Raw genomic sequence first — 57671 nt, 5'->3', positions numbered from 1 at the left:
ACGAATAGCGTTACCCGTGTTGGGGGGAATACAGGGGCGGGCGAAAAGAATACGGATATTGGCACCAGACATGGTTCCATTCTTGCACCTTCCATGTATGACAAGCAGATCGCCTCCGCTGCGATAGCTTTTGGGTATCCGCTTTGTGGCCGAACATGGAATACTGAGAAGCGTGACTGCAGTAAAACTTGATGGAATCAAATACCGTGACGAAATCTTTGCCGACCTTACCAAGCGCGTAGCGGCGCTGCGGGAGAAGGGTATTGTCCCCGGTTTGGCTACTGTACTGGTGGGTGACGACCCCGCCTCTCACTCCTATGTGCGCATGAAGCACCAGGATTGTGAGAAGGTCGGTGTTCACTCCATCCGCAAGGATCTACCAGCTGATACCACTCAGGAAGAGCTTGAAGCCGTCATCCGGGAACTCAATGAGGACCCGGCCTGCACCGGCTATATTGTGCAGTTACCACTGCCCAAACACCTCGACGAGAACCGCATTCTGGAACTCATCGACCCTGCTAAGGATGCGGACGGCCTGCACCCCGTAAACCTGGGGAAACTTGTTCTGATGGAGCCGGCACCCCTGCCCTGTACCCCCAACGGGTGCATTGGTCTGCTGCGCCGCTACGGCGTGGAACTTAACGGCGCCAAAGTGTGTGTGGTGGGCCGCGGTATTACGGTGGGGCGTCCCATTGGGCTTATGCTCACCCGCCGCACGGAGAACGCCACTGTTACTCTCTGCCATACCGGGACGAAGGATCTTGCCGCGGAAACACGCGCTGCAGATATTGTGATCGCCGCAGCTGGCCAACCACACATGATTACTGCCGACATGATTAAAGAAGGCGCCGCCCTCCTGGATGTGGGTGTTTCCCGCGTGGACGGCAAACTGACGGGCGATCTTCACCCAGATGTGTGGGAGAAGGCCGGCTATGTGTCCCCCAACCCTGGTGGGGTGGGTCCGCTTACTCGTGCGTTCCTTGTTAGTAACGTGGTGGAACGCTGTGAACGGATGGCTGCGGAGTGACGTCCCTGCGGAAACCGCGGCGGGGCAAAAAACGGCAGGTTAAGAAGCCGCGCGAGAAGCACTTTCTGGACGATAAACCACAGCTTGTGAACCCGGCCTTCCCGCCGGAGCCAGCACCGACGGGTCGCGTTGAAGCCCCCGATGATGTGATTGCCGATGTTGATCTAGAACGCTATGGGGTGGCAGCCCGCGGCTGGGCGCCGTTCCGGGACTGGTTCATCGGCATCTTCAAGCACGATAAAGAATGGTGGCGCCGCCAGGTAGCGTTCCTCATTGTCGTGCTGCTACTTATCGTTTCGGCCGTATTTGTGCTGGCAGGGCATTGGCGGCGGGGAGTGACCATCCTGGCATGTACTGCTCTTCTGACAGCTGCACTGCGGTCATTCCTACCGGCAGACTATGTGGAAATGCTGGAGGTACGCTCGCAGCGGTTTGACGTCATCTTCCTGCTAGTAATGGGAACCGCCCTGCTTTTCCTAGTGGTGACGGTACCGGTCTAGCATAGTTTCAGCATAGTTACCCTCGGCGGCAGCATACTGTAGCAATGCGCCACGGAAGCAGCTGTTACACGTGTACCTGTTCGTCAGCTTGTGCAAGCGCAAGCGTTTTCTGCAGAATCTCGGCGGTCTGGTCAGCCTCCGCCAGGAACCCATCATGTCCCTTTTCAGAGGTAATGATTTCTACCCCGGAACAGTAGGGAAGGTGGTCGGCAAGCTCTTCAATCTGGCGCAGGGGATAGAGGCGGTCAGTATCCACTGCACAAATAACCGCTGGTACTTCGCAGGTTTCTAATACGTGGTGGATACCGCCGCGCCCACGCCCAATATCGTGACGGTTCAGGGCGTCTGTTAGTAGAACATAGCAGCAGGCGTCGAAGCGGGAAATGAGTTTTGACGCCTGGTGGTCCAGGTAGCTTTGTACCGCGTAGCGGCCCTGCATACTCAGGTCTTCCCCGATGGGATCTTCACCGGGGGCGGGGCGATTTGCGAAACGCCGCTCCAACTCCTGCTCCGAACGATAGGAGAGGTGGGCGATGCGCCGGGCAATGCCCAACCCCATGGTGGGTTCGCGGCCGGTGCCGTGGTAGCCGCCCTGCTGCCAGGCCGGGTCGGAGGTGATGGCCAGAATCTGCGTGGTTTGCCACCCAATTTGGTCGGCGGAGGCGCAGGGCCCCACAGCGAGAACGCCGGCGGACGCTACCCGCTGCGGATACATCATCATCCATTCCAGGGTGCGGGCACCACCCATGGAGCCACCAATGACGGCGGCGAAACGACGAATCCCAAGAATATTCGCCAATTGTGCCTCCGCACGCACCATGTCGCGAATGGAAATGGCGGGGAAGCGGGCACCCCAATAATGCCCGTCCGGGTGGAGTGAGGAGGGGCCGGTAGTGCCACGGCAGCCACCCAGCGTATTGGTACAAATGACGAACCAGCGGTTGGTGTCGATGGGGCAGTCGGGGCCGACCATTCCGGGCCACCAGCCGGCGGTGGGGTGGAGTGCGTCCTGGGGTCCCACCACATGCGAGTCGCCGGTGAGGGCATGCTCAATGAGGATGATGTTACTGGCGTCCGCGTTGAGGGTGCCCCAGCATTGCAGGGCAATAGCGACCTGGGGGAGGAGGACACCGGAGTCCAGGAGAACGTCCCCAATGCGCACATAACCAAGAGTGCCGTCTGCGGGCGGCAGCAGCGGGTGTGGGGTGGCGGCGTTCACCTGTCCTCCTTTCGGGGTGTCCTGCTAGCTATTCCAGTGTAGCTAGTTGTTAGCTGTAATTAGTGCAGCACGCTATTACAGCGCTGCGACGGCGTCGAATCCGCGCTGAAGGTCGGCGATAATATCGTCGACGGATTCCAAGCCGACGGAAAGGCGAATGGTGGCGTCGGTAATACCGGCGTGCTTCTTCGCCTCGGTGGTCAGCTGCGAGTGGGTGGTGGAACCCGGGTGGGTGACGAGGGAACGCACATCACCCAAGTTCGCCAGGTTGGTGTGGAGTTTCAGCGCATCGATGAATGTCCAGGCTTCCTTCGTCGATCCTTTAATATCGAAGGCCAGTACAGAGCTGGCACCCTTCGGGCAGACACGCTTGTGCACCTCATACCAGGGGGAGGACGGCAGTCCCGCATAGTTGACGGTGTCAACAAGTTCCTGCTGCTCCAGCCATTCCGCTACTTTCTGCGCGTTGGATACGTGGCGTTCCATCCGTAGCGAGAGGGTTTCCAAACCAAGTTGGGTGGCCCATGCGTTGAAGGGGGAAATGCCGGAGCCGGTGTCCCGCATGAAGCTGACGCGGGCTTTCAGAATGAGTGCGCCGGGGCCTGCATCAGTGTAGACAAAACCATGGTAGGCGGGGTCGGGGGCGGCAAGGCCGGGGAAGACGAGCTCTCCGTTGCGTTTGACGGTCCAGTCGAATTTTCCGCCGTCGATGAGGGCACCCGCCATGACGGTACCGTGCCCGGCCATGAACTTGGTGGCGGACTCCACGACTAGGTCGGCGCCGAGGTCAAGCGGGCGAGTGAGGTAGGGGGTGGCCATGGTGTTGTCGACAACTAGTGGGACGAGGTTGCGGTGGGCAACGTCGGCGATGGCAGGAATGTCGAACACGTCATTGGCGGGGTTGGAGATGGTTTCCCCGTAGAAGAGTTTGGTGTTGGGTTGGACGGCGTCCTGCCAGGATTGTGGATCGTCCGGATCCTCCACGAAGGTAACCTGCAGCCCCATCTTGGGGAGGGTATGGCGGAAGAGTGTCTCGGTGCCGCCGTAGAGGCGGGGGCTGGACACAATATGGTCCCCGGCAGAGGCAATGGATTCGACGGTGGCCAGGATAGCAGCCATGCCGGATCCGAAGAGGAGGGCACCGACGCCGTTTTCCAGGGAGGCGATGCGTTCCTCAACCATGTCGGTGGTGGGGTTGTTGAGGCGGGTGTAGATGTGGCCGCCTTTGGTGAGGGCGAAGCGGTCTGCCCCGTCTTGGCAGTCTTCGAAGGCGAAGGCGGTGGTGAGGTGGAGAGGCATGGCTCGCGCACCGTAATCTGAGTCGAGTTTTTGGCCGGCGTGGACTGCGCGGGTGTCAAAATCCCAGTCAGCATAGTCCGTGTTGTCGTATTTGTACTCCACAGGCGTTGCGCCTCCTTTGTGCTCTGCTTTCAGTGCGCTAGTGAGTGTAGGAGTAAGACTCTAGGTTTATCTCTGGGTCTTATCCTACGTGGTGGTAACAGCAAATTTGCGTTCGTATTGCTTACACAGTCTGTCTCTATAGGTTCTGCCTGTCTATAGGTTCTGCTGTGTCGTTACGGAATGTGACGGGCAGGACGCCATCGTAGATGTGTCGCATCTCATACTAATTTGTTGCAGTAAAAAGTTGCGAAAAAGCCTTTAATGCTCTCTGCTGTTGTCTTTCTATTAATGAATATATGGGTATACTACTGTGTTTTTGCAGTTCAATACGTATTTAACACAGAATGATTTTAATTAAATCGCCTATATACGATAGAAAGGATATATGTCAAAAAAACGGATACAACCACAGCAGCGAAATGAGGCCTGGAAGGCCTTCTCCGTTGTTATGGCCGCAGGCTTCGTAGGGCTTTTAAGCGTCTCGATTGTCAATGTGGCGCTTCCTTCGATAGAAAAATCCCTGCACGCAACACCGACACAATTCCAATGGATTGTGGCTGGTTATGCTGTTGCGTTTGGTCTACTTCTTGTTCCTTCGGGTCGTTTCGGCGATGTCCTCGGACGACGCCCTGTTTTCCTTTTCGGTTCACTTCTATTCATGCTTACCTCTCTGGCCTGCGGTTTTTCGACCAGCGCTGGAGTTCTCGTTGTTATGCGCGTGTTACAAGGCATTGGAGCCTCCGTAACAACACCGCAGGTTATTGGCTTTATTCAAGAACTTTTCCAGGGGAGAGAACGCGCCCACGCCTTCGGTATCTTCGGTATGGTCGTCAGTATTTCCTCAGCTATTGGTCCAGCTCTTGGTGGTGCTTTGGTCAGCGGCCTCGGCCCGGACTGGGGTTGGCGTTCCGTCTTCCTTGTCAATATCCCCTTCTCCATTTTTATTCTGGTAATGGGGCCCAAACTTTTACCAGCAGGCCAGAAACGTGAAAAGGGTTCTAAACTCAATCTCGATTCTGTCGGTTTAGTGCTGATGGCTCTGGGTGTACTGGCCCTCATGCTGCCCTTCATTCTGGCAACTGACCCGTCCTATGGTGTGGCACATGCCCCCTGGTATTTCATTGGTGTAGGTCTTCTCTTCGGCGCTCTCTTCACCAGTTGGGAACTCTGGCGAGAGAGCAATAACCACGAGGTTGTCATGCCTCGTTCTCTCATGAAAAACCAGGGTTTCACCCTAGGGTCAGCAGTTTCTACAGGCTTTTTCGCGGGATGGACTGGCCTTTTTGTAGTGCTCACACTGTACCTACAGGAGGGAATTGGAATGGCGGCCTGGATCGCTGGCCTACTCCAGGTTCCTCTCGCCCTCATGGGTGCTTATGGGTCGCAGCGCTCTGCCACATGGATGGCTCGTTGTGGCCGTTGGCTGGTTTTCATTGGGCTCATCTCCACTATGGTGGGGCTTGCTCTCATGATCGGTTCGGCTGTTCTACTGCCTGAAAAGTTTGTGTGGTTGGGAATCCTTATCGGTGGTGCTATCGCTGGTTTCGGCTCTGGTATCACCATCAGCCCCAACCAGACTTTTGCACTAACAGAGGTCCCGGTAGAACAAGGCGGTGCAGCCGGAGGTGTCTTACAGACCATGCAGCGTATCGGTTCCTCCATCGGTATCGCGGGGGTAACTCTGGTGTTCTTCTCAACGTGCTACAACGATTCGCTTGCCGGATACACACACGCTTTCGCCCTATCCATGTCATTAGTGATAGGCCTTATGGCGTTGGGGGCACTTTTCGGACTGGCAGATGCCCTCCGCAATGACGGCCGTGAGGAACTCATGGCTATGGAAACTCCAGAGCCCGTTGAGGTTACGGAGGCTGCGGAAGTTGTGGAGGCTGTGGAGGCTGTGGCTGGAGAATAGTTAGCCTTCACCGTTTTACCGCACTGTATTTAGTGTCCTCCGCCTGTTTTCGGCGGAGGGCACTGCTATATAGACAGCTATGTGGACACAAGATGTATATGGTCGTTAGGTTCCCCATTGCGAGGATCTGCTGCCGCGCTATGGCATACCGTCACCATTTAATGTGACTTGTGTTACAAGTACTGTGGAAAGCCACAGTACTATATAAAGAGAACAACCCATTAGGTAGCTTTCGTATAGCGCACTGCCGCAGTACTACACTGCACTACACTGCACCGCACTGCATCACAAAGGAGTATCAATGTCGAAGATCCACGTCGATGGCACTGTTGTTGAACTTGACGGCGACGAAATGACTCACGTCATTTGGCAAGACATTCGCGATAATCTGATCCTTCCCTACCTTGACATCAATCTCGAGTACTACGACCTCGGCATCGAAAATCGCGACGCCACTGACGACCAGATCACCATTGATGCAGCCAACGCCATTAAGAAGCACGGCGTAGGCGTTAAATGTGCCACCATCACCCCCGATGAGGCCCGAGTGAAAGAATTCGGCCTCAAGAAAATGTGGAAATCCTCCAACGGCACCATTCGCAATATCCTCGGCGGTACTATCTTCCGCGCTCCCATCATCATGTCCAATGTGCCGCGCCTTGTCCCCGGCTGGAAAAAACCCATCGTCATCGGCCGTCACGCCTTTGGCGACCAATACCGCGCCACCGACTTCAAAGTCCCCGGTGCTGGCACCGTCACCCTCACCTTCACCCCCGATGATGGCTCCGAACCCATCCAGCATGAAGTAGTGCGTCTTCCCGAAGACGGCGGTGTCGTTATGGGCATGTATAACTTCACTAAGTCCATTGAGGATTTCGCCCGGGCCTCCTTTAACTATGGCCTCAGCATGCACTATCCGGTGTATCTCTCCACCAAGAACACCATCCTCAAAGCCTATGATGGCCAGTTCAAAGATATTTTCCAGCGCATCTACGACGAGGAATTCAAGGCCGATTTTGAAGCCGCTGGCCTGCACTATGAGCATCGCCTCATCGACGATATGGTTGCTTCTTCTCTCAAGTGGGAAGGCGGCTATGTTTGGGCCTGCAAAAACTATGATGGCGACGTCCAATCCGATACTGTGGCGCAAGGTTTTGGCTCCCTCGGCCTCATGACCTCCGTCCTCCTCACCCCCGACGGAAAGATCTGTGAATCAGAAGCCGCCCACGGCACCGTCACCCGCCACTACCGCCAATACCAGGCCGGTAAACCCACCTCCACTAACCCCATTGCCAGCATTTATGCCTGGACGCGGGGTCTTGCCCACCGCGGCAAACTGGATGGGAATAAAGACCTTATCGGTTTTGCGGACACACTGGAGAAGGTCATTGTGGACACTGTTGAGGGTGGCCAAATGACGAAGGACCTCGCCCGTCTTGTTGGTGACGACCAGGAATGGCTCACCACGGAGCAGTTCATGGAAGCACTTATCACTAATCTTGGCAAGAAAATGGCGGTCTAAGTAGTGCGTGACACACACTCCATACGGTGGGCCATTATTGCCCTTATCCTGGGCGGTATTGGCACTGCCTGCACTGAGTCGTCCATTATTAGCCTGCTGCCCGATGTGGGGCGCCATGTAGGAATGACCACAGAGTCCACCCTGGGCTACGCCATTACCCTCTACATGGTGGGGGTTATTGTGGGGGCACCTATCTTCACGGTTGTCCTCGTCCATCTCAATCGGAAAAAATTGTTGATGGTGGCTATCTCCACGCAGGTGGTGGGCAATGTGCTTACTCTGTGTGCCCCAAATTTTGGGGTGCTGCTAGCAGGGCGATTCATTGCCGGTATCCCCCACGGCGCTATTTATGGTCTTACCGCCTTGGTGGGTGCCTATCTTGCCCCACCTGGGAAAACTGCCCGAACAGTGGCGAATGCTCTCCTGGGTGTCCCCATTGCCAACCTGGTGATGGTGCCGCTGATAACGTGGGTGGGGCAGTCCCTCAACTACCGTTACGCCTTCGGAATTATCGCTCTCTGTGGAGCATTAGCATGTGCCGCCATGTTTATATGGCTGCCCCCCATGGACGATATAGCACCCTCCAACCCCCGGCAGGAACTGGGTCTTTTTAAGAATAGGCAAGTGCTTCTTACTCTTTTCGCTGGGCTTTTCGGGTTCGGCGGCTTCTATGGTTTCCTCACCTACGTCACCCGTACCGTTGAGACCATCACCAAAATGAGTCCCTCTGTTATGCCCATCATTATGATGCTCATTGGTATAGGGGGTTTGGTGGGAACATTCCTCGCAGGTCATCTTTCCGATCGGCTCCCTGAGGGGGCTTTTCCCATTGTCATGGGGTGTTTTGTTGCGATTCTGGCATTCTCCCCGCTGATGGTGAAAACGCCCGTCACACTTTTTATTGAAGTATTCCTGGTGGGTGTTTTTGGGGCAGGAGCATTCTCTGCTTCCATGCAGGTGCGTCTTATTAAACATGCTGGTGACGCCCAGAATTTGGCCTCATCGATGAATCATGTTTCCCTGTGCCTCGCCAATATCATTGGGTCGTTTGTCTCCGCTCAAGCTGTGCAGCACCATCTCGGTGGAGACTATATGTACATCATTCCGGCAGTTCTTGGTGCTGCCGTTGGGGCAGTGGGGCTCGTTTTCCTGCTTGTTGCCGTGTACTTCGTTAAATCGGGCAAAGACCAACCCGCGGAGCAAGAACAGTCGGTGGGTGAGCACTAGAGATTATGAACACTAGAGAAAGTAGTAATGAGTGAGTTTTACCGTCACCTCCGTTAACGTCAACGGCATTCGCGCCGCCACCCGCGTCCGCTCTGAAGAGAATAAAGGCTTCTTGGCCTGGCTCAACACCACGTCCTCCGATGTGGTGTGTATCCAGGAAGTGCGTGCCACCCCGGAACAAGCCTTGACCGCACTAGCGCCAGCACTTGTCGACAATGGTGGCAGCTGGTATTTCTCCATGCAGGAAGCCGCCGCCAAGGGACGCGCAGGGGTCGGTATTCTCAGCAGGCAAGAGCCTATTGCAGTACGGACGGGCATCAATGTGGAAGAATTCGCTGACGCCGGGCGCTACATTGAAGCGGACTTCCCCATTGGGGGGCGCCTTGCTGGTGCCGTCGACGGGGATCTCCTCACCGTTGCATCCCTCTACCTTCCCTCCGGTGAAGTCGACACCCCGCGGCAGGATGAGAAGTATCGCTTCATGGATGGGTTCGCTACCTTCCTCAACCAGCGCACAACTCATGTCTCGGCAGGAACAGCACCGCAGACAGTAGTCTGTGGCGACTGGAACATCGCCCACCGCGAAGAAGACCTGAAAAACTTTAAAGCCAACACCACTAAATCGGGTTTTCTCCCCGTAGAACGTGAATGGATGACCAGCCTTTTCGGACCCAACGGAGTGGGCGTTGATACAGCTGGTAACCCCACCGGCTGGACCGATGCGCAACGCTATCTACAGCCCGAGGGGTGTGGACCGTACTCCTGGTGGAGCTACCGCGGTAAGGCCTTCGACAATGATGCCGGGTGGCGCATCGACTACCAGGCCATCACCCCCGGACTGGTCGACCATTTGCAGGAAGCGCGCGTGGAGCGGGCCGACGCCTACGCCCTCCGCTGGTCTGATCATGCACCTGTCACTGTCACCTACAAGTAGCACCACCTAGGGATATCGTCCTCTGAGGGGTAGTGCGCATGGTCCAGGGGAGCACTATTACATCTCATGCTCTAACGCGAGTAACCTGAAAATCGCATTCTTTCTTTCACATTTCGACCATAGATAGATAGCTGAATAAGTATGACCGACAACGACAAGAAACCAGAGAGTCGTCAACGTATTCTCTCTGGATTACAGCCCACTGCAGATTCCTTCCACTTAGGTAATTATCTGGGTGCTGCAAAACAGATGGTGGATCTACAGGATGATTACGATGCATTCTATTTCATCCCCGATATGCATGCCATCACCGTCGAGCAGGATCCTAAAGTACTGCGGGAACGTACGTGGGGTGCGGCTGCGCAGCTTATCGCACTGGGTGTGGATCCGGAAAAGTCAGTACTGTTCGTCCAGTCCCAGGTTCCTGAGCACGCTGAACTGACCTGGGTATTTAACTGCATGACTGGTTTCGGTGAAGCTAGCCGTATGACGCAGTTCAAAGACAAATCTCAAAAGCATGGTCGGGACAAGACCACGGTGGGTCTATTCGACTATCCCATTCTGATGGCTGCCGATATTCTTCTCTACAGCCCACAGCTTATCCCCGTGGGTGAAGATCAGCGGCAGCATGTTGAATTGACGCGTAATCTCGCTGAACGATTCAACAATAGGTACGGTCGCACTTTCACCCTTCCGGAAGCATTTATTATCAAGGGTGCCGCGAAGATTTATGACCTGCAGGATCCCACCTCCAAGATGTCGAAGTCGGGGAAGAATCCCAAGGGCATTGTTAACCTACTTGATGATCCGAAAGTATCGGCGAAGAGAATTCGTTCCGCCGTTACTGACAATGATGGCGTTATCGCTTTTGATCGTGAGAAGAAGCCAGGCGTTTCCAACCTCCTCACCATTCTGAGCGCCCTCACCAGCACCGATATTGATACGCTAGTGTCCCAATATGAGGGACATGGCTACGGTGACCTGAAGAAGGATACGGCGGAAGCGCTGGAGGATTTTGTTACTCCTTTGCGTACTCGTGTTGACGAGATTCTGTCTGACCGTGCAGAACTGGAGCGAATCCTGCAGCGTGGTGCGGAGCGTGCTCGCGAATGCTCTGCTCCGGTACTGGATAGAGTGTACGAGCAGATTGGTTTCCTGCGTCCACTGCGATAAGCACTGCACAGTGAAAACTGCACAGTGAAAACTGCATAGTGTAGCTACTCGTAGTGTAGATACTATGCAGCGTAGAGACTGAACGAAAAGGTGGTGGCCACTCCGTTAATGGAGTGGCCACCACCTTTAACACTTTTTATGGACTGTGCTGCAAAACATCTTTATTTTGTAGAGTTTTTGTCCTGCAGGTGTTTTCCTACAGAGATTCTAGTTTTGCAGGACATCCCTATAGCAGTGAAGATTTAGTGCTTTTCTACAATGCCGTTGAGCCAGTCGACAAGTTTGTCCCATTCTTCGACAACATCATCGTAGGGCTCGGAGGGGGTGTCTGTGTCAGTATCGTCATCGAGGATGGACTCTACATACGATCCCAGACGGGTGGAGCTATCTAGAGCAGGATCAACAACGTTAGTGTCGAGGTACTCTTCGGCATCGAGGAGTAGTTCTACCGCTAGATCGAGTTGGTTCTTGTCAACGTCGATGGGGCCGTTTTTTATCTGCTTAGGTAGGCGGACGAAAGAGTAAATATTGTCGTCGGTGGGGCGAACATTCAGTTCGCCACTGCCTGCTTGGAAAACTACCTGGTCCCATCCGGGGAGTTTATACATGCTGTGGTCAGGTTCCTCGGAGAGGAAACGCAGCATGCCTCGTTGGCTTGTGAAGCCGAAGATGTGGTCATCGTTACCGAGGAAGAGGGGCTTGTCATTGATGTAGCAGCGGAGAGTGAAGCGGGTGCCGGTAGGAAGAATGATTTTAACGGGGTCGATGCCGATACTTGCCCAGAAGGGGTCTTCATCGTCATCGGGCTCCCAGTCGTCGTCTCCGAGTAGTCCGGCGGCCGTGTCTGCGTCTTCTCGTTCTGCGGCGAGGGCGCGAGCCTCCTCTAATTCTGCTTCTGCAGCTGCAACAAGACTAGCGTCAACTGCGGGAGTGGTCACAAGCTCATCAATGAGGTTGAGAACATCATCCCAATGTTTGCTGATAATTTTGCCAATGCGAGTCCATTCGCGTGAGCCTTCACGGCCATAGAAATTATCAATACCGCCAGATGTGGCTCCCAGATCTCCGTGCTTGCGGAAGAATTTTTCAATTTCGGGAATATCGCAGATGCTTCCGATGGTGCGCGCCATAGTGAAGCAGTCGTCGAGTTCTAGAACAGATTCCTCAGTGGGGTTCTCGGATAGTAATTCTGGGACTCCTACGAGGTCATAGGAGTGTTCCTCATCGGGATCAAGTTCAAGAACGGGAAGGTGTGCAGTGTGTTCCCACGATGGGTGATCTTGGAGATCATTCGCTGCACCGGAACGGAGGAAGGCGGCAAGTTGGGCGGGAGTGGCGAAACCATAGAGGTCTTCGTCGAGGCCAAGCATGGCTTCCCAATCTTCTCCATCTTCCCGCCAGGCTGGTGCCCAGAGAGTAATGAAGTCTCCAGAGGGAAGACCCAGTGCTACAGGAACAATATCAGCTACAGACATACCCTCAGCCTACGGGAGTTACAGAGTGACTGCCATATCTTAAGAAGAACTTTTACGACTGCGTTACCCGAATGGGGTTAATCTTTTCAAGAGACTCAGTGAGTTCCTTATCCCATTGCTGGGAATAGGAGAGAGTCATTGTTTTTGCGCGCTGGTAAGCATCCATAATAGATTCTGCAAGGGCTTGTGCCGATAGAGTTTTGGCATCTTCTTTACACGTAACAGAGGTAAGGCAGCCGTATCCAGAAATGGTGACGCGCACAGCGTCGTTTTCTCCTTCACTGGCATGCGATTGGAGATTATTACTAGCTTCTTTTAACGTTGCCATGCTTTCCCGGAGGGCATCATACAGTTGTGTTAGTGCCGGAATAGGTGGCTCGCTCAGCTGCGCCATCGTAATATCGATTCTTCTACTGTTGTAGGTCTTTTGCCGCGCCGGCATGGCCTTAGCATGCAGTCGGCATAGTTCATGCGACAGACGGGTGGGGGAGAGGTTCCCGCGTAATTCGATATCGCGGAGTTCCCCATCGGTCGTGCATGTAATAGTGATAGTTCGATCAGCGGTGCAGTAAGTATTTTCCTTCATTGTTGCCTCGTACTATTTCTTCTTTAGCCAGGGTCGGAAGACACCTTCAAACGCCATGCCGGCGTTCTCGGTGCGAACGGGGGTAACTGCGACGGGATCGCCAGCTTCAATCATGAGACCGTCGCCAAGGAACATGGCAACATGCCCATCCCATATAAGGAGATCCCCAGGAAGTGCTTCTTCTACAGGAATCTGCGGATTATTATCCTGATCCCAGGTAGTGCGGCCTATCTCTAGACCAGCTTGCTGATAGGCCCATTGTGTGAGTCCGCTGCAATCTAAACCAACACCGGGGGTAGTTCCGCCCCACACATAGGGCACGCCTACTTGTGTAAGAGCAGATTTTATGGCGGTAGCAGCGGTCGCATTGGGAGCGTACACGGTATGCCCATTGGGGAGAGTGATAGGTACTTCTCCATCCGCCGTAACACAGTAACCGTTGGTATCGTCGGAAGTATTAGACGTGTGTGCCGATGAAGCAGTGTACCCTGACGCATACTGTGCTCCTGATGCATAGTGTGCACCAATTGAGGTGGCTGCCGGCGCACCAGTTCCTGCACTGGTTACTGCACCAGCTCCTCCACCAGTTCCGGAATAGGTAGAGCTGGGAGATCCCGTCTGCATACCAGTGGGTCCGGAGTATGTAGTAGCGGCACCAGCAGAATACGCCACGGATGAGGTGTGGGCCGGTGGAGCCTGTGTTGTTGTGGCATCTGCACGTACATCGGGATCTTGCCCCCAGGCGACGTGCTCAGTGAAGGAGTTTCCTCCGAGCTGCACGTCTATGTTCGTGTGACCATGAATCTTTGCTCTGCCTTTAATAGTAGGCAGTGTGGGTGTAAGGGTGGCGCCGGCAATTTCTGCCATGGAGTGTGGTGAGGGCACTGCAAGAGGTAGTTTAATATCGCTCTTCAGGTAGGCGTCATGGGCCGTTGCGAGAGCTTTCTGGGTAGGGCCTTGCAGTTCACTCAGTGCCCGCATATAGATGTCAGCTACTTGTTGGCATGCTATCAGAGCTTCTTCGGTAACTTCAATGATGGGGCCAATGATGGTCTCTGCCGTAGCGGCAATTGTGTCATTCGCTTCTTTGAGAAATTTAGCGATAACGGCAGCTATTTCGCAGCTGGCTCTTGCGACAATGGCTTCTGCTTCGCTGGTGGCGGCGGCCAGCTCGGCATGTTTTTCTTCTAGTTCGTCAGAGTGCAGTGCAATAGTTTTAACAGTTTTCTGGGCAGCTTGTGCAGCGGTTCCCGTCCATGCGGATGCTATTTGGCGAGTGGCACTTCCCACCGCATGCGTAACTGCACCAAAAGCCTTTCCTGTTTGTTGGAGGGCGGAGGTCAATCCATGCAGGCCTGTGAGGTCTAATGATGGTACAGCTGGTAAACCAAGCGGTAGCTTGAGATGAGGTGCTTGTTGAATTTGCTGTGACGCACTGGCGCCAGAGGACGTGGGGGTATAGCTAGCACTAGCCGAAATATGTAGTCCGGTCGCGCTGGTGAGCTCCAAAGACCCAGATGCTCCCATCGTGGCCAGTGTTTGTATCATGGGCAGGGCCAGAGTGAGGGGATCTGTCATAGCAAGCCTTCCTTAGCGATCGTGTCCCTATGTGCTTTTTCAGTGGCAAGGTAGGCAGCGCTAGTGGCTGCAGAGCGGGCGGCACTGTCCTCTAAATCGGCAACAACTTGTGCAAAACCTGCATTGTGCACCGTGTGTGCAGCCTCATAGGCTAGTGCGAATTCGGTGGCAATAACCCCCAAAGAGGGGAGGATAATGGCACTAGATGTGGCTTCTAAGAGGCCTTTTTCTGCCGCGAGTTCAGCACCGGTGGCTCCGAGAGCTTTACCAAATGCCGAAATTGCGGGGATATTTGCTGAGACATGAGTAAGTGACATGCTTCCCCTTCTTATGAGCGAACGTTAACTAATATGACGTTGCTTCTGTTACTGAAGGTTCCATCCCCCAAGAAAATTTCCCCAAAAAAATTTTTGAGAAAGTATGCTCTGCCATGTTTTGGCATACTCCGTCGTGTTCGGTGTTTCGTTCTGTCAACATCATGAATAGGGGGTAAATGTGCCAAGATAAAAAGCATGGATGTCACGATCATTAATCACCCCTTAGCCCTTGCTCGCCTTACCACTATGCGCGATGAGCGAAGCACCAATGCCCAGTTCCGCGCTGCCCTGCAAGAATTGGCACAAATGCTGGTGTATGAAGCAGCCCGCGACTTGCCGGTAGAAGATATTTCCATTACCACACCGTTAACGCCCACCACTGGGCATCGTCTGCTTCAACCGCCGCTGATTGTTCCCGTTATTCGTGCTGGTTTGGGAATGGTAGACGCGGCACTATCAATGATTCCCGATGCACAAGTGGGTTTTGTGGGTATGGCTCGTGACGAGGAAACCCACCAGCCTGTTCCTTATCTGGAAGCCCTCCCCGATGACCTTTCACAGCAAAATGTCTTCGTTATTGACCCAATGCTGGCGACGGGCGGCTCTATGTTGCACACCTTAAAACTTATCGTCGACCGTGGGGCACGGGATATTACGGCTGTTTGTATGGTGTCTGCTCCGCAGGGTGTTAAGGCGTTGGAGGAGTCTGGATTGCCGGTACGGTTGGTGACGGCTGCTCTCGATGATGGTTTGAACGAGGATGCGTATATTGTGCCGGGATTAGGCGATGCTGGGGATCGTCTCTATGGACCTCGGTATGATGACGCCACTTCTCGCTAGGTAGTATTTTTAACTCTTCCGTCATCTTCTTGTAAAAACTCTTAATGTACTTAAAAATATGTTTTGACGTGCTATTTTTAGTATTTTTTTGAGGATTTATACGGTGTTGTGAAAAAAGAAGATAAGGGGGGATTTTGTATTACCAAAAATAGGAGTAGGTTTTTCACACGTGAACCAATCTTCGCCAGAAGACGGCCGCGATAGCCGTAAACTCGGAGAACGTATGCGGGACTGGTGGCTTTCTGATGCTGATCAGCAGCCCGCCACGCTCCAAGGTCCGCACGGTCGTGTTATCCACGATGCACACCGTCATCCGTGGTACAAAGTCATGTGCCTATCGGGTCTCGACTACTTCTCCACTCTCGGTTATCAGCCCGGTATTGCTGCCTTGGCGGCGGGTACCTTGGCGCCGTTCGCCACTATCGTATTGGTACTCCTCACTGTTTTTGGTGCCTTGCCTATCTACCGGCGTGTCGCGAAAGAATCCCCCTATGGTGCTGGTTCCATCGGCATGCTTGAGTGGCTACTCCCTAAGTGGGGCGGCAAGATTCTCGTTCTTGTCCTTCTTGGCTTCGCCGCAACGGACTACCTCATCACCATGACGCTGTCCTCGGCTGACGCAACAGCGCACGTTATCGAGAACCCCTATACGCCGGCATGTTTTGAAGGACAGAATGTCCCCATCACCATTTTTATGCTGGTTGTTCTTACCTGCGTGTTCCTCCGCGGGTTCGGAGAAGCCATCAACCTGTCGGTAATACTGGTATCCGTCTTCCTGGTTCTCAATCTTGTCGTGGTGGGTGATGGTCTGTATGTTCTTATCACGCACCCCCACTATGTAACCGATTGGCACACAGCTTTATTAGCCCAGCACAGTAATCCGTGGGTGATGTTGGGTATCTCCCTTATCGTGTTCCCGAAGCTGGCTCTTGGCCTGTCTGGTTTTGAAACCGGCGTCGCTGTTATGCCGCAGATTAAAGGTGGCGAGGGCACCCAGCAGGAACGTCTTAACAATCGTATTAAGGGTGTCCGTCGCATGATGACGGTAGCGGCTCTCACGATGTGTACGTTCCTCATTGCGTCGTCCATCATTACTACTACTCTTATCCCTGCAGAAGCGCTGCAGGAGGGTGGAGAAGCTAACGGGCGCGCATTGGCCTATATTGCCCACCACTATATGGGCAACGGTATGGGAACGGTCTACGACATTGCTACCATTCTCATTCTCTGGTTCGCTGGGGCGTCTGCAATGGCCGGCATGTTGAACTTGGTGCCGCGCTACTTGCCTCGTTTCGGTATGGCACCCGAGTGGGCGGCACACACTCGTCCGCTGGCTATGGTGTTCGGCTTCGTCGCCATTTTTGTCACCATTCTTTTCAAGGCTGACGTTGACCACCAGGGTTCCGCTTATGCCACCGGTGTTCTGGTACTTATCACTTCTGCGGGCTATGCGGTGGCCCTATCAGCGTGGAAGAACAAAGAGTGGGGTAAGTTTGTCGGGTTCACGATTACGACGTGTGTCTTCGTCTACACAACCATTGTGAATATCGTGGAACGCCCCGAAGGTGTCCAGATTGCGGCCGTCTTTATTGCTGCTATTCTGGGTGTTTCTTTCGCATCCCGTATTCACCGTGCCTATGAGCTACGTGTACAGGACATTGTTTTCGATAAGGATGCTCAGCAGGTTCTGAAAGCCGCGAAACGGCGTGACCGCCTTGTCATCGTGGCGCATGATCCAGAGACTTTTGCACAGGATGAATATGTTATTAAGGAGCGTATTCAGCGGCGTCTTACCAATATTGAGGACGACGTACCAATTGTCTTCTTGGAAGTGAATGTGAAGGATGCGTCAGACTTCGACACAGTCCTTGAAGTTCATGGCCGTATGCGCGGTAAACACCGCGTGCTGTGGGTAGATGCGCCAGGTGTGCCCAATGCTATCGCTGCAGTTCTGCTCTACATCCGAGATGTTACTGGTGTTGTCCCGGACGCATATTTCGAGTGGGCCAATATTAGCCCCACTCGGTCGCTTGGTCGCTTCCTCTTCTGGGGACAGGGTGAGGTTGCGTCCGTTACTCACGAAGTATTGCGGCGAGCCGAGCCTAATCGTGACCGGCGCCCCCATATTCACGTCGGCTAGTAGTTACGCGTGTTTAACGCTGCGCTGGCCGGCAACTGCGCATGCGTAGCTCACGTACATACTGTGCAGGTGCCCCCGCTTCCTCTGCAGCGTCAGCGATCATTGCAAGGTATTGGGCGCTGGGAAGTCCGCCTTCATAGGCGTCCATGACATAAAACCAGACGAGTTCAGATTTTTCTTGAACGGCGCTATCTTGTCCGTCATAAAGGCTGAAGCCATGTGGGGTGGTAATTCGAGCCGTCACACGGGTTTTTATTTTCCGGTGAATATCTTGGTCGTAGGCTTCCCACTTATCTAGGCGTCTTTCGTCGCGCGTGGGAACATCGTAGAGTGCAACGAAGACGCGGCTGGTGGGGTCTTCGACAACTGTGGCAAGGGCGCCTTCCCAGCATGAGACGTCTTCTCCGGCAAATGTTAGCCTCCACCCTTCAAGCCAGGCGGTGCCGGCTAGCGGCGAGTGAGGAGCGTGGCGCAGCATGAGTGCGGGTGCCATGTTCGTTCCGTAGGCGGCATAGAGAGACATATTTTGAGAATATCGCGGTGACGGCCCTTGTGCTACCCCTTTTACGGGATTGTAGAAGGGGTTACAACATTATTAATAAAGTTTTCAATATCTATAAAGGCTGTGTGCGGTTGAAGGGGGATAACCTCAACCGCACACAGCCTTTACTTCTATGCTGGTTGCATAGAAAAGCAATGATTAAGCCCAATTAAGGGAGCGTTCCACTGCCTTATTCCAGTTGTGGAAGAGTTCTTCACGGGTCTTCTGATCCATGTGAGGAGTCCACATATCACTGGGGATCCAGTTGGCGCGGATCTCATCGGTAGAACTCCAGAAGTCAACGGCTAGACCAGCCGCGTAGGCAGTTCCCAGTGAAGCATTCTCACGGAGCTCACCACGGACAACAGGGCAATTAAGCATGTCGGCCTGGAACTGCATAAGCAGCTTATTCTCTGTCATACCACCGTCAACCTTAACGGTCTTCAGCTGGACATCAGCCTGCTTGCGCATGGCTTCGGCAACCTCACGAGTCTGGTAGGCGGTTGCCTCCAGGGCGGCACGAGCAATGTGATTACGGTTAGCGAAACGAGTGAGGCCAACGATGGTGCCGCGGGCGTCCTCACGCCAACGAGGGGCCATAATGCCGGAGAATGCAGGAACGAAGTAGACACCGCCGTTATCCTCAACTTCTGCAGCCAGAGCTTCAATATCGTCAGAGGAGTTAAAGAAGCCCATATTGTCGCGCAGCCAGCGAACTGCCAGACCAGTGACGGCAATGGAGCCTTCTAGTGCGTAGACGGGTTCTTCATCGGCAAGACGATAGAAGACGGTAGAGATAAGTCCATCGGCAGGCTTGGCGGGCTCTGCGCCTACGTTGAGGAGGAGGCTGTTGCCGGTGCCGTAGGAGATCTTTGCTTCGCCGGGGGCAAGGCAGGCCTGGCCGAAAGCAGCTGCCTGCTGGTCTCCGAGAATACCGGAGATAGCAACTCCCGGTAGCGGGCCGCGGCGGCGTACGTGGCCGTAAACCTCGGAGGAGGAACGAATACGGGGGAGAATACTCTTCGGAATATCGAATGCAGCGAGGAGTTCGTCATCCCACTGGCAGGTGTTGATATTCATGAGCATGGTGCGGGAAGCATTGGATACGTCGGTGACGTGCTTGGCGGGGCCGTCAACGGATCCCTGTGCGCCACCGGTGAGGTTCCAGATGAGCCACGTGTCCATGGTACCGAAGAGGAGTTTTCCTTCATCGGCTAGTTTGCGGGCGCCCTCAACATTGTCGAGCATCCACTTAATACGGGGGGCGGCGAAGTAGATAGTGGGGGGAAGACCGGTGATTTCGCGGATACGGTCCTCGCCAACCTTTTCAACGACTTCGTCAAGGCAATCATGGGAGCGGGTATCCTGCCACACTATGGCATTACAGATGGGCAGACCGGTAGTTTTATCCCAGAGTACGGCAGTCTCGCGCTGGTTTGTAATACCGAGTGCTGCAACGTCATTGGAAGTAATTTCCATGACGGCGAGAACTTCCGCAAGGGTGAGACGGGCGTTCTTCCAGATCTCCATAGGATCGTGTTCAACGTATCCGGGGGCGGGGAGAATCTGGCGGTGGTCACGCTCGGTGGTGGCCATTAGATTTCCATCGTGATCGAAGACAGAGCAGTGTGTGAAAACAGTGTCTTGATCAAGGGCAATAACATAGCGAGAGCTAGGCATGTAATGCTCCTTTTCGGCATCAGAGTTATTCCAAATATACCGAAAGTAGCCTCCTTCGCGGGTGTATGAAAGCAACCTAAAAAGAGCATTTCGACCGCTGTTTTTGTGGCATTTATGCAGGTAACAACGGTGTTATTAGGCAGTTAAAGGAGTTTCTACAAGGGGCAAAGGTTGCCACATCGGAAAGAAATAAGCGCAGAACTACTTATTCACCATTATCCTGGAGAATCTTACACATGGCTGTTCCGGGGGTAACCGGAGTTCCCGGCTCCACAGAAAGCTGTGTGATAGTGCCCGACTGATGAGCCAGAACAGGATTCTCCATTTTCATAGCTTCAAGGACAATAACTAGATCGCCTTCTTTAACGACCTGTCCTTCTTCCACTGCCACCTTAACAACAGTGCCCTGCATAGGGGCGATAATAATGTCGCCCGATGCAGAAGAACCAGCGTTGGAAGCGAAAGTACGGGGACGCGGTTTACGAACCTTAGCAGGACGAGAACCACGCACAACAAAATCGGCGGGAAGGCTTACTTCCATGCGCTTGCCGTCAACTTCAACAACAACAATTCGATTGGGGAGACGCTCCATCTGGGGTGCATCCGGATCCTCAACAGCAGCGTCAAAGGGATTCTTCCACTCGTTTTCAATCCACTTCGTGAAAACGTTGAAGCCATTACTATCTCCCACAAAATCTGGGTTGGAGACAATATGACGATGGAAATCGAGAGTCGTTGCTAAACCCTCAATATGGTACTCAGACAAGGCACGCCGGGCACGGGCAAGAGCATTCTCACGAGTCTCGCCCCACATGATGAGCTTTGCCAGCATGGAGTCGAACTCGCCGCCCACAATATCGCCTTCGCGGACACCAGAATCGACGCGCACGCCCGGGCCAGTAGGCTCTTCATAGCGGATAACAGTGCCGGGGGCAGGGAGGAAGTTGCGGCCTGGATCTTCACCATTAATACGGAACTCAAAAGCGTGACCCACCGGAGTTGGATCCTCTTTAATGTCGAGTTCTTTACCTTCCGCAATGGCGAACTGGCGCAGCACAAGATCAAGATTGGTAGTTTCTTCGGTGACGGGGTGCTCCACCTGTAGACGAGTGTTGACCTCGAGGAAAGAAATAGTGTCACCCTGCACCATGTATTCAACAGTGCCGGCCCCGTAGTAGCCTGACTCGCGGCAAATAGCGCGGGCGGAGGAACGGATTCTCTCTTCCTGCTCCGCGGTGAGGAAAGGTGCGGGGGCTTCTTCAACAAGCTTCTGGAAACGACGCTGTAGAGTGCAGTCACGCGTGCCAACGACAATCACGTTGCCGTGTTGGTCGGCAAGAACCTGTGCTTCAACGTGGCGGGCATGGTCGAGGTATTGCTCCACGAAGCATTCACCGCGTCCAAAAGCGGCAGTTGCCTCGCGGGTAGCGGAGTCGAAGAGCTCCGGGATTTCCTCGATGGTGTGGGCAACTTTCATACCGCGTCCACCGCCACCAAAAGCGGCCTTAATAGCAATGGGGCAGCCATACTTTTTAGCGAAAGCAACAACCTCGTTGGCGTCTTTGACGGGGTTCTTAGTGCCGGCTGCCATAGGGGCGTTAGCGCGCTCTGCAATATGGCGGGCGGTCACCTTGTCACCCAGATCACGGATAGCCTCTGGCGGTGGGCCTATCCAGATGTAGCCGGCGTCAATAACTGCCTGCGCAAAATCAGCATTTTCAGAGAGGAAGCCATAGCCGGGGTGAATAGCGTTAGCCCCTGTGGCAGCTGCAGCCTTGAGGAGCTTCTCCACATTGAGGTAGGTTTCAGCGCCGGTGGATCCGTGCAGAGCGATAGCCTCGTCAGCGAGGGAGACGAAAGGGGCATCAGCATCGGGATCTGCATAGACGGCCACACTGGGGATACCAGCATCGCGGGCACCTCGGATAACGCGGACGGCGATTTCGCCGCGGTTCGCAACGAGTACTTTCTCTATTGTGGCTGTTGCGGTAGCGGACAATATTCTCTCCTGTAGTGTGTTTCCAACAGACTGTTTATACCGGGTAAAACCTCACTCAAAGTCTACGCTTTTCTGTGGGTTTCATTGTGTAAGAACTAGGCACAAACTGGGGTTTATACAGTTGTATGTCGTTAGTTTCGGGCACTTAACGATAGTGGGAAAGATACTGTTCCCGGCGCTGTGCCCTGCACAATAGGCATTCGCACCGCAGTACCCCATTCTGACCATGATCCCTCATAGTTATAGGCGCAGTTGCAGCCCAAGAGGTATGTGAGAACGAACCACGTGTGGCTTGATTGCTCACCCATGGTGCAATAGGTAATAACGTCCCGTTCTTCGTCAGCAGAAACGACGCCGTCATAGATATCTTCTAGAGCCTTGTGGGGAAGAAAACGGGAGTCGGGGCCAACTGCACGATTCCACGGGATATTAAAGGCTGTGGGGATATGCCCAGAGCGGGAGACAGTGGGGGAAAGATGCGGAGAAAGCGTATTTCCTATGTACTCATCGCGGCTGCGCGCATCAATAATAAGAGCTTTCCCCAATGATGCGAGAACATCCTGGCGGTAGACGCGGAGGCTACTGTCGTGGCGTTCCACAATGGGGTAATCGGACTCGGGGAATGCCCGCACAGCGAAACTACTGGGGCGTTCTTCTAGGAACCAGGCGTCGCGCCCACCATCGAGAAGACGCACATCTGCATGGCCGAAGAGGGTGAATACCCACAATGCGTAAGCTGCCCACCAATTGGATTTATCGCCGTAGAGAATAATCGTGTCGTTTTGGCGAATACCAAGACGCCGCATCAAACTAGCGAAATGTTGGCCGTTGACAAAGTCACGAATATGGGGGTCGAAAAGATCACTGCGCCAATCCAAACGGAGAGCGCCGGGAACATGTCCAATATCGTAGAGGAGGCGATCTTCATTGCATTCCAGAATGCGAAGACCGGGATAATCGAGGTGCTCCGCTAACCATTCGGTAGAGACCAAACGCTCCGGGTGTGCGTAGTCTTTGAACCGAGGGTTGGGATCATACGGCGCGGGCACGTGTTCCTCCTATGAAATGCAGCAAGTCCACTGATAATACTAGTTTTTCAAACAAATAATGACGAATAACGGAGAACACCGTCACCCGCCCATATCTATACACAAAGAATAGAAGGGCAGATGACGGTGTTCTCTTAGCAGAGGTGTTTTCTTAATAAAGATGCTCGTAGCAGCTTCTAGAAGCCTTTAAGCATGCCAACCTGGGCGTAGGACGGCAAATCCAAAAGCCCGTGGCCAGACAGACCAATCACAATAGAGGGACCGCTGCCAGGAGTTCCCTGGTGCTTGCGTGCCTCCAGAAGCGCGCCGGCCAAAGCGTGCGTGGACTCCGGCGCCGGAACAATACCTTCTGTACGGGCCATCAGTCGGCCAGCCTTGAACGTGGTTTCCTGCGGCAGCGCTATGGACTGCAAAAGCCCCAAGTGGTGGGCGTGGGACACCATGGGGGCCATGCCGTGGTAGCGGAGGCCACCAGCGTGAATAGGATCCGGCACAAAGTCCGCACCCATGGTGTACATCTTCATCAGTGGGGTAGTGTGCGCAACGTCGCCATAGTCGTAGCGGAATTCACCTTCCGTCATGGACGGGCATGACGCGGGCTCCACCGCCACAATCTTGGTGGTGCAGTTACCGGCAATCAGTTCCCGAATGAAGGGGAAGGAAAGACCCGCCAGATTAGAACCGCCACCTGCGCACCCAAAGACGTAGTCAGCCTGGTCCTCACCAAACTTCTTAAGCTGCAAGAGAGTTTCTTCACCAATGATGGTCTGGTGCAGCATCACATGGTTAAGAACAGAACCCAGAGTGTAGTGAGTTTTCTCATCCTCCAGGGCAACTTCCACTGCCTCGGAGATAGCCATTCCCAAAGACCCTGTGGTCCCCGGGAATTTCTCGTTCATTGCGCGGCCGGCTTTGGTATCCATAGTGGGGGAGCTGTAGCAGCGTCCACCATAGAGGTCCATCAGCATACGGCGGTAGGGCTTGGACTCGTAGGAGGTGCGTACCTGCCATACCTGCACGTCAATGTCGAACATGGCGCCGGCATAGCTGAGGGCAGCACCCCACTGGCCAGCGCCAGTTTCTGTGGTGAGGTGCTCAATGCCCTCAATCTTGTTGTAGTAGGCCTGCGGTAGAGCAGTGTTGGTCTTGTGCGAGCCGACGGGACTGGCACCCTCGTACTTGTAGTAGATACGGGCAGATGTTCCCAGTGCTTTCTCTAGGCGACGAGCGCGGAAGAGGGGGCTTGGCCTCCACTGGGTGTAGAGCCGTCGAATCGGCTCCGGGATTTCCACATAGCGGTCTTTTGTGAGCTCCTGACGGCAGAGTTCAGCTGAGAAGAGCGGTTGCAGATCAGCCTCGGTGACGGGCTCTTTCGTTGCCGGATTGAGGTGGGGAGCGCACGGCTCGGGGAAATCAGCATTGAGGTTATACCAATGTTTGGGCATCTCGGATTCATCCAGGATGACCTTTGTATTTTCAGAAAATATATCAGTCATACCTCATAGTGTCTCACCCTTAAGCGGGAGAAATCCATCCGTACAAGAATATTGCGCGCAGGGAACCCAATAATCTACTCAGCGAATTCACTAAAACTGACTACAAATCGCTGACTATGAAGTAGTGACGACGAATTACTGACTATGAATTATTGGAATACGCCGTAGGAGAATAAGCCACGATAGGTGTGAACTGGCGTTTAACGCTACCCCAGTTATCTAAAGCAGAGGATGACTCCGGCATAGTGTCAGTTGATGCAGCGAATGCCAGGGTACGGAGAGCCTCACCAATGGCCGCAACATCAGCGTCAGTAGGGTTACCCTTGACGACCTTAAAAACCACATTTGGCTGTGCAGTCATATACGCGCCCTCTCTTACTTTTACTGGTCTTACTTCTCATTTCACTAGCTACCGGTCACTAGCTACTGGCTATACGGAATACAGCCTGTAAACACTAATATTCTACCGCGGCACTATAGAAAAACTAACTTTACCAAGCCGTACCAAACGGAGACGCACTCGTGTTACGCCCTCTGCTCCACCCGATTCCACAAGTCCGTCACAGTAACACCAAGTTCACCAGCCAACCGACGCACCGTCGGAAGACTCAACCCAATAACATTCGACGGATCCCCCTCAATAGCGTCAATAAACCAGCCACCCAAAGCCTCAAGCGTAAACGCACCCGCACAATAGAGAGGCTCACCAGACTCGGCGTAGCGGCGAATTTCCGCATCGGTGGGAGACCCAAAATGCACAACCGTACGGGTGACAGCAGAAGCGTCGGTACGCGCACCATCATGCAGACGAATAAGCGTATGGCCTGTTAGAAGTTGTGCAGAGCTTCCCCGCACCCGCTGCCAGTGCGCAACCGCGTTAGCAACAGTAAGAGGTTTCCCCACCAGCTCCCCATCTGCTGTCAGAAGCATAGAATCGCAGCCAATAACAAGCGCATCAGCCGCTATATCCGGATATGACTCCACCACTTGGTCAGCCACATTGACGGCCTTAGCCGCCGCCAAATGCTCCACCAAAGGAGGGCCAGCCGGGAAACGCTCCTTCAACTCCTCCTCGTCCGCAGTAGAAACAAGCACCTGCGGTTCAATACCGCCGCTTCGCAAAATCTGCAGACGAGAAGGGGATGCTGACCCCAAAACAACAGTGGTCATTGCAGAAGACATTACAGAGGAATATTTCCATGGCGCTTCGGATACTCCGGAACAACCTTCCGCTCCAGCAAACGCAGCGCAATAGCAATCTCATCACGAGTATGCGACGGCGGAATCACAGAATCCACAAAACCACGCTCCGCCGCAACATAGGGGTTAATAACCTGAGCCTCATACTCAGCCAGGAACTTCTCTGCCAGAGCGTCCGCATCCTCGCCCTTCTCCGCCGCCTCGGCAAGCTGCTGACGGTAGAGATACGGCACAGAATTAGCGGCATCATCAATAGCAATCTGCGCAGTTGGCCACGCGAGGTTAATATCGGCACCTAGATGCTTCGACCCCATAGCGTTGTATGCCTCACCGAATGCCTTCCGAACAACAACCGTGACACGCGGAGTAACTGCCTCGCCATAGGCGTAGAACAGCTTAGCTGCAGAACGCACAGCGCCAGTCCGCTCCTCCTCCAACGAAGGTAGGAAGCCCGGCACATCAACCAGCGTAATAACAGGAATGTTGAAGGCATCACAGGTACGAATAAAACGTGCCGCCTTCTCCGCCGCCGCTTTATCAATAGCCCCAGCTAGCACCTGCGGCTGATTAGCAACAATAGCAACAGAGCGACCCTCAATACGGGTAAAACCAGTCAGCATATTAGCGGCGCGACCAGCCTGTACCTGCATGAACTCACCATCATCAACAATGCGCTGAATAATACCCAACATGTCGTAGGGAGCAGCGTCCGAATCGGGGATAAGAGAATCAAGCTCCAGATCTTCCGGGCGAGGATGGCTACCAGGCGCGCCGGGCAACTTCACCCAAGGTTGTTTAGGAGCTTCAGCACGGTTATTCGAGGGGAGATAAGCAAGGAGTTCCTTCGCGTAGGTAAGAGCATCCTCCTCATCGTCAGCGACGTAATGGCAGAGTCCGGTCTTCTCCATCTGTACATCGGCGCCGCCTACGTCTTCACCCGTGTCTTTCGTGGTGGCGTCGACACTGCGGGCGTCGGCACTGCGGGCAGCGATCATTTGGGGCGTGCCAACGAGCATTTCGGACTGGCCACGCACCATAATGACAAAATCTTGCAGGGCAGAAGCGAAAACATTACCGCCAGAGCACTTCCCCAGTACCACAGAAATCTGCGGGATAAGGCCAGAAGCCTTCACAAGGCGCTGGAAGATCTGTCCGTAGAATGCGAGGGAGTTAATACCCTCCTCTAAACGGGCACCCTGGCCATCCAGAATGGATACCAGTGGGCGGCCAGTTTTAATGGCGAGATCAAGAATTTTGACGATCTTCTCGCCAGTAACTTCGCCAACAGTACCGTTGAGGACAGTTGCATCAGCGGAAAAGACGCACACAGAACGCCCATCGACTGTTCCGTAACCGGTAACAACACCATCACCTACCGGCTTGAAAGCCGCCATACTGTAGGAGTTGGAACGGCTTTTTGCCAGCGCGTCAGTCTCAACGAAAGAACCCTCATCAAGCAGAGCGAGGACCCTTTCGCGGGCAGTCATACGGCCAGCTGCATGGATTTTGTCAATAGCCTCCGCTCCTACAGGGGCTTGGGCCTTAGCCATGCGCCGACGGAGTTCGTTCAGCTTACCAGCGGTGGTATGGATACTAGGTGCGCCATTACTCATGTGCATCAGTTTACTCAACTGTAAGCTCTCTAGAGAACCCGATATGGTCTAGATTGAGCTTATTTTAAGAATGATCCCCACGCTCACCACACCCCTTCTGCGGAGTCATAATGTCCCTCGTCCCCACTCGACCTCTCGATATTTCCGCTTTACACGCGGCCCTTGTCGACAATCCGGCAACCTCCTGGCGCTCTATAGATGTTGTCGATACAACCGGGTCCACCAATAGCGACATGGTGAAACGAGCGAATAATAATCTCGATTGCGATAGAGAAATCCTTCTTGCTGAATATCAAACCAATGGGCGAGGACGCTACACCCGCAGTTTTGTTGCCCCTCGTCATTCATCCCTCAGCTTTTCTGCACTTATCCGCATTGGAACAGTGTCATCCAGCAGGTGGCCATTACTTCCGCTGGCCACTGGGGTAGCGGTTATTGACGGACTACGGCACGCACTTCACGATGCCGGCATTAATAGTGATGGGGAAGACGTAGGTAAAGGGGGAGATGTCGATCTTTCTCTCAAATGGCCCAACGATGTCCTCTGCAACGGGAAAAAACTCGCTGGCATGCTAGTGGAAATGGGGGTCCTTGACCGTACCTACCCGGATGGGTCGTCCGCCGCCGCCATTATTCCCGGAGTGGGTATTAACATTACGCAGTCCCCCGCGGAACTGCCCGTTGACTATGCCACGTCGCTAGCAATGGTGTTAGGGGATCGCACTCCTAGCCGAGAAGCTCTTGCTACCGCAATTTTCACCGAATTGGATAGACGGATAGGAGAGTGGCGGCAAGGGGGAACTGCTGTTATAGATGATTTCGTGGATCGGTGTTCCACCATTGGGCAAGCGATTGATGTACAACTGCCGCAGGGTGAACTTGCCCACGGTACTGCCGTGGATATAGCGGAGAACGGGTGCTTACTTCTTCGTACTGGGGCAGGAACAATACAAGCAATTCGTGCTGGTGATGTTCGGCATGTTCGCGGAGGCGGTTGTTACCTGCCATGATGGTCTTATGAAGAGAAGCGGCGACTACCCGGAGAATATCCTCGACCCGGGCGAGGAAATTCTCATCCACGAGCGGCCCCACTGGATAAGCCTGGCGGGTCCAACCCTAGTGGGTGTTGCGGTAGTTATGGTGATGATGCTTCTGCTGGGGTTCGCAGATGCCCTCAACGAGGGAGTACTGCGCACGTGCGTCTATATTGTTACCGCCGTCTGTATGGTGGGGCTTCTTATCGCGTGGACGTTTTTACCGGCGTTACGGTGGCTCGGTTCAAGTATTGTTGTGACGAGTGACCGCTTAATATTCCGACAGGGAATAATCCGAAAAGAAACGTCATCCGTTTCTCTTGCCTGGATACAGGCTGTGGAGGTAAAACAATCTCTCCTGGGGCGAATGATGCACTACGGCACTATTCATATTTCTAGCTATGAACTAGGCGGACTTCGTTTCGACCGAGTACCTCACCCGCATGATGTGGAAAGCGCTATCCGTTCGGGTGCTACGTCATTGCATCAGTCCGCTGGTTATCCGCAGCAGTTTTACTACATGCCGGCGGAGGGGTATCCCGCATATCCCCCAGTAGGCGTTGGCTATGGGCAGCTGCCACCTTTGGCAACGTATCGGCCGCCGCAATCTATGCAGTCTCCACAATCTCCCCAGTCGCCACGTGATTTACCTCGTCAACGACGCCTTTTCCGGCGGTAAACAGCGGCGTAAACGATAGCGTAAACAGAGGCGTGGGCAGTGATACGAGCAGTACAAGTGTGTAGTGCGCGAAGGAGTGCTAACTGACAGTTATGTGTCAGTTATGACGCGTCAGTATCGCTCTGAATAGTGGTTGCGCTAGTAGCATGCGCAGTCTTGTTGTCCACAGAATTTTCTGTGCCATTCTCTGCTGCATTGTCTGCTGGTGCAGAGGTGGAGGAAGTGACGTCGTGTGCTTTCGGATTTTTCGGGAAAACGAACTTATCGAAAGCCCACCAACGCCACAGCATAGCGAGAAGCATGCCAATGATAGAACCAAAGAGGAAGTCCCACAAGGACACTGCTAGCTGGGATGTAAGTCGGCCTCCGTGGCTGGTAAGAGCGAGTCCTAACACATTACGCGAGAACCATAGCGGAATAGCGTTAATAACAATACCAATGGCAGAGACCACGAAGAAGGAAACAGCCTCACGGGTGCTTCTCTTACCGCCGCGCTCCTGAAAAGCCCACTGTGAATTGAGAGCATAGGAACAGATGACGGCGATAGTAACTGCCAGGATCTTCGCTATGGTGGCTTTTTGGTGCATAACGGTCAACGTCAAGGCATAAAAGACAGCATTGTCGATGATGAATGTGATACCGCCAACGACGGCGAAGCGGATGAATTCGCGATGCTTAATGAAGAATGCACGCCACTTCTCTGGCATGTGTTGGAGGAAGGACTCTTCAAATTTCACAGGAGTCAGCTTACCTTCTTCCCTTATTAACGTGACACAATGGTAGCGGAATGCCAGGTTATCTCCCCTTCGCTGATGGTTCAGTATGGGATCACAATACGGGATCACAATCGAAGGGAAGAACCAGACGATTAATTTTACAACGTCATCACCGCTGGAAGAGTATTGCCCTATGCCTACTGCGCCTCGTCACTATCCGCCCGTTACCGAACGCATCATGCCCAAGGTGGCCATGATCGGAGGTGGACAACTTGCTCGTATGACGGCGCAAGCCGCTATCGAGCTGGGACAAACGTTGCGCGTAGTGTCACCCGGACCTACTGAATCTGCTGCACAAATTACCCCCGATGTCGTCGTTGGCGAGCACACCGATATAGAGGCCATTCGGAAAGCCGCGGAGGGTGCGGATGCCGTCACCTTCGACCATGAACACGTCCCGCAGGAGCTCCTTGCAGAACTGGTGAAAGAGGGAGTGAATTTTCAACCCCGGCCGGAAGCTCTCCTCTATGCACAAGATAAGTGGGAAATGCGGCGTCGACTAGATGAAATGGGTGCGCCCGTTCCTCCCTATGCTCGTCTTACTACAGATGACGATGTCGCGGCGTTCTGGGAACAGAATAATGGCGAGGTCATTATAAAAACTGCCCGTGGGGGATACGACGGGCATGGTGTGTGGGCACCCAAAATCCTGGAAGAAGCGCAGGATATTGTGCGCAAGGGTGTTACTGACCACGACATGACTATGCTGGGGGAGTGGAAAGTCCCATGGGTCGTGGAGTTATCAGTCCTCGTCGCCCGCTCTCCGGAAGGGCAGGGAGCAGCCTGGCCCGTCACCCAATCCATCCAAAAAGATGGTATTTGTGCTGTGGCGATGGCTCCCGCCCCTGATCTGCCGGAAAGTGTCGCGGTGAAGGCCCAGCAGCTCGGTTTGCGAATTGCCCAAGAACTAGGAGTGACGGGTGTACTGACGGTAGAGCTTTTCCTTCTGCCGGATCATTCTCTGCTTATTAATGAATTAGCGATGCGGCCGCACAATACTGGCCACTGGACACAGGATGGGTGCATCACGAGCCAGTTTGAGCAGCATCTGCGCGCTGTTTTGGACTATCCATTGGGTGACGTTTCCATGCGGGTACCTTTTACTGTTATGGCGAACGTGTTGGGGGCTCCGGTAACTCCCACGATGACAATGGATGAGCGTGCTCACCACCTCTTTGCCCGCTTCCCCAATGCGAAACTGCACATGTACGGCAAAGGTGAACGCCCAGGCCGTAAACTGGGACACGTCAATGTATGCGGCCCGCTAGACGGTTCCATCAGTGATCCCGCCTACGTGGCGCGAGTGAAGCGCGAAGCGGAGTTAGCAGCGCACTGGATGTCGGCAGCTGAATGGCTAGACGGCTGGGATCCGCATACCGGACAGAAAAACGACTAGTAGGCTCAGCGTAGATGAGACACAGTGTAGATACCGTGCAGACACGCAAGTTTGCGATGAAAGGCGAATGTTATGGCTTCTGATACTCCCCTTGTAGGTATAGTAATGGGCTCCGATTCCGACTGGCCCACAGTGAAACCGGCTACGGAAGCCTTAGACGCCTTCGGGATTCCCTGGGAAGTGGGTGTCTATTCCGCCCATCGCACCCCACAACGCATGCTGGATTACGGTAAAGAAGCAGCGAGCCGCGGTCTGCAGTGCATTATTGCGTGCGCGGGCGGTGCCGCCCATCTTCCTGGCATGGTGGCGGCAGCGACTGCACTTCCCGTTATCGGAATTCCGCGCGCCCTCAAGAATCTAGAGGGTATTGATTCGTTACTGTCTATTGTACAAATGCCGTCTGGTGTGCCGGTAGCAACTGTTTCTATTGATGGTGCAAAGAATGCGGGGCTACTTGCAGCTCGCATTATCGGTGCAGGTAACAGTGACGTACGTGCCAAGGTGGAAGCCTTCATGTCCACAATGGAAGAGGAAGTTGTGGGCAAGCATGCGGCGCTGCAAGATAGGCTCGGCCTTAATCGCTAGTTGGTGCGTTAATTAATGCTGTGTTTAGATGCTGCGTTAATTAGCACGCACTCATTAACGTGTTAGCTAACGTACTAGTTAACGCATTGTGGGCCGTGCCCGCCGGCATTGATGAATGGGTTGGTGCCGGGGGTAGGTGTGGCTTTCTTCGACGGTAGTTTGAGCTCGCTGGCGAATACGGTTCGGCCGTTCTTTACTGCCGAACCATCGTAGTCATCTGCAAGAACAACGCGAACAGTTCCCACTGGTACGTCTACAGAGCTTTGGACAGGTAATCCTCCAAGGTCTTTACCTACTGCTTCGGCAGCCGCCATAGTTTGTGGATTTCCAATAACGATGCTGGTGGGAATGTTCTCGTTAGCGTTTCCGGTGTTATCAATTTGGTAGCTCAGGCTTCCCAAGTATTGGGCTACGGCACCTGCTACTCCAGAGTGTGATCCGGCGTTGAGAACAGTGAGCGATACAGCGGAGCGTTCAATATTGACGCGTCCGGGTTTCGGTAGTTCGCGCTTTTTCGTCTTTTTCTCAGTGGATCCGATAGTGCGTTGTACCCACTGTTTTACCGCGGGGGGATCTATTTCAATGGCGCTTACCATGTCCCCATTGTCCAGTTGCATGTGGGCATCTGGATTAACAACGGGAATGGTGGAGAATTTCACTTCGCCACCGCTAAGGTGCTGTAGTTGCTGCGCGAACTGTATGACGTCCCATCCGTCATCTACCACTACTGAGCGGTTAATGGCGTGGGTAAGACGGTCAAGAGCTTGTGGATTGGTGAGGACTCCAGCAGAGAGAATCTTCCGCACCATGGACGCCATGTAGGCCTGCTGGCGGGTAATACGGTCTAAATCGCCGCGCATTAAGCCGTGGCGTTGCCGGACGAAAGCAAGAGCTTTTGACCCGTTGAGAGTCTGAACCCCCGCGGGGAAATGAGAACCGGAGTAGGGATCGTCAACTGCTTGGTTTAGGCAGACTTCCACGCCGCCAACTGCATTAGTCAGGAGGACGAAACCGAGGAGCCCAACTTCAGCGTAATGGTCGACGGTTACGCCGGTAAGATCGGCAACTGCTTTGAGGAGTGCCTCGCGTCCCGCGTCAGTGGCTACTTCCTCAGCTTTTTGATTGGGGACGCCGCGGTTAAGCGCCTCTTGTTTAGCGGCGAGAAGTGTTTGCCCATAGATGCCGTTAATCTTCCCCGACCCCAATTTGGGAGTGGTGACCCAGGTATCGCGAGGGATAGAAATGGCGGTGGCTGAGCGGCCATTGTTAGGAATGCGTATGAGCAGAATGGTGTCCGTGTTAGTGGACTCAATATCGGTACCGGCGTGCAGCATATTCCGCTCAGCCGGGGTAAGAGGGTTACCTTTTGCATCGGTGCGGGAGTCGGATCCTACTAGGAGGATATCGGTGGCTCCGTCTTCCCCTCCGCCGATATTGAGAAAAGCGTTAGCAGTATTTCCTTTAAGAGTGTCTAGTTTGGTCCAGGCGTAGGTGGATACGACAAGAAGAAGAATGGTGATGATCGCGATAATTGAGCGCATAATTCGCGTAAAGAGCATATGCGGTGCACGCGCGTTCATAGCACCTACTTTCGTTCTGGCATATCCGGGCGTAACAGGTAGCGGTAATAGAGTACTCTCCTTAGCCTACGGAAAAATAACTGATTTACGACAATCGCCAAACCTTTTTATCAAGATACCTGCAGGATGAGGCTAAGAAAGTGCTCTCTAATTCTTCGGTAGGTACTCTATAAGTACTCCATAGGTACGCTGGGAACAGGTACGGATGCTGGGGAAGGATGTAGGGTGAAACTTTTTGTGACAGGTGGTGCCGGTTTTATCGGCTCAGTATTCACCACAATGGCTCTTGACGGTTCCCTCAATTTACCTGGTCTCGAGGCTGTTACTGTCTACGATGCCCTTACCTATGCGGGGACGCTGACGAATTTGACGCAGTGCGCTAAGGATCCACGATTCTCCTTTGTACGTGGCGATATTTGTGATGAGGAGACGCTGCATCGTGCTATGAGTGGACACGATGCCGTTATTCACTTTGCCGCCGAATCCCATGTTGACCGTTCTATTAATGGCGCCACAACTTTCGCCCACACGAACGTGGTGGGTACCGCGGCGGTAATGCAGGCTGCCCACGATGTGGGGGTAGAGCGTGGCGTGCACGTATCCACGGATGAGGTATACGGCTCGATTCCCTCGGGATCATGGCCGGAAACAGATCCGCTTGTTCCGACTAGCCCCTATTCGGCGTCTAAAGCTGGGTCGGATCTTGTTGCCCAGTCTTTCTTCCGTAGCTTTAATCTGCCCGTTGTTGTTACTCGTTGTTCTAATAACTATGGGCCGCACCAATTCCCTGAAAAACTTATCCCCCTTTTCGTCACTAATCTGATGGAGGGGAAGAAAGTCCCTGTTTATGGTGATGGGTCCGCCCGCCGCGATTGGCTGCATGTCACTGACCACTGTAGGGGGCTTGCATTAGCTCTCTGCAAGGGACGCCCGGGGGAGGTCTACAACATTGGTGGAGGTACCGAGCTCACCGCTTTGGAGATGACAAAACGCATTGTTGCCGAGATGGGAATGGGCGAGGACATGATTGAGTTCGTTGCTGATAGACCTGGGCATGATATGCGCTATTGCGTGGATTATTCCAAAGCCCGCACGGAGTTGGGATACCAACCCAGTGTCAGTTTTGAGGATGGCATTGTGTCGACAATAGCGTGGTATCGAAACAATCGTGAATGGTGGGAACCGCTTCGTGCGGGAGCCCCCAGGATGGATCGTCTGGACACTAATTCTGGGAAGTAATTCTGTGGTATCGCAAGGTCATATTCACATACTTGGTGCGCATGGGCAGTTAGGCTGTGCCTTGCGTGCTACTCACCCTGTCTTCAGTGGTTCTGTTTCCAATGGCGAGACGGTAGTGACCTCATATTCCCGGGCGGACTGTAATCTCGCAGATCTCCATGTTTTTACAGGCAATAGTGCACTGTCTGTGGATAGTGGCGACATTGTTATTAACTGTGCCGCCTATACCGCGGTGGATGCTGCTGAACATGACGATGCCATGGCTTATCGCATTAATGCTGAAGCTCCCGGCGAGCTTGCGGTGTTGTGCCGGCAGCGAGGGGCGCATCTTATTCATATCAGTACTGACTACGTCTTTGGCGGCGAACCGCGACGTGATGAGAATGGTATGCCGCTACCGTGGGGTGTCAGCGATCCGGTATCCCCACAATGCGTTTACGGTGTTAGTAAGGCTGCTGGCGAAGACGCTATCCGGAAAGTCTGGCAGGATGTCCAGCAAGAAGGTAAGGGTACCCAGCCGGCAGTTATTGTACGAACCTCGTGGCTTTTTACGGGACCACAACGTTCGCAGTGGGGTATTGGCGGTGGAGATTTCGTGACGACAATGCGGCGTCTCTACCGTGAGAAAAAGCACTTAACAGTGGTCGATGACCAATATGGGTGCCCCACGTACTCCTGTGATTTAGCCCGTGGTATTTGGGAGATTTGTCACAAGCTTCGGCAGGGGGTAACTATTCCAGGACTCTTACATGCGTCGAATGCTGGCGCCACAACCTGGTATGAGTTTGCTACTGCGATTATTACAGGTAGCGGTGGCAGCACTATGGATGTTTCTCCTTGTAGGAGTTCCGATTTCCCCACTGCGGCAGTTCGCCCAGCCTGGTCAGTATTAAGTCCCACTAGTTGGAATAATGCTGGATTAATGCCCTTCCGTTCTTGGCGAGAGGCTCTAGCGGAATCTTTACAGGAACCTCCAACACACTTCCCGGATGGCGTTTCAGTTCGAGTTAATACGCCCATATAGCTAGGCTATTACCGTGGCACAACCATCCTTAGCAGTAGTAACGGTGACATATTCGCCGGGTCGTTATCTGCAGACCTTTCTTGACAGTATTCCTGCAGCAACGACACACCCCGTCCATGTTGTTATGGCGGATAACGGTTCTACCGATGGCGCACCTGAAGCTGCCGTTGATATGTACGCCCATACTCCCAATCTGACGGTGGAGCTTCTTCGTACTGGTGGAAATATTGGATACGGGTCTGCAATTAACTACGCTGTCCAGCATTTGCGTGACAGTGAGAATGATATTCTGCCGGACTATATCCTCATCTCTAATCCTGATGTGAAATTCTCCCCGGGTTCGATTGATGCCTTATTACATGCCGCTGAACGATGGGATAATGCTGGATCGTTAGGGCCGCTTATTCGCGAAGCGGATGGCACTGTGTACCCCTCAGCGCGTTCCATCCCGCGGATACGCAATGGTATTGCCCATGCTCTTTTAGGCTCTATCTGGCCGTCCAACCCCTGGACGAAGTCTTATCTTGATGATCGCGATATGTCGTCGGAACGTCCCGCCGGGTGGCTTTCCGGCTCGTGCTTGCTGGTAAGACGTGACGCTTTTGACTCCATTAATGGTTTTGACGAGGGTTACTTCATGTACATGGAGGATGTTGACCTTGGGGATCGCCTCGGACGAGCTGGCTGGCAGAATATTTTTGTTCCCTCTGCAGAGATTCAACACGCAAAAGGACATGCTGCCAGTGGACACCCAGAAACAATGTTGCCCGCTCACCACAAGAGTGCTTATAAGTTTCAGGCGGATCGTCACCCCCACTGGTGGCAAGCTCCCCTGCGGTGGATATTAAAAGGTGGCCTGTGGGCCCGTTGCCGAATTGCGGTAGCGATGGCCCGTCGAGGGCGCCGTTAACGCCGTACATTATTGTGTTCATTATTGTCTATACATTTTTGCCAATTTCAAGGAACTGGATAAATTACCATGACCGCACCTAACCGCCTGAGCCAGGACGTTCTCGACGCCACCGATGCTGTGGTGCTTGTAGGCGGAAAAGGCACTCGTCTGCGCCCGCTGACTCTCTCGGCCCCTAAGCCTATGCTGCCTACTGCCGGACTTCCTTTCCTTACCCACCTCCTGTCCCGCATTAAAGACGCCGGAATTAAGCATATTGTGCTGGGTACGTCATATAAGGCGGAAGTTTTTTCAGACTACTTCGGCGATGGATCTGAATTCGGTCTAGAGATTGAATACGTTGTTGAGGAACAGCCACTGGACACGGGAGGCGGCATCCGCAACGTACTTCCCAAGCTGCGTGGCGATAACATTATGGTCTTTAATGGGGACGTGCTGGGGGGAACAGAACTACAAGATATCCTCGCCACGTTCGTCACTAAACAGGCAGACGTGGTGTTGCATCTTGTGCGGGTAGCGGATCCGCGTGCATTTGGGTGCGTCCCTACAGATGATGATGGGCGTGTACAGGCTTTCTTGGAGAAAACTCCGAATCCGCCCACGGATCAAATCAACGCCGGATGCTATGTTTTCCGCCGTGAAATTATTGAGAGTATCCCCGCAGGTGTGCCAGTGAGTGTGGAACGCGACGTGTTCCCGCATCTTTTGGAAACAGACTGTCGCATGTATGGGCATGTGGATTCCCACTACTGGCGGGACATGGGTACTCCGCAGGACTTTATGCAAGGTTCCGCCGATCTTGTCCAGGGTATTGCCCCCTCCCCAGCTTTGGAGGGGCACCAGGGCGATTACCTGGTGCTACCTGGAGCAGATGTTGCGGAAACCGCGTCTTTGCAGCAAGGTACAGTTGTTGGGCAAGGTGCGGTAGTTGGCCACAATGACGTTGTTACTTCATCTGTTCTCTTCGATGGGGCAGTGCTAGGCGACGATGTTGTTATTGAGCGTTCGCTTATTGGCAATGGTGCCCATATTGGTAATGGCTGTGTTGTCCGCGATGCCGTTATTGGCGATGACGCTATTATCGGTGATCGCTGCGAGTTGCTGGATGGTATTCGTGTGTGGCCGGGGATCGAGATCCCGGATGCCGCTATTCGTTTTTCCACCGATGCCTAGCTTCTCTCTATCTGTCGTCTAGCCGTTATCTAGCTGACGGCTGGGTGTGCGGTCCGTATCGCCCGAGGTCGGTAACCTTCAACCTAGGGTTTATAGTGTGACTCTTTTCGTTAACGGAGTAGTTAACAAGAAACGCATTTTCTGTGAAATAGGAAACTTTTTGCAGCGGTATATATAGCGTGCTTGTGTGACATAGTTTTTCTAGAATGACCAGAATTGCTCAGGTGTGAGGTGTCCCTCTTTACAGTATTTCTATTTGTGCACGTCAGAGCATTTTTAATACGTGATGAAGACTCCCTGTAAGAAGGATTTTTAGCGTGTGACACGCCGGGAGCGTAAATGCCGGGGTTTAGCGAGTATTTGAGATATTAGAGAATCGTTAAAAAGGTTGCTTTTGTGTCCGTTTTTGGGTCTAATAACAAGTGTGTAAGTAACCGCTTGCGCATCGTCACGACACACGACAGGAGGCTACGTGCCTAGTTACGGAGCTTCAGGTGCTGCGCCTCTCGCCAGCATGAGTGTCGAAGAGCTTATCGCCGCTGTTGAATTGGAATGGCAGGAGCGGGCCCTTTGTGCACAGACTGATCCGGAAGCATTCTTCCCGGAAAAAGGCGGTTCTACACGTGAGGCAAAACGCATCTGCCAAAGCTGTGAAGTTCGTGACGAGTGTCTGGAATACGCTCTTGAACACGATGAACGCTTTGGAATCTGGGGTGGTTTGTCGGAGCGTGAACGGCGTCGCCTAAAGAAGCGTGCTATGTAATAAACCCTATAGCTTATGTATTGAGGACCTCTATGGCAGGTCCTCAATACTTTATATACGGGCTATACATCCGTATATCTGGTATATACCTGGGCTTTTATACTTGTGGACCCTTGTCGTAGTTAGCGTCAATAATCTGTGGCTCCACATTAAGGTAGTAGGCAACCAGTTTGCTGAGAATGGCATGCAGTAAGCTCTGCATTTCCACCTCGTCTTCGCACCGTTCCTCTATAGGCTTACGAAACAGGACAATACGAGGGCGAATAGGGCTACCCCATTCATCGAAAGAAGCTGGTAGTAGCCGACCGAGCGGAACTGGACCATCCGCTGCAACCGATTCTGGCCACAGTGTAAATTCGTCTTTCAGACTCATGCGGGGGATGATGTCTACCGCTAAATCCAAGTCGGAAAGTTCATCATGGAAAGTGGCGTCGATGCGTGCAAAAGCCTCCAGCGCATTTTCATCGAATGCTGAAGCGCGGGTGCAGTACCGAGGAACTTGTGGCGGAATAATGGGGCCACGTGGACCGTGGCCACGCCGTTCCACGTAACGGCTTGTCACTGTGTAGTGGGCCGTGCAGTGGGGGAGTGTGTAAGAGTTTGTATCTACTCCTCTGTCCTCGCTCATACCTCTTAGCTTAACGAGGTAGTCCTAAGATGGCAGTTTCCACGCCGAAAGGCGGTAGGCTTAGAAAGACTAAATGCATTCACAGTGAAGGAGATATTCCGGTGAGCAATGCTGCTACTTCATCCCCGCGGTGGGATCCTGCGTTTATCGCTGATGTCATTAAAGCTTACGATGTCCGCGGTTTGGTTGATGAGCAGATCACAGTCGATTTTGTGCGTGCAGTAGGCCAGTCCTTCAGTCGCCTTATGCGATCAGAGGGCGCACTCAGTGTTGTTGTGGCGCATGATATGCGCGACTCGGGCCCTGAACTGGCCGAAGCTTTCGCAGAAGGTGTTACTGAGCAAGGGCTTAATGTTATCAACATTGGTCTTGCGTCCACCGACGAGATGTACTGTGCTTCTGGCCTCCTACAGGTGCCGGGAGCCATGTTTACGGCTTCCCACAATCCAGCCGCCTACAACGGTATTAAATTATGCCGTGCGGGTGCCCGCCCAGTTGGCCAAGATACTGGCCTCGCAACTATTTCCCAAGAACTTGCAGAAGGTGTTCCTGAATCCAATGGCGCACACGGCCATGTCACCAACCGTGACATGCTGCAAGATTATGCCGACTACCTCAACAAACTCGTTGATCTTAAAGGTATTCGTCCCCTCACTGTGTCAGTCGATGCCGGTAATGGTATGGCCGGCTACACTGTACCAGCCGTATGGAAAGAACTGCCCCTCACCGTCAAACCTCTCTACTTTGAGCTAGACGGCTCATTCCCCAACCATGAAGCTAATCCGCTGGATCCCAAGAACATGGTTGATCTGGAAAAGTACACTCCAGAGGTAAAAGCGGATATTGGTGTGGCTTTTGATGGTGACGCCGATCGCTGTTTCGTTGTTGACGAAAAAGGCCACCCTGTTTCTCCCTCTGCTATTGCGGCACTGGTGGCAGAACGAGAGCTGGCTCGCGAGCCCGGCTCCACTGTTATTCATAATCTCATTACCTCGAAGGCTGTTCCGGAGATCATCCGCGAAAACGGTGGTGAGCCAGTCCGTACTCGCGTGGGTCACTCGTTTATTAAAGCGAAGATGGCAGAAACGAACGCTGTTTTCGGTGGAGAGCATTCCGCACACTACTACTTCCGTGACTTCTGGCGGGCTGATTCCGGCATGCTCGCAGCCATGCACGTACTGGCAGCTCTTGGCCAACAGGATAAGCCATTGTCGGAAATGATGGCGAAGTATAACCGCTACGCAGCATCCGGAGAGATTAACTCTCGCCTGGATAGTGCTGAAGCACAGGCTGACCGTACGGAAGCTGTAGTGAAAGCTTTTGCTGATCGTGCAGAAAATGTTGATCGCCTTGACGGTGTTACCGTTGAGCTGAAAGACGGCAACTGGTTTAACGTGCGTGCGTCTAATACTGAGCCATTGTTACGCCTGAATGTTGAAGCGGATACGCAAGAAGCCGTGGATGCGTTAGTGAAGGAAATTCTCGCTATTATCCGCGCGTAAAACTGCACGCAATAGACAAACAAACAAGAAGAAGACCCCCAGCAGTGTGGCCAGCATGAAACTGAGCCATCGTTATGGAACTGGAACTAGGGGTCTTCTTCTTTGTTTGCTCCGGCTTTTATTTATTCTGGTTGGGTTTTGCTATGCGCCGACGTGTGTGGCGTAAGAGAGCTAGGCGGTAAAGCCCATATCGGGATGTTGCGACGCCACTGCGGAGAAAGCCTCATTGGCAATGATGAGAGTCTGATCCACATCCTCCATTGTTTCCGCCAGGTTGGTGAAATGGTTGTGGTGTGGGGCGAAAAGAGCACCACGTTTTACACATTCCGCAATGAATTCTTGGTGCAGGACGAAATTGTCGTCATCTGCTAAGCGAATAGAGAAGAAACACGGTTCTCCAGTGGTCACCATGTGGAAGCCATGCTGGGCGGAGATACTTTCTAAACCAGAGGTAAGGCTCTCACCGATCATGCGCATGTAACCGCAAGCGTCCTCGTGCTCGCGTAGTTTCGTGAGAGTGGCAATAGCGGCAGCGATGGGGGCGGCACTATGCCAGTATGTACCGGTGTAGCTGACAGACGAGCATGCATTCTTTAGGGAGTCTTTGCCGCAAAGAGCAGAGATATTCCATCCATTAGCCAATGCCCCACCACAACAGATAAGGTCTGCTTCAAAACCGAAGTAGTGGTCAGAGCCTGCCAGATCTAAGCGCCAGCCAGTACGAATATCATCAAGAATAAGAACAATACCGTGGGCAGTACATATAGATCGCACATCATTCCAATAACCCGGGGCGGGAAGAACATTATCGGCAAACGTGTACTGCATGTAGGGGGTAGCAATAAGGGCAGCAATATCCCCCTCATGCGCAGCAATAGCGTCTTCTAGCTGCTGTAGATTATTCCAGTCAATGTAGATCGTATTCGCTACGTCCGCGGCTGCTATGCCCGGATCCCCCGCGTTGCGCATCCACGTATGCGTACCGTGATAGGAGCCGTTGTACATAATAATTTTGTCGCGGCCTGTGGCAGAACGAGCGGTCATCATTGCAAGACTGACAGCATCACTGCCATTTTTAGCGAAAATTGCCCACTCTGCACTGTGGATTGTATCGACCAGTAATTCGGCAAGATCAATAGATAACGTACTGGGTAATGTGGTGCAGTCTCCGTTGCGGCAGGCCTGGAGCGCTGCATCATCAATGTCATTATTGGCGTAACCGCAGATCATGGTCCCATAGGCGGACATGTGGTCAATGAATTTATTGCCGTCGCTATCCCAAATATGAGCACCTTTAGCCTTACTGGCATAGAAGGGGTATGCAGATACCGGCATGTGGCAGCCGCGAGCAGGGCCCAGGTGTCCATAAATACCACCGGGAATAACAGCAGCTGCGCGCGCAAATTCCTCACGATTTGTGGAGTAGTCAAAAATGTCCATGGGTATTTCTCCTTATGGAACCAGATAATGGGAGACACGCCGCAGCATCTTGCTCACAACATTGATATTGGGAACATAGCCGCGTATTGCTATCTTGCCCAGGCCAATGAGGGCATAAACATCAGCACTACCGTCTAAAACAGATTGGAAAGTTTCTTTACTATCGAAGGTTATCCACGAGAGAGGATCAAGGGGAGAGTCGTCGGGGGAGAACGTTAGGTGATGATCTTTAATCTGGCAGGCATACGTCATGTCGGCAGAGGGAATCTCAATAGTGAGACCACCATCGTGCAGAGTGTTCGCAAGTTCCTGCCCAATGGGATCAGTATTGGCAACCTCGCATAATGACGCGAACACAATATATGCCGTAAGAAGAGTTTTGAGGTTCTCTTCCTCTGCCGTTAGTACGCGGTTGGGGGGAGTTTGAAAAATATACGATAGGCGGTCCGTGAGCTCAGTAAAAGGCCCCGTGAGGAAGCTCATGTGGCGGGCTCCCCAGATGGGTACGGGAATACTTTTACCGGCAATCATGGTGTTGACGTGCTCGGGGGAGACAAGTCCAAGACGGAGATCTGCTTTGGACGAGTTGGACGTTTCACTGCGTGCGGTACCGTGATCAAAAATGAGAGTGAGCGGGGTAATACCGGCGGCATCAAAACGTACAGATATGTCGCTGTCTTTGACGATATTGCGCGCAACAGGGTCATTGTTGACCAGCGGGACGCAGGATCGCAGAATGGCGTGCAAATTGATAGAGGCCAGAGTGCGAGTGTCCATTTTTCCTCCTACGGGGTAGGCCACGAATGCTTTCAGTCTAACGGGGGCTTTTCTTGGCAGCTTGGATTTGAGATCTGAGTTATCTTATAAGTTGTCATCTAGCGTTGCTAAAAAACCGTTAGTAGTAGTGAGACGAGTACACTCTCAATGAATGTATAGCGTGAGGCGAGAACAGTTGCCGTAACTGGCAGACGTCATACTGATAGCTAGTACAGAAGCAGTCAGTAGCAGACGGACTAGCCATATACCTCACTGGAAAGGCAATAATGTACCTACTTGACGGTGCTATCCGAAACTATGCCTGGGGCTCCCACCAAGAGCTTGCCGCATTGCGTGGCGCTCCTACCCCCACAGAACATCCGGAAGCAGAAATGTGGTTCGGTACCCACTCCGGGGATCCGGCCCTGCTGGCCACGGATAATGACCGTACTCTGCGTGATGTCGTTGCCGCTGACCCTACCCATGAGCTCGGTTCGGCTACCGCTCATACGTTTGCGGACAATTTGCCGTTCCTTCTTAAACTGCTCGCGGCAGAAGAGCCACTATCGTTGCAGGCTCATCCCAGTTTGGCGCAAGCACAGGAAGGGTACGCGCGGGAGAATGCGCAAGGGGTGCCGTTAGATGCCCCAGACCGGAATTACCACGATCCCAACCATAAACCGGAGCTTATTGTTGGGCTGACGCGATTCCACGCACTAGCCGGCTTCCGTGAACCACAACGCACACTTGAGCTTTTTGACGCGTTAAATGTCCCCCAACTGCAGCCTTATGTTGAAATGCTGCGTGCTGAACCTGATGCTACTGGTATCCGCGCAGTTATGACCACCCTCATCACATTGACGGCAGACCAGTTGCGGGAGTGCATTACTGCCACGCAGGAGGCTGCACAGCGTCTTGTTGCCGCTAATGGGGAATGGGTTGATGAGTCCGTCACGTTCCTCGGTCTCGTCTCGGAATACGGTAATGATGCTGGTGCACTCTGCGCGCTGCTGCTTAATCGCATTACCCTTGAACCCGGTGAAGCCATCTTTATGAAGTCGGGCATGTTGCATGCTTACCTGCATGGTGTCGGCGTGGAGATTATGGCCAACTCCGACAATGTCCTCCGTGGGGGGCTTACCTCCAAGCACATTGATGTTCCCGAATTAATGCATGTTGTGCAGTTCGATGCCCTGCTTGACCCCATTGCACCGGCAGAGAATGTCGTCCTCTCCAGCCACGGTATTGTGCCGGCGGAGGGCATAGAGACCGTGGAATACCTCACCCCGGTTCCCGAGTTCCGTCTCAGCCGTTCTCATCTTGCCCCCTGTAGGGAGAGCCACCTGGGTATCGAGGGGCCGTTTATTGTGCTTGTCACCGAGGGAACTGTCACTCTTACATCTCGCGAGTGCCCGGAAGGACTCAGCGTATCTGCTGGTCATGCTGCTTGGGTAGGGGCGTGGGAGGATCGTCCCACTATTGCGACGGGGGAGAATTCCGCCACCGTGTTTATTGCACGGGTACCGTAAAGCGGTGCAGTCGAAGATATGTAGCAGATACTAGGGAAGACGAGAGGAAATGGGAGGAGACGAATGTTTCACAACGCTTTACTTGTCGCAGTTGAGGGTGTTGATGGTGCCGGAAAAAATACTCTCACCAGGAAAGTCTCCGCTCTGCTGGAATCATCGGGGAAACACGTCTCCCACATAGCATTTCCACGTTATGGAACATTACATGCAGATCTTGCCGCAGCGGCTCTCCACGGAGAAATGGGAGATCTAGTGGAGAGTGCCTACGCCATGGCCACTCTTTTCGCACTAGATCGCCGGGAATCACTACAGCCAGGAGGTGGATTGGCTGCCCTAGTTGATACGCCCGCCCCCGACACACAGGTAGTACAAACAGCGGAGCCTTCGCAGGAAATTTCCCGCATTATTATGATGGACCGCTGGGTCGCGTCTAATGCCGCCTATTCTGCTGCCCGTTTGCGGGAGTCTATTCAGCAGCCTGGGGGAGTAGTGGAATGGGTTGCCGCGTTGGAGTATGGACAATTCCAACTGCCAGCTCCAGACATAACGATCCTTCTGGATGTTCCTGTCGCCTTAGCGAGGAAACGGGCTGCACAGCGGGAAGCCTCCGACACTGCCCGTCGTCGAGATTTGTATGAACACGATAGTTCCCTGCAGGAGCGTACGGCCTCCGCATACCGCGATCTTGCGCACGCTCACTGGTATGGACCGTGGTTATCCGTTAGCGCAGATGTGAATCCGGAAGACGTGGCGCGCGCTATCCTTGCCGCTAAGATAGGAGTGCCTCCCCATCGTGGTTAGGAGGCTTGCATGAGTACAGGAGGAGCCACTATGGCGCATATTCTCATTGTCGATGACGATGAAGCTCTTGCCGAAATGCTCGGTATTGTGTTGGAAAACGAAGGTTTTACCACCACTATCGTCGGTGACGGCAATGAAGCCCTGCGGCTTTACCAGGAAATTAATCCCGATCTCATTCTCCTTGACCTCATGCTGCCAGGTATGAATGGTGTGGATGTCTGTAAAGAGATTCGCCGCTCCTCAGCAGTCCCTATCATTATGCTGACAGCTAAGACGGACACCATTGATGTTGTTCTCGGTCTTGAATCTGGCGCGGATGACTATGTGACGAAACCTTTCAAACCAAAGGAACTTGTGGCACGAGTGCGTGCGCGGCTCCGTCATAATCAAGAGCAGTCTTCCGACGTTCTGACCATTGGCAATGTTTCTATTAATGTGGATGCGCATACTGTTACGCGTGATGGAAAATATGTTTCCCTTACCCCGCTAGAGTTCAATTTATTGAAGGAACTTGCATCTAAGCCGGGTCGTGTTCTCAGCCGCGAGACGCTCCTTGAACACGTGTGGGGATACGATCATGCCGCCGATTCGCGTCTTATTAACGTTCACGTACAGCGACTCCGGTCCAAGATTGAGGAAGACCCAGAAAATCCGAAAATTGTTGTGACGGTCCGTGGTATCGGCTATAAAGCTGGTACTGGAAACTAACCGATGCGGCACCATTTCCACCGCTCCCACAAGCTCGGCGGTAAAACTTCCACTCCCGCAGAGGTTTCCGCGTCCAGCACGGGGGAGAACGGTTCGGCTACACGCTCTCACGCCACTGATACCGTCAGTGATGAAACACCGCAGGAACAGTCTTCCCATACTCTACCGAGGTGGGGTCGTCGTATTTCTCGTTGGGTGAAACAGCACTGGCGGCAGTCTCTCCAATTCCGAACTGTCACCACCACTATTGTGCTGGCTACGCTTATTCTTACCTTGACTCTTTTCGGTCTATCGGCGCAGATTGCTCAGCGTATTCTCGACAGTAAAGTAGCCGGTGCGGAGCGGGACCTTAATACTGCGCGTGTCATTGTGGAAGCTCAGTTGAACGGATCTGACCGGTCCGCTACAGATGAAGCACGCATGACCAATGCCCTGGCAGTTCTTACCGCACAAGGTCCACAAGCTGGGCAGTTATCCGCGAATGCAGGTTCTTTCGTGCCCGTCCTTTATGTTCCGGCAGATGGGTTGCATCATGCTGTTTCTGCTCCCGCTAATCTCACGATCCCCTCGTCCCTAACAAATTTTATTAGTTCGAACCAAGTCTCATATCAGTACTCGCACATGGATTTAGGTGCGGGGGATACCAAAGTTCTCATTGTTGGCAGCCCCACCAATGTAGACATGCCAGACCTCCAGCTTTACCTCATTTATTCACTGGCGGGGGAGGAGAAAACTCTTAACCTCTTTAACACCACCCTCTTTTCGGGCGGTCTGCTTATTGTCGTTCTCATGGGATTCGCCTCCTATTTTGTGTCACGACAGATGGTGCGTCCTATCCGGCAAGCTGCTAATGCCGCCCAGCGTTTCGCCTCCGGCGATCTGGATGCGCGTATGGAGGTGCGAGGGGAAGACGATTTCGCCCGCCTAGGTACATCCTTCAATGAGATGGCAGAGTCGCTGCAGCAACAAATTGTTCAATTGGAGGAATTTGGATCCGCGCAAAAACGCTTCACCTCTGATGTGTCACACGAATTGCGCACTCCGCTAACAACGGTGCGTATGGCCGCCGATATTATCTATGACCACGCAGACGACCTCGATCCGGGCACTGCGCGTGCGGCACAATTGATGGTGAAAGAACTCGATAAGTTTGAATCTCTCCTGAATGATTTGTTGGAAATCTCCCGCCACGATGCCGGTGTTGCCGAGCTCAATTCCGAACGCATCGATATTCGTACGTGTGTCTACTCCGCAGTGGCTTCAGTGTCTGGAGTGGCTGCTTCTACAGATGTTTCCGCAGAGATAGACATGCCGGATGAGCCCGTCATGTGTGAAGTGGATTCTCGTCGAGTGGAGCGTATTCTCCGTAATCTTCTCGCTAATGCCTATGATCACAGCAAAGGAAAACCCGTTATTTTGACGGTGCGCGCCGGCACAGACACAGTCGGCATTTCTGTGCGTGATCATGGTGTTGGCCTCAAACCAGGAGAAGCGAAAAAAGTCTTTGATCGTTTCTGGCGCGCCGACCCATCACGTGTCCGCCAATCTGGTGGAACCGGACTAGGGCTAGCTATTGCAACCCAGGATGCGGAACTCCATGGTGGACGGTTGGAAGCCTGGGGCGTTCCCGGAGAAGGCTCTTGTTTCCGGCTGACGCTACCCCGTGAAGCTGGCCATCCTCTTACTAGTTCCCCAGTGCCACTGCGTTTCCCTGTGGGGGACCAAACGGAAGTGACAGAGCCTATGGCAACAGGCGAAATTCCTTTGAGTATTGTGGCTGATACATCGGAAGCGGATAGCGATACTGACGCATCTGCCGGTGATGATTCTGCCACTACGTCACCTTCTGCAAGCCCCTTACAAGGCGTTGCAGAGGCACCCGTAACAACAGCCGATGTCCCCTCCTCTTCGTCTCACTACACTGCCAGCACGGCTGGCAGTACAACTAGCAGTATGACTGGTGGTACGGAGGATGATGACTGATGAGTAATCATTTCTACCGCACGAAGCTTCTTCCCCTGCTGTGTGCCCTTCTTCTCCTTGGCGGAACAGTATCGCTAAACGCATGCACCGCTATCCCCTCCGACACCCCGCCGCAATCGCTCGGGCAATTCCGGCGGATGCCCATTACCTTCCATCCTCCCAAACCGCAGCCTGGGCGCTCCCCGGATCTCCTCCTCCGAGATTTCATTCGTGCAGCTGCAGTCCCCACTGATCAACATGCTGCCGCGCGTCTTTTCCTCACCTCTAAAGGCAACGAGGAGTGGAAAAACCACACGACGTTTAAAGTGGTCGATCGTGTGGACGTCAACACCATAGCTACGCCTACTACTGATAGTTTGGTCATGCAGGTGCGTGCCCGCTCCATGGGAGAAGTCGATAAACAAGGGTCCTTCCGCTCCCATATCTCTACATCGACATTTCAGGTAAAGATGCGTCGTATCAATCGACAATGGCTCATTGACTGTTTCCCCGATGAACTTCTTGTCGATAAAGAAGCCTTCTTTCCCTGATCCGCGCTGGCTATATGCGCAAAATAATCGACTGCCAACTATGCTCATGCAGCTTTTGGTGCAGGAGCCGTCACCGCAGCTTCGCACTGTAGTGAATAGTGAATTATCGCCGTCTGTTCATATTTCCGTAGTTCCCGGAATTCAAGGTAATGGAGTTGACGTTGAGATCTCCAACTATCACTCCACATCGGAAACAGCACGTCAACGGCTTGCTGCGCAGATTATTTTCACTTTTGAACGCGCCCGTATTCATGGACCGTTCTACATTAGTGTGAACGGTAGTCCGTTAGACCCCAACCATCGTGACGGGTGGACACCAGCTGATGTCATTCACTATGACCCCATGTTCGCCACCCATAAGAATCCCGTGCACCTGCACGCCATCACATCTGATGGACTGATGAAAGTGACCTCCAACTTGGAACCCGTCAAGGGGCCACTGGGGCACTCGCAGGGTATTCATGCGGCGGCATTCTCGCGTGGGGGCGGCATGATTGGTGTGGTGGAAGAAGTACGCCATAAACAGCACACTGCACTAGAAGTAAAGATGGGTCCGGTAGGAGGACCACTAGTTTCTGTGATGCGCGGCAGTCGCTTCTCGCGTCCTACCTGGGAGCCCACTGGTCAAGACATGTGGATCGTGTCCGGTGATGGGCAACTTAACCGTATTACATGGCAAAATGGGCGCCCCCCACTTGTGACGCGCGTGAACACACACGATCTAAGTAACAAACCTGATTTCAGTACGCTTGCTATTTCTCCAGATGGTGTGCGCATGGCCTACATCTCTGGAGGGAAACTCTTTATTGCCACCGTCTATAACGGCCGCAATGGTGATGTAGCGCTTAAGAATCCACGGCGTATCTATGTTTCCGGGGATGAAGTTGTCCTATCACTTGCCTGGCGAACTGCGACAACACTTATTGTCGGCGGTTCGTTAACAGATCAACCAGTACTGATGATGTCCGTTGACGGTGCCTCCATCACCCCCTTGGGAGTCCGTAACGTCACTGCGCCCGTGTCGGTTGTTGTCGCTAATCCCAGTGGCGTGTACGTACAGGACAGTCGTGATGTGATGCGGCTTGAGCAAGGGTCGGAAGGCTTCTGGCAAGATGTGCCAGCGTTAGTGAATTCCTCCCACGCCATTCCAGTACTGGAAGGCTGATAGAACGCCGTGACATTCTCTGCCGGCCAAGGGCTGCACGAATTACTTGTGCCAGTGCGGTGTGCTGGCTGCGGTGCCCCAGGAGTGGACTGGTGCGAAAAGTGTCACAAACATCTTGCTGGTCCACCGCGCCGTATCCATCCGCGAGTAGCTATTCCCTGCCCCGTGTGGAGTATTTCACCCTATAGCGGTCCAGTTGCCGCAGGTATAGTCGCTTTCAAGGAAGATCGACGGCAAGCGTTAGCACAGCCATTCGGGCAAGCATTAGCGCATGCTGCGGCACAGTTAGTTGCAGCGGGGGAGATTCTGCACCCGGCGGAGAGGCCGTGGCTACTTGTACCGGCCCCGTCTACTGCCCTTTCTATACGGGAACGCGGATTCCACCATGTGCGTGAAATAGCTGAGGCTATGGCCCATACGTTGCAGGGGGCACAGTATGACCAGCTTTCTCAGGGTATTCAGTCTGTTCAGCCTGTTCAGTGGAAACACCCGAGTGGGCAGTGTGATGGGCAAACTGCCTCGCTTGACGCACTGTTGGGAGGCATATCAGGGGAGATAGTTGTGGCGGATGTTCTCCAGGCTGCCCCGCATACTGATGCCGTGGGGCTTACTGCCACTCAAAGGCGTGACAATCTGGCGGGCACTATTACGTGTCATACGCAGGTAGTAGAGCAGTTGGAGCACCTTGCAGAAACTATAACGTCACCCCAGATGACGTCTGCTCCAACAATTTCTAGCAGTAGTGGAATACCGCAAAAAAGAGTATCTCGCTGGGAAATTCTGCTTGTGGATGATGTGACAACAACTGGTGCCACTATAGCGGAGTGTTTTTTCGCCTTGCATAACTGTGGTTTACGCCTCCGAGGTGCATTAACTCTGTGCGCGGCGTAGGCGGCGCATACCTACCGACAAGAAGTTAAATAATAGTTGTGGCAACCCAAAGAACTCTTCTGCAAACCCAGCTACATTGGGAGGTGAAGGGACCGAGATGCTCTGTAGAGGTACTCGGGAGCTTCAGTACCACCGACGCCACCGTGGACAGCGGCAACCGTTAGCGGACCGCGGGCGGTGGCCCGTACAGGAGGTTTGTCATGTCGAAGCGTGATTCCATCCAGGAAGACGACCAAGAACACTTCGGACTGCCCACTGAGGCGGAGGAAGACGAAGGTCTCGTTCCTAACGCCCAAGTTATTATTCACGGGCGCAATGTTGAAGTGCCGGAGCATTTTGCTCGCCGCATTAAGAGCAAGCTGGCTCGCCTAGAACGACTCGATCCCAGCATTATGCGATTTGAGGTAGAGCTTCGTCACGAAAAGAATCCGCGTCAGTCTCGCGTTCGCGACCGGATAGAGATTACTGGCCACCGCAAGGGCGCCCCCGTGCGTGCTGAAGCGGCGGAAGATAGCTTCTATGCGGCACTCGAGTCCGCCTGCGACAAGCTTGAGCGTTCCCTTCATAAGGTGAAGGCACGCCGTCGCATTGCACGGTCTGGCCACCGCACTCCCACTTCTTTGCACGAGGCATCTGCAGCATTTGTAGATGATGATGTGAAGGCGATCAAAGTTGACAATAAAGATGCCGCTACACGTGCTACTGAAGCAGACTTTGGTGAGGTAGATACCTATGCGGATCTTGTTGAGGATGATCTCCCCAGGCGTATTGTGCGTCGCAAAGTCCACCCGGATGATCCCATGACGGTAGATGATGCCCTGTACCAAATGGAGCTAGTGGGGCATGATTTCTTCCTCTTCCACAACTCTGAAACTGATAAGCCGTGCGTGGTTTACCGCCGTCGAGCCTATGATTATGGATTAATTACCCTCGGCGAATAATGTAAATCGCGAATAATCAGTAAGATAGAGACCGGCTGTATTTACCAGTGCAGCCGGTCTTTATTCTGTTCACGCAGCAGGACCGAGACACCCGTCAAACTGTCAATTCATGAGGACGTTATAACTGTGGCTGTTTTGTCGAAGATTCTCCGTGTTGGTGAAGGTCGTGTGGTCAAGCGACTGAGTAAGCTCGCTGACGATATCGTGTCCATGGAGGACGACTACGCTGACCTAACGGATGACCAACTCCGTGCCAAAACCGAGGAATTCAAGGATCGCATCGCCGACGGCGAAACTGTCGATGATCTGCTCCCAGAAGCATTCGCAGTGGCTCGTGAGGCTTCCTGGCGCGTCCTTGGGCAGAAGCATTACCCCGTTCAGATTATGGGTGGTGCCGCCCTCCATGAGGGTCAAGTTGCGGAGATGAAGACCGGTGAAGGTAAGACCCTCACCTGTGTGCTTCCCGCCTACCTTAATGCCCTCGAGGGGAAGGGCGTTCACATTGTTACTGTGAACGATTACCTCGCCAAACGTGACGCCGAGTGGATGGGTCGTGTGCACCGCTTCCTCGGCCTTGAGGTGGGTGTCATTCTCTCCGACATGGAGCCGGAGGAGCGTCGCAAAGCATACAACGCCGACATCACCTACGGCACAAACAACGAGTTTGGCTTCGACTATCTGCGCGACAATATGGCGCACTCCACTGATGACCTGGTGCAGCGTGAACACCATTACGCCATCGTGGACGAAGTTGACTCTATCCTCATTGACGAAGCCCGTACTCCTCTTATTATTTCTGGCCCCTCCGACTCCTCTAGCCAGTGGTATCAAGAATTTGCCCGCCTTGCTCCCATGATGGAGAAGGATAAACACTACGAAGTTGATATTCGGAAACGTACCGTCGGTATCACTGAAGCTGGTGTGGCTTTCGTCGAAGACCAACTAGGCATCGATAACCTCTACGAATCTGCGAACTCCCCCCTAGTGTCCTACCTCAACAACTCCATCAAGGCGAAGGAACTCTTCACCCGCGATAAGGACTACATGGTTGTTGACGGTGAAGTTCTTATTATTGACGAATTCACTGGCCGTGCACTGGCAGGACGCCGCTACAACGAGGGCATGCACCAGGCTATTGAGGCCAAAGAAGGGGTAGAGGTAAAGGCAGAAAACCAGACCCTCGCCACCATCACCCTGCAGAACTACTTCCGTATGTACGACAAACTCGCCGGTATGACGGGTACTGCAGAAACGGAAGCAGCCGAGCTGCACCAAATCTACAAACTTGGCGTGGTACCTATCCCCACCAATAAGCCACTTATCCGTAAGGATCAACGCGACCTCATCTACAAGACGCAGGAAGCTAAGTTTGAGGCTGTCGCCGACGACATTGCGGAACGCCACGAAAAAGGCCAGCCGGTGCTGGTCGGTACCGTTTCCGTGGAACGCTCCGAATATCTCTCCAAGTTGCTGCAGAAGCGCGGCATTAAGCACAATGTTTTGAACGCTAAGCGCAACGCGGAAGAAGCCTTGACCGTTGCTTCCGCCGGCCGTGTTGGCGCCGTCACCGTGTCTACGAACATGGCTGGTCGTGGTACGGACATCGTGCTCGGTGGTAACCCCGATGTGCTTACTGACGCCGCTCTTCGTAAACGTGGCCTAGACCCCGTTGAAGATGAAGAAGCCTATCAGCAGGCATGGGAACAAGAGATTATCAACCAGCGTAAGAAAGCTGAAGAAGCAGCGGAGAAGGTTCGCGAAGTAGGCGGCCTGTACGTTATTGGTACGGAGCGTCACGAATCTCGTCGTATTGATAACCAGCTGCGTGGTCGTTCTGGCCGTCAGGGAGACCCCGGCGAAACTCGTTTCTACCTTTCCCTGGGTGACGATCTTATGCGCCGCTTTAATGGCCGCGCTGTCGAAACCCTCATGGAGCGCCTGCAGGTACCGGATAATCAGCCTATTGACTCCCGTATGGTCACGAAGGCTATTAAGAATGCACAGACTTCTGTGGAGTCCCAGAACTTCGAAATTCGTAAGAATGTTCTGAAGTACGACGATGTGCAGAATAAACAGCGTCAAGTTATCTACGCCGAACGCAAGCGCATTCTGGAAGGCGAAGACTTACAGGAACAAGTTGAAGCAATGCTCGACGAAGTTCTGGAAGCCTACGTCAAGGGTGCCACTGAGAACGGGTACGTGGAAGACTGGGATCTTGATTCCCTATGGACGGCACTCCGCCAGCTTTACCCTGTGGGTATTGACTACCAGGATCTTATTGACGGCGATGAATATGGCCAGCCCGGAGACCTTACCGCCGAAGAACTCCTGCTCGCTATCCGTGCAGATGCACGTGCCGCCTACGAGGCCCGCGAAGAAGCCATCGAGGCTATTGGCGGCGACGATGCCATGCGGCAAGTAGAGCGTTCCGTTCTCCTACAGGTCCTCGACCGCAAGTGGCGTGAACACCTCTACGAGATGGATTACTTGAAGGAAGGCATTGGCCTCCGTGCCATGGCGCAGCGTGACCCGCTGACGGAATACCAGCGTGAAGGTTACGAAATGTTCGACACCATGATGGACGGCTTGAAAGAAGAGTCTATCGCCTACTTGTTCTCGGTGGGTGTGGAGCCGGCAGACAATCGTACCGACGCCCAGCGTCGCGCTGACGAAGAAGCCCTGCGGAAGACAATTCGTGCAAAAGGCGAAGCGAAAGCCGCTCTGCGTGCCGCTGCCATGAGCCTGGCCGGACCCAATGAACAAGGGGATCTGTCCAGTAACCAAGAGGAGCAGCAGCCTGTGCCGCGGTCACGTGCACAGCGTCGTGCCGCCAAGCGTGCTACCCGCAAGAAGGGTAATATTCGCCAAAAGTAACGTGTGCTAGTCGCCGTTACCCACGGGTTACAACCAGCGTAAAGGTGGGAGATCAGCATCATGCCGATCTCCCACCTTATGTATTTATTGTATTTATGTGAGGTAATCCACTCTTTGACCAGCCTCATAGAAGCTCACGTGCAGCCTAAATGAAGTTGAAGGCTGTCAATCTCCATTTGCTTTCGCGGCGTTCTGCAGCTCCCGCGAATGCTTTCACACGCTTACCGTCCCGATATGTTCCGCATATTTCTACACGCAGATCCGCTTCAGCTGTAATTGCATTACTGGGTTTCGCCTGTTGGCCGGGGCGAAGCGCAGCATGGTATCCAGGGGGTAATTGTCTTTCCTGTGCACGCGCTTCCGCAGATTCCTGTGGGTTGAGCCGTCGCGCTCGTAGGTGGAGGCGAAGGAGACGTAATGGTGCGGGCTGTAATGCGGGTATTCCTGGGTTTGTCTGTGATTGGCCCGTCAGCGTGATAAGAGCGTGATTACGCTCCGCGGAAAAGTGCTCCACATTATCCAGAATTTCTGGGGTAACAAAGCTACGAAGATGGCTGAGGGGGCGGCGGCGATCAACGGTTTCTAAAAGTTGCTGGACAACGTGCTGTACGAAAGCACTGGATGCGCGATAGTCCTGGGGTTTAAGTGCTTGCCGGAAGAGCTCTGTGGCGTCATTTTGGGTATTGCCGCTTAGCATAGTGGTGATGGTGGATGCGTCAACGGGTGGGGTAGTGGATGCATCTTTGACGTCTGTCTGCGCATTTTCCGGTGTGGGGGTGTGTGGTGACGCCACAGTAGCGTTGCTGGTGCTACAGGCCCATGTTGGTTGTTGTGTGTAGGGGTGTGCAAAGCGAAAATTAGTGGTGGACGCGTTAGTGGTGGACGCGGTGGATGCGGCAGACATTGTGGGGTGGGGAGAGGCTGCGGTGTTGGCGTCGTGGAGGGAACTGGGCACTGATAATCCTTTGCGTAGGTTACTGCGGTGATTATGGCAAAGGCGATGTGTTTGTGGGGGAGCTACTTTGTGGCTATTTCTTTGGGAAAGGGGGTGGCGGAGTTTTCTGTGCTGCTATAAATGCAGGTTGTAGTGGGTATAAAGGGGTTGTGTGAAGGATAGCGTCGAATGCTAAAAAGGAAGAAAAATTGTGAAGATGGGGTCTTTGCGTATAAGAGACTCTATGGATGGGGGCTCGGTTGTATACACTGGGAGGGTGACTATGCGCGGATTGATCATAGATTATGCAGGTGTTCTAGAAGGTCCTACTGCTGATGCGGAAAGCTGGAAGCTGCTCCTTTCAGAGCTTCGTATGAATGGCATTGGCATTGCGATACTTTCTAACAGTGATTCTTTTGACGTGCCAGCGGACCTAGCCCGGTGGAAAGAAACCGGCTACGTTGACGAGATCGTCTTGTCATCTGAGATCGGTGTTGAGAAACCCGATTTTGAGGCGTTCTACGCGGCTGCGCGTGCCCTGGGCGAGGACCACAAAGACTGTGTGTGCGTGGATGATTCTATTGAGAATGTTCACGCGGCTGTCCAAGCGGGCCTCATAGCCGTGCTGCATACAGCGTATGAGCGCACGGAAGCACAACTTCGTCCCCTTTTTAACCTGCACTAATGCGCATCTACATACCGGCAATGCTGACGGATCTCCACCGCTTTGTCGATGATGAGACGGTGCTTGTCCGCGGCGGGACTGCGTTTGCTCTTACCCCCACGCTACGGGAACAGTATGTGTCTGATGATGACGAACAACTAGAACATATTGCTTTCCTGGATGCGGCCCGTGCCTCACTTCGTATTTTGACGGGTGCCGCGGGGGATCCTCTCCCCACGGGGGCAGCGTCACGGAAACGCGTTGTTATTTCCGCAGATGTGGACGATAAATCTGTCACTTGCCGTCCTGATCTCGACTGTGCAGTAGTGCGTCTAGCGGAGGAAACAATACCTGCTAGCTGTGTTGCTGCTGTCCATGTTGATCTTGATGTGGCCGGTGACGCTGTTACTGCTGCACTTAATGTTATTGATGCGGCTGACCTGGGGGATGAGGATGCGGAACTTACCGTGGGAGATGCGGAAGATGTTGAATTGGCCTGGTATGCGCCGGAAGAGGTAGCTTTCCTGCTGGACCTCTCAGAACTGGCCTAGCTCATTCGGCTAGCCCGGATAATTCGGCTAGCTGTGGTGGTCTTGTCAGTCCTGGTCTATACCTAAACTCCAAGCATCATTACTGTGCAGAGCAATAAGGAGCATCCGTACCGCCTGAATACGTCGCGCCAGGGGAGAATCCTCCGGCTCGCGGGCCAGGGCTTCATCCCAGGCGCAGTCTTTGTCGAAGGGTTCGCCGCGGTGTGTGCAGCCGCGCGGACAATTCTCGGACAGGGCGGAAAGATCGTCAAAAGCCCCCACCACTGTTTCTACCGTGACGTGCGCTAAGCCGAAAGAGCGAATACCGGGGGAGTCGATCACCCACCCGCCCCCGGGTAGCTCCATCGCCATTGATTGAGTGGACGTGTGTTGCCCTTTCCCTACTTTGGAGACGTCTCCGGTGGGGCGTTCTGCTTCCGGTACTAGACGGTTGACGAGTGTTGATTTACCTACCCCGGAGTGTCCGATAAGGGCGGTAACGTGTCCGTTTAGATAGGTGAGGAGGGTGTCGGTGGGGTCGCCTGTTCCGCAGACGACTGCGGGAAGATCCAGTCCGGTGAACTGGGTGAGAAAAGCGGTGGGGTCAGCGAGGTCGCTTTTTGTCATGCAGAGAATGGGGCGGATACCGGCCGCGTAGGCGGCAATGAGGGCACGCTCAACGAATCCTTCACGCGGGGGTGGGTTCGTTGCTGCCACAACAATGAGGAGCTGGTCAGCATTGGCGACGACGATGCGCTCATAGGGGTCAGTGTCGTCGGCGGTGCGGCGGAGGACCGTGTCGCGGTCATGGAGGCGCACAATGCGGGCAATGGCGTCCGGGCTGCCGGAGAGGTCCCCCACAATGTCCACCAGATCGCCCACCACCATGCGTTCACGGCCAAGTGTGCGGGCACGAATACAGGTGACGCGGGTGCCGGCTGGGCTGCGCTCCCCGTCGGGGTCATGGGTGTTGCGGGGGGCGTCGTCGAGGAGTGCGCACAACCATCGTCCGCGGTCGATGGTAACAATGCGGGCGGTGACGGCGTCAGTGTAGCTGGGGCGCTTTTTCGTGCGCGGTCGGGAGGTGCGCTTGGGGCGAATGTGGACGTCGGACTCATCATAATCGCGAGTGCTGCGCCCACGGCGTGGGGTACTCAGAGCCATACCTCCCTAACTGTTTGGCCGTTGGCTACTGTGTGCCCGT

General features: G+C 53.6%; 52 protein-coding genes (1 of these 52 cut by a window edge). 30 read left to right on the top strand and 22 right to left on the bottom strand.

All coding sequences use genetic code 11. The annotated features are described in order from the left end of the window. Positions 1-72, bottom strand: the start of a protein-coding gene (locus QZV76_RS05925; RefSeq protein ID WP_290598995.1) for a tRNA (cytidine(34)-2'-O)-methyltransferase. It extends 459 nt beyond the left edge of the window; the window shows 72 of its 531 coding nt (coding positions 1-72); it begins with the start codon at positions 70-72; its stop codon lies off the left edge, out of view. 100 nt (positions 73-172) lie between these two features. On the opposite strand from QZV76_RS05925, the gene QZV76_RS05920 reads away from it, so the two are divergent. Both QZV76_RS05920 and QZV76_RS05915 read left to right on the top strand, forming a co-directional pair. After that, positions 173-1027, top strand: a complete 855-nt coding sequence (locus QZV76_RS05920; protein ID WP_290598993.1) for a bifunctional methylenetetrahydrofolate dehydrogenase/methenyltetrahydrofolate cyclohydrolase — start codon at positions 173-175, stop codon at positions 1025-1027. Beyond that, entirely contained in the window at positions 1024-1527 is a 504-nt protein-coding gene (locus tag QZV76_RS05915; RefSeq protein ID WP_290598991.1) for a DUF3017 domain-containing protein, read from the top strand. Before QZV76_RS05920 ends, QZV76_RS05915 begins: the two co-directional genes overlap by 4 nt. A gap of 64 nt (positions 1528-1591) precedes the next feature. On the opposite strand, the gene QZV76_RS05910 is transcribed toward QZV76_RS05915, so the two are convergent. Further along, positions 1592-2746: a homoserine O-acetyltransferase gene (locus QZV76_RS05910; RefSeq protein WP_290598988.1), complete on the bottom strand. Its 1155-nt coding sequence runs from the start codon at positions 2744-2746 to the stop codon at positions 1592-1594. A 75-nt stretch (positions 2747-2821) separates the two neighbouring features. Beyond that, positions 2822-4147 carry a PLP-dependent transferase gene (locus tag QZV76_RS05905; RefSeq protein WP_290598986.1) on the bottom strand — a complete coding sequence of 442 codons (1326 nt, stop codon included), beginning with the start codon at positions 4145-4147 and terminating at the stop codon, positions 2822-2824. Positions 4148-4532: 385 nt separating this feature from the next. Here QZV76_RS05905 and QZV76_RS05900 point away from each other — a divergent pair, with 385 nt between their 5' ends. From QZV76_RS05900 to trpS, 5 genes are all read left to right on the top strand, one after another. Further along, a complete protein-coding gene (locus QZV76_RS05900; protein ID WP_290598983.1) occupies positions 4533-6062 on the top strand; it encodes an MFS transporter in 1530 nt (509 codons plus the stop codon). 301 nt (positions 6063-6363) lie between these two features. After that, complete coding sequence (locus QZV76_RS05895; RefSeq protein ID WP_290598981.1) at positions 6364-7584, top strand: NADP-dependent isocitrate dehydrogenase; 1221 nt, start codon at positions 6364-6366, stop codon at positions 7582-7584. A gap of 3 nt (positions 7585-7587) precedes the next feature. Beyond that, positions 7588-8811 (top strand): MFS transporter, encoded by a 1224-nt coding sequence (locus tag QZV76_RS05890; protein ID WP_290598979.1) that lies wholly within the window; start codon positions 7588-7590, stop codon positions 8809-8811. 31 nt (positions 8812-8842) lie between these two features. Continuing rightward, complete coding sequence (locus QZV76_RS05885) at positions 8843-9745, top strand: exodeoxyribonuclease III (RefSeq protein ID WP_290598977.1); 903 nt, start codon at positions 8843-8845, stop codon at positions 9743-9745. A gap of 141 nt (positions 9746-9886) precedes the next feature. Continuing rightward, entirely contained in the window at positions 9887-10918 is a 1032-nt protein-coding gene (gene trpS / locus QZV76_RS05880; protein WP_290598975.1) for a tryptophan--tRNA ligase, read from the top strand. 242 nt (positions 10919-11160) lie between these two features. Here the strand turns inward: trpS and QZV76_RS05875 are convergent, their stop codons facing one another. Genes QZV76_RS05875 through QZV76_RS05860 form a run of 4 tightly spaced genes read right to left on the bottom strand, consistent with a single transcriptional unit; the run spans position 11161 to position 14874 of the window. Beyond that, positions 11161-12393 carry a primosomal protein gene (locus tag QZV76_RS05875; RefSeq protein ID WP_290598973.1) on the bottom strand — a complete coding sequence of 411 codons (1233 nt, stop codon included), beginning with the start codon at positions 12391-12393 and terminating at the stop codon, positions 11161-11163. A gap of 52 nt (positions 12394-12445) precedes the next feature. Continuing rightward, positions 12446-12979, bottom strand: a complete 534-nt coding sequence (locus tag QZV76_RS05870) for a YbaB/EbfC family nucleoid-associated protein (protein ID WP_290598971.1) — start codon at positions 12977-12979, stop codon at positions 12446-12448. Positions 12980-12991: 12 nt separating this feature from the next. Further along, the gene (locus tag QZV76_RS05865) at positions 12992-14557 is read right to left on the bottom strand and encodes an NlpC/P60 family protein (RefSeq protein ID WP_290598969.1); all 1566 of its coding nucleotides are present in this window, start codon (positions 14555-14557) and stop codon (positions 12992-12994) included. Beyond that, positions 14554-14874 (bottom strand): hypothetical protein, encoded by a 321-nt coding sequence (locus QZV76_RS05860; RefSeq protein ID WP_290598968.1) that lies wholly within the window; start codon positions 14872-14874, stop codon positions 14554-14556. The genes QZV76_RS05865 and QZV76_RS05860 overlap by 4 nt, the downstream gene beginning before the upstream one ends. Positions 14875-15069: 195 nt before the next feature. Between QZV76_RS05860 and upp the strand changes: the two genes are divergently transcribed. After that, the gene (gene upp / locus QZV76_RS05855) at positions 15070-15714 is read left to right on the top strand and encodes a uracil phosphoribosyltransferase (RefSeq protein ID WP_290598967.1); all 645 of its coding nucleotides are present in this window, start codon (positions 15070-15072) and stop codon (positions 15712-15714) included. A gap of 223 nt (positions 15715-15937) precedes the next feature. Beyond that, on the top strand, positions 15938-17854 hold the full coding sequence (locus tag QZV76_RS05850; protein ID WP_290599012.1) for an amino acid transporter: 1917 nt from the start codon (positions 15938-15940) through the stop codon (positions 17852-17854). Between the two features lie 13 nt (positions 17855-17867). On the opposite strand, the gene QZV76_RS05845 is transcribed toward QZV76_RS05850, so the two are convergent. The 8 genes from QZV76_RS05845 to QZV76_RS05810 all read right to left on the bottom strand — a co-directional run bounded on the left by QZV76_RS05845 (position 17868) and on the right by QZV76_RS05810 (position 27438). After that, the gene (locus QZV76_RS05845) at positions 17868-18377 is read right to left on the bottom strand and encodes a gamma-glutamylcyclotransferase family protein (protein ID WP_290598966.1); all 510 of its coding nucleotides are present in this window, start codon (positions 18375-18377) and stop codon (positions 17868-17870) included. Positions 18378-18554: 177 nt separating this feature from the next. Continuing rightward, entirely contained in the window at positions 18555-20075 is a 1521-nt protein-coding gene (gene glpK / locus QZV76_RS05840; protein WP_290598964.1) for a glycerol kinase GlpK, read from the bottom strand. Between the two features lie 205 nt (positions 20076-20280). After that, on the bottom strand, positions 20281-22074 hold the full coding sequence (locus QZV76_RS05835; RefSeq protein ID WP_290598962.1) for a biotin carboxylase N-terminal domain-containing protein: 1794 nt from the start codon (positions 22072-22074) through the stop codon (positions 20281-20283). A gap of 131 nt (positions 22075-22205) precedes the next feature. Beyond that, positions 22206-23123, bottom strand: coding sequence for a sulfurtransferase (locus QZV76_RS05830; RefSeq protein WP_290598960.1), 918 nt, complete (start codon positions 23121-23123; stop codon positions 22206-22208). Positions 23124-23299: 176 nt separating this feature from the next. Beyond that, a complete protein-coding gene (locus QZV76_RS05825; protein WP_290598958.1) occupies positions 23300-24619 on the bottom strand; it encodes a TrpB-like pyridoxal phosphate-dependent enzyme in 1320 nt (439 codons plus the stop codon). A gap of 142 nt (positions 24620-24761) precedes the next feature. Then, a complete protein-coding gene (locus QZV76_RS05820; protein WP_290598956.1) occupies positions 24762-24980 on the bottom strand; it encodes an acyl-CoA carboxylase subunit epsilon in 219 nt (72 codons plus the stop codon). Positions 24981-25144: 164 nt separating this feature from the next. Continuing rightward, positions 25145-25789 (bottom strand): Maf family protein, encoded by a 645-nt coding sequence (locus tag QZV76_RS05815; RefSeq protein ID WP_290598954.1) that lies wholly within the window; start codon positions 25787-25789, stop codon positions 25145-25147. A gap of 11 nt (positions 25790-25800) precedes the next feature. Beyond that, positions 25801-27438, bottom strand: coding sequence for an acyl-CoA carboxylase subunit beta (locus tag QZV76_RS05810; protein WP_290598953.1), 1638 nt, complete (start codon positions 27436-27438; stop codon positions 25801-25803). A 104-nt stretch (positions 27439-27542) separates the two neighbouring features. On the opposite strand from QZV76_RS05810, the gene QZV76_RS05805 reads away from it, so the two are divergent. Together QZV76_RS05805 and QZV76_RS05800 are read left to right on the top strand one after the other, a co-directional pair. After that, complete coding sequence (locus QZV76_RS05805; protein ID WP_290598952.1) at positions 27543-28442, top strand: biotin--[acetyl-CoA-carboxylase] ligase; 900 nt, start codon at positions 27543-27545, stop codon at positions 28440-28442. Further along, positions 28402-29145 carry a PH domain-containing protein gene (locus tag QZV76_RS05800; RefSeq protein ID WP_290599011.1) on the top strand — a complete coding sequence of 248 codons (744 nt, stop codon included), beginning with the start codon at positions 28402-28404 and terminating at the stop codon, positions 29143-29145. Before QZV76_RS05805 ends, QZV76_RS05800 begins: the two co-directional genes overlap by 41 nt. Positions 29146-29246: 101 nt before the next feature. On the opposite strand, the gene QZV76_RS05795 is transcribed toward QZV76_RS05800, so the two are convergent. Beyond that, a complete protein-coding gene (locus tag QZV76_RS05795; protein ID WP_290598950.1) occupies positions 29247-29882 on the bottom strand; it encodes a GtrA family protein in 636 nt (211 codons plus the stop codon). A 172-nt stretch (positions 29883-30054) separates the two neighbouring features. Between QZV76_RS05795 and QZV76_RS05790 the strand changes: the two genes are divergently transcribed. Together QZV76_RS05790 and purE are read left to right on the top strand one after the other, a co-directional pair. Next, the gene (locus QZV76_RS05790; protein WP_290598948.1) at positions 30055-31317 is read left to right on the top strand and encodes a 5-(carboxyamino)imidazole ribonucleotide synthase; all 1263 of its coding nucleotides are present in this window, start codon (positions 30055-30057) and stop codon (positions 31315-31317) included. A 72-nt stretch (positions 31318-31389) separates the two neighbouring features. Continuing rightward, positions 31390-31902, top strand: coding sequence for a 5-(carboxyamino)imidazole ribonucleotide mutase (purE, locus tag QZV76_RS05785; RefSeq protein WP_290598946.1), 513 nt, complete (start codon positions 31390-31392; stop codon positions 31900-31902). Between the two features lie 74 nt (positions 31903-31976). Here purE and QZV76_RS05780 read toward each other — a convergent pair whose 3' ends face one another. Next, the gene (locus tag QZV76_RS05780; RefSeq protein ID WP_290598944.1) at positions 31977-33482 is read right to left on the bottom strand and encodes an LCP family protein; all 1506 of its coding nucleotides are present in this window, start codon (positions 33480-33482) and stop codon (positions 31977-31979) included. A 225-nt stretch (positions 33483-33707) separates the two neighbouring features. Between QZV76_RS05780 and rfbB the strand changes: the two genes are divergently transcribed. The 5 genes from rfbB (at position 33708) to QZV76_RS05755 (ending at position 38591) form a co-directional block, all read left to right on the top strand. Beyond that, entirely contained in the window at positions 33708-34721 is a 1014-nt protein-coding gene (gene rfbB / locus QZV76_RS05775) for a dTDP-glucose 4,6-dehydratase (RefSeq protein ID WP_290598942.1), read from the top strand. 4 nt (positions 34722-34725) lie between these two features. Continuing rightward, positions 34726-35745: a dTDP-4-dehydrorhamnose reductase gene (gene rfbD, locus QZV76_RS05770; RefSeq protein ID WP_290598940.1), complete on the top strand. Its 1020-nt coding sequence runs from the start codon at positions 34726-34728 to the stop codon at positions 35743-35745. Positions 35746-35758: 13 nt separating this feature from the next. Beyond that, positions 35759-36655 (top strand): glycosyltransferase family 2 protein, encoded by an 897-nt coding sequence (locus QZV76_RS05765; protein WP_290598938.1) that lies wholly within the window; start codon positions 35759-35761, stop codon positions 36653-36655. 69 nt (positions 36656-36724) lie between these two features. Further along, a complete protein-coding gene (locus tag QZV76_RS05760; protein WP_290598937.1) occupies positions 36725-37828 on the top strand; it encodes an NDP-sugar synthase in 1104 nt (367 codons plus the stop codon). A gap of 514 nt (positions 37829-38342) precedes the next feature. Then, the gene (locus tag QZV76_RS05755) at positions 38343-38591 is read left to right on the top strand and encodes a WhiB family transcriptional regulator (protein ID WP_290599007.1); all 249 of its coding nucleotides are present in this window, start codon (positions 38343-38345) and stop codon (positions 38589-38591) included. 97 nt (positions 38592-38688) lie between these two features. Here the strand turns inward: QZV76_RS05755 and QZV76_RS05750 are convergent, their stop codons facing one another. Beyond that, positions 38689-39219: a metallopeptidase family protein gene (locus QZV76_RS05750; protein WP_290598936.1), complete on the bottom strand. Its 531-nt coding sequence runs from the start codon at positions 39217-39219 to the stop codon at positions 38689-38691. A gap of 146 nt (positions 39220-39365) precedes the next feature. Between QZV76_RS05750 and QZV76_RS05745 the strand changes: the two genes are divergently transcribed. After that, positions 39366-40721, top strand: a complete 1356-nt coding sequence (locus QZV76_RS05745; protein ID WP_290599005.1) for a phosphomannomutase/phosphoglucomutase — start codon at positions 39366-39368, stop codon at positions 40719-40721. 171 nt (positions 40722-40892) lie between these two features. Here QZV76_RS05745 and QZV76_RS05740 read toward each other — a convergent pair whose 3' ends face one another. Together QZV76_RS05740 and QZV76_RS05735 are read right to left on the bottom strand one after the other, a co-directional pair. Beyond that, entirely contained in the window at positions 40893-42161 is a 1269-nt protein-coding gene (locus tag QZV76_RS05740; RefSeq protein ID WP_290598935.1) for an aminotransferase class III-fold pyridoxal phosphate-dependent enzyme, read from the bottom strand. Positions 42162-42173: 12 nt separating this feature from the next. Then, a complete protein-coding gene (locus QZV76_RS05735) occupies positions 42174-42938 on the bottom strand; it encodes a hypothetical protein (protein ID WP_290598934.1) in 765 nt (254 codons plus the stop codon). Between the two features lie 266 nt (positions 42939-43204). On the opposite strand from QZV76_RS05735, the gene manA reads away from it, so the two are divergent. The 9 genes from manA (at position 43205) to secA (ending at position 54339) form a co-directional block, all read left to right on the top strand. Beyond that, positions 43205-44446, top strand: coding sequence for a mannose-6-phosphate isomerase, class I (gene manA / locus QZV76_RS05730; RefSeq protein ID WP_290598932.1), 1242 nt, complete (start codon positions 43205-43207; stop codon positions 44444-44446). Positions 44447-44509: 63 nt separating this feature from the next. After that, complete coding sequence (locus QZV76_RS05725) at positions 44510-45247, top strand: dTMP kinase (RefSeq protein WP_290598930.1); 738 nt, start codon at positions 44510-44512, stop codon at positions 45245-45247. A gap of 9 nt (positions 45248-45256) precedes the next feature. Continuing rightward, complete coding sequence (mtrA, locus tag QZV76_RS05720; protein WP_290598928.1) at positions 45257-45955, top strand: MtrAB system response regulator MtrA; 699 nt, start codon at positions 45257-45259, stop codon at positions 45953-45955. A gap of 3 nt (positions 45956-45958) precedes the next feature. Further along, positions 45959-47938: an MtrAB system histidine kinase MtrB gene (mtrB, locus tag QZV76_RS05715; RefSeq protein WP_290598927.1), complete on the top strand. Its 1980-nt coding sequence runs from the start codon at positions 45959-45961 to the stop codon at positions 47936-47938. Further along, positions 47938-48468, top strand: coding sequence for a hypothetical protein (locus tag QZV76_RS05710; RefSeq protein ID WP_290598926.1), 531 nt, complete (start codon positions 47938-47940; stop codon positions 48466-48468). The genes mtrB and QZV76_RS05710 overlap by 1 nt, the downstream gene beginning before the upstream one ends. 46 nt (positions 48469-48514) lie before the next feature. After that, positions 48515-49633 (top strand): LpqB family beta-propeller domain-containing protein, encoded by a 1119-nt coding sequence (locus QZV76_RS05705; protein WP_290598925.1) that lies wholly within the window; start codon positions 48515-48517, stop codon positions 49631-49633. 9 nt (positions 49634-49642) lie between these two features. Next, positions 49643-50524 carry a hypothetical protein gene (locus QZV76_RS05700; RefSeq protein ID WP_290598924.1) on the top strand — a complete coding sequence of 294 codons (882 nt, stop codon included), beginning with the start codon at positions 49643-49645 and terminating at the stop codon, positions 50522-50524. Between the two features lie 200 nt (positions 50525-50724). Further along, a complete protein-coding gene (gene raiA, locus QZV76_RS05695) occupies positions 50725-51465 on the top strand; it encodes a ribosome-associated translation inhibitor RaiA (RefSeq protein ID WP_290598923.1) in 741 nt (246 codons plus the stop codon). Between the two features lie 126 nt (positions 51466-51591). Beyond that, entirely contained in the window at positions 51592-54339 is a 2748-nt protein-coding gene (secA, locus tag QZV76_RS05690; RefSeq protein WP_290598922.1) for a preprotein translocase subunit SecA, read from the top strand. 145 nt (positions 54340-54484) lie between these two features. Here the strand turns inward: secA and QZV76_RS05685 are convergent, their stop codons facing one another. Next, positions 54485-55294: an Rv3235 family protein gene (locus QZV76_RS05685; RefSeq protein WP_290598921.1), complete on the bottom strand. Its 810-nt coding sequence runs from the start codon at positions 55292-55294 to the stop codon at positions 54485-54487. Positions 55295-55556: 262 nt separating this feature from the next. Here QZV76_RS05685 and QZV76_RS05680 point away from each other — a divergent pair, with 262 nt between their 5' ends. Together QZV76_RS05680 and QZV76_RS05675 are read left to right on the top strand one after the other, a co-directional pair. After that, on the top strand, positions 55557-55958 hold the full coding sequence (locus tag QZV76_RS05680) for an HAD-IA family hydrolase (RefSeq protein WP_290598919.1): 402 nt from the start codon (positions 55557-55559) through the stop codon (positions 55956-55958). Beyond that, positions 55958-56488, top strand: coding sequence for a hypothetical protein (locus tag QZV76_RS05675; protein WP_290598918.1), 531 nt, complete (start codon positions 55958-55960; stop codon positions 56486-56488). Before QZV76_RS05680 ends, QZV76_RS05675 begins: the two co-directional genes overlap by 1 nt. A gap of 45 nt (positions 56489-56533) precedes the next feature. Here the strand turns inward: QZV76_RS05675 and rsgA are convergent, their stop codons facing one another. Next, positions 56534-57631, bottom strand: coding sequence for a ribosome small subunit-dependent GTPase A (rsgA, locus tag QZV76_RS05670; protein WP_290598917.1), 1098 nt, complete (start codon positions 57629-57631; stop codon positions 56534-56536). Positions 57632-57671 lie beyond the last annotated feature (40 nt).

The organism is Lawsonella sp. (assembly GCF_011525565.1).
GTDB lineage: Bacteria > Actinomycetota > Actinomycetes > Mycobacteriales > Mycobacteriaceae > Lawsonella > Lawsonella clevelandensis_A.
The sequence above is the reverse complement of the archived record's forward strand: the minus strand, read 5'-3'. Positions and strand labels throughout refer to the sequence as shown.

Coding starts and splice junctions, on each gene's coding strand:
- QZV76_RS05900 (WP_290598983.1), top strand. CDS start 4,533: ATGTCAAAAAAACGGATACAACCACAGCAGCGAAATGAGGCCTGGAAG.
- QZV76_RS05895 (WP_290598981.1), top strand. CDS start 6,364: ATGTCGAAGATCCACGTCGATGGCACTGTTGTTGAACTTGACGGCGAC.
- trpS (WP_290598975.1), top strand. CDS start 9,887: ATGACCGACAACGACAAGAAACCAGAGAGTCGTCAACGTATTCTCTCT.
- QZV76_RS05875 (WP_290598973.1), bottom strand. CDS start 12,393: ATGTCTGTAGCTGATATTGTTCCTGTAGCACTGGGTCTTCCCTCTGGA.
- QZV76_RS05870 (WP_290598971.1), bottom strand. CDS start 12,979: ATGAAGGAAAATACTTACTGCACCGCTGATCGAACTATCACTATTACA.
- QZV76_RS05865 (WP_290598969.1), bottom strand. CDS start 14,557: ATGACAGATCCCCTCACTCTGGCCCTGCCCATGATACAAACACTGGCC.
- QZV76_RS05860 (WP_290598968.1), bottom strand. CDS start 14,874: ATGTCACTTACTCATGTCTCAGCAAATATCCCCGCAATTTCGGCATTT.
- upp (WP_290598967.1), top strand. CDS start 15,070: ATGGATGTCACGATCATTAATCACCCCTTAGCCCTTGCTCGCCTTACC.
- QZV76_RS05850 (WP_290599012.1), top strand. CDS start 15,938: ATGCGGGACTGGTGGCTTTCTGATGCTGATCAGCAGCCCGCCACGCTC.
- QZV76_RS05845 (WP_290598966.1), bottom strand. CDS start 18,377: ATGTCTCTCTATGCCGCCTACGGAACGAACATGGCACCCGCACTCATG.
- glpK (WP_290598964.1), bottom strand. CDS start 20,075: ATGCCTAGCTCTCGCTATGTTATTGCCCTTGATCAAGACACTGTTTTC.
- QZV76_RS05825 (WP_290598958.1), bottom strand. CDS start 24,619: ATGACTGATATATTTTCTGAAAATACAAAGGTCATCCTGGATGAATCC.
- QZV76_RS05820 (WP_290598956.1), bottom strand. CDS start 24,980: ATGACTGCACAGCCAAATGTGGTTTTTAAGGTCGTCAAGGGTAACCCT.
- QZV76_RS05815 (WP_290598954.1), bottom strand. CDS start 25,789: ATGACCACTGTTGTTTTGGGGTCAGCATCCCCTTCTCGTCTGCAGATT.
- QZV76_RS05810 (WP_290598953.1), bottom strand. CDS start 27,438: ATGCACATGAGTAATGGCGCACCTAGTATCCATACCACCGCTGGTAAG.
- QZV76_RS05805 (WP_290598952.1), top strand. CDS start 27,543: ATGTCCCTCGTCCCCACTCGACCTCTCGATATTTCCGCTTTACACGCG.
- QZV76_RS05800 (WP_290599011.1), top strand. CDS start 28,402: ATGTTCGGCATGTTCGCGGAGGCGGTTGTTACCTGCCATGATGGTCTT.
- QZV76_RS05790 (WP_290598948.1), top strand. CDS start 30,055: ATGCCTACTGCGCCTCGTCACTATCCGCCCGTTACCGAACGCATCATG.
- purE (WP_290598946.1), top strand. CDS start 31,390: ATGGCTTCTGATACTCCCCTTGTAGGTATAGTAATGGGCTCCGATTCC.
- QZV76_RS05780 (WP_290598944.1), bottom strand. CDS start 33,482: ATGAACGCGCGTGCACCGCATATGCTCTTTACGCGAATTATGCGCTCA.
- QZV76_RS05760 (WP_290598937.1), top strand. CDS start 36,725: ATGACCGCACCTAACCGCCTGAGCCAGGACGTTCTCGACGCCACCGAT.
- QZV76_RS05755 (WP_290599007.1), top strand. CDS start 38,343: ATGAGTGTCGAAGAGCTTATCGCCGCTGTTGAATTGGAATGGCAGGAG.
- QZV76_RS05750 (WP_290598936.1), bottom strand. CDS start 39,219: ATGAGCGAGGACAGAGGAGTAGATACAAACTCTTACACACTCCCCCAC.
- QZV76_RS05740 (WP_290598935.1), bottom strand. CDS start 42,161: ATGGACATTTTTGACTACTCCACAAATCGTGAGGAATTTGCGCGCGCA.
- QZV76_RS05735 (WP_290598934.1), bottom strand. CDS start 42,938: ATGGACACTCGCACTCTGGCCTCTATCAATTTGCACGCCATTCTGCGA.
- manA (WP_290598932.1), top strand. CDS start 43,205: ATGTACCTACTTGACGGTGCTATCCGAAACTATGCCTGGGGCTCCCAC.
- QZV76_RS05725 (WP_290598930.1), top strand. CDS start 44,510: ATGTTTCACAACGCTTTACTTGTCGCAGTTGAGGGTGTTGATGGTGCC.
- mtrA (WP_290598928.1), top strand. CDS start 45,257: ATGAGTACAGGAGGAGCCACTATGGCGCATATTCTCATTGTCGATGAC.
- mtrB (WP_290598927.1), top strand. CDS start 45,959: ATGCGGCACCATTTCCACCGCTCCCACAAGCTCGGCGGTAAAACTTCC.
- QZV76_RS05710 (WP_290598926.1), top strand. CDS start 47,938: ATGAGTAATCATTTCTACCGCACGAAGCTTCTTCCCCTGCTGTGTGCC.
- QZV76_RS05705 (WP_290598925.1), top strand. CDS start 48,515: ATGCAGCTTTTGGTGCAGGAGCCGTCACCGCAGCTTCGCACTGTAGTG.
- raiA (WP_290598923.1), top strand. CDS start 50,725: ATGTCGAAGCGTGATTCCATCCAGGAAGACGACCAAGAACACTTCGGA.
- QZV76_RS05680 (WP_290598919.1), top strand. CDS start 55,557: ATGCGCGGATTGATCATAGATTATGCAGGTGTTCTAGAAGGTCCTACT.
- QZV76_RS05675 (WP_290598918.1), top strand. CDS start 55,958: ATGCGCATCTACATACCGGCAATGCTGACGGATCTCCACCGCTTTGTC.
- rsgA (WP_290598917.1), bottom strand. CDS start 57,631: ATGGCTCTGAGTACCCCACGCCGTGGGCGCAGCACTCGCGATTATGAT.